The following is a 57,671-nucleotide window of genomic DNA, read 5'->3' as shown; positions in this document are numbered from 1 at the left end:
ATCGTCTGAAATTTTTATGCGTCCTGCTCCGCGACAGTAAATACATCGGCAGATTCGTTTTGCAGAATGGAATTGAGCCGCATGATTTGCTCGTATGTGCCGCGTCCATCGTGAAAGGCGTTGGCGGATGCCGCTGCCAGCGATAAATGAAAGGCCTCAATCATGTCGTGATTTTTATGGAAGCCGGACAGGAAGCCTGCGAGCATGGAATCGCCGCAGCCGACCGTGTTGCAAACCTTGCCCTTCATCGCGCTGTGGTGATAAATTTTGCCGTCCTCGGTCAAAAGCAGCGCGCCGGCAGAGCCCATGGACACCAAAATATTGCGTGCACCCATGCTCTGCAGGGTTTTCATGTAGCGAACAATGTCGTCTGTAGATACAGAGGACATGTCCTGAAAGAAAATATCTGTCATTTCCTGCATGTTTGGTTTGATGAGGAACGGACGATATTTGAGCGTGTGCAGCAGCAGCGGGCGCTTGGCATCCACAACGACATACAAATCCTTGTGGGATACGGAACGGAGAATTTCGCCGTATACATTGTCCTTGGCGCCGCGCGGGACGGAACCGGACAGAACAATGGTGTCTCCGTCCTGCAAATTCTGTAGCTTTTCGCACAGTGCATCAATGTCCTCCTGTGTCGCGAGCGGACCGATGCCGTTGATAGAGCTTTCGATGGCATCTACCATCTGGACGTCAATGCGGCTGAATCCGGTCTTGAGCGGAAGGAAATCGTGTGGGATTCCATCTTTGCTCATAATTCGCTCGATCTCTGAGCCGGTAAATCCGGCGACAAATCCGAGAGCCAAGCTTGGTTCCTTCAAAATATGAAGAGCATATGCAACATTGATGCCTTTGCCGCCGGGCATGAGCCTTTCATAACCGGCGCGGTTGACGCGGCCTGATTTGAAATCAGGAACTGCGACGAGATAATCCAGGCAAGGATTTAATGTAACAGTGTAAATCATGTAAAATGACCCTCCTGATAGAGCTTAAGTACGGAGTAAAGACAATGACACCACAAGATGCACAAAAAATGTCTTTTTTCTCTAACATAGTATAACATATTGAATAATAGAATGCATCGTCTTTTCGCGAAAGTTAACGATTTATTTGCAATTTTTTTTGTGACAAACAAAGAAAAAGTACCGAAAAACAATTGACAGAAATGCAAAGCTGTGCTATAATACTTCTTGCTTGACAAGAGAGTTTTCGATCCGGAGAGGTATCGAAGTGGTCATAACGAGGCGGTCTTGAAAACCGTTTGTCCGAAAGGGCGCGTGGGTTCGAATCCCACCCTCTCCGCCACATTTTCTTGTAGAGACAACAGCCTTTGGAGAAGTACCCAAGTGGTGAAGGGGCTCCCCTGCTAAGGGAGTAGGGCGCGAAAGTGTCGCGAGGGTTCAAATCCCTCCTTCTCCGCCAAAGAAAAACCATCAGACCTCACGGTTTGGTGGTTTTCTTTTTTTATCCGGATACGAATTTGTAAAAGTTTTGCCCTCTCAGTCATTTGCTATGCAAATGACAGCTCTCCCAGAGGGAGAGCCGAGAAGCTGGTACGAACTGCACTCCTGATGAATCAGGGGGAGTTTGATACAGGCTTGCGCCGTGCCACCTTCCTCAGAGAGGAAGGCTTTTGTCTCGCACAATCTAACTTGTCTCTCCCTTTGGGAGAGATGTCGCGCAGCGACAGAGAGGGCTGATGCCAGCTGACATGGCTTTTCAAATTTGCCCTAATTCGAATTTGTCAGCGTGTTGCCCTCTCAGTCATTTGCCGTGCAAATGCCAGCTCTCCCAGAGGGAGAGCCGAGAAGCTGGTGCGGACTGCATATCTGATACGAATACCGAGGGAGTTTTTACAAATTTACAGAATACGCATGAGATGAACTCTCAAATGCTCATAATTTAATAAACCCGAATCACCGAGGCGATTTTATGCACCATGCTCATGTTGCTGAGGATGGTCAGGGCGTCGCGTATGTGGCGCTCTCTCACGGTATCCGTGATGACAACCAGCTCGGCGGAATCGGTGTCGGATGCCTTCTGCAATACCTGCGAGATGCTCACGCCGTTGTTGCCGAGTACGCCGGTGACACCTGCGAGCACACCCATGCGGTTTTCCACTTCAAGACGCAGGTAATATTTGCTCTTGATGTCCTCCATCTTTTTAATCGGCAGCTTTTTGTAGCACGTGCAGCCAATGCGGCCGGTGCAGTGCATGAGGATGTTGCGGGCGGTGTCGATAATGTCACCGGTGACCGCGGAAGCAGTCGGCAACTCACCGGCGCCGCGGCCCATAAACATGGCGTCATCCAGCGCATCGCCGTGCACAAACACCGCGTTAAACGCATTGTTGACGGTAGCCAGCGGGTGAGATGACGGAATCAGCATCGGATGCACGCGGACTTCAATGCCCTCATCGGTGTTGCAGGCAACGCCGAGCAGCTTGACGGCTTTGCCCATTTCCTTTGCGTAGCGGATGTCGCGCGCCTGAATATTCGTGATGCCCTCGGTAAACACATCGTCAAAAGTCACGCGGGAATGAAAGGCGATAGAAGCCATAATCGCAACCTTGCGTCCTGCGTCATAGCCTTCGATGTCAGCGGTCGGGTCAGCCTCCGCGTAGCCGAGTTCGGTAGCCTTTGCCAGCGCCTCGGAAAACTCCATGCCGTCCTCTGTCATGCGCGTGAGGATATAATTGGTTGTGCCGTTGACAATGCCCATGATTTCTGTGATGCGGTTGCCAGCCAAGCTCTGCTTGAGCGGATGGATAATGGGAATCGCACCGGCAACAGATGCCTCAAACTGCAAATCGCAGTGGTGTTCCTCGGCAAGGTCGAGCAGCTCGCCGCCGTGTACCGCAATCAGATCTTTGTTTGCCGTCACGACATTTTTGTTTGCCTGTAATGCTTCTTTGATATAGGTGTGGGCAGGTTCGATGCCGCCCATCAGCTCGACGACAATCGAAACCTCCGGATCGGAGATAATATCATTCCAGTTATCGGTCAGCAGCGCGGTCTCCACACCGGAACGCGGTTTGGATGCATTGCGGACGAGAATGTGAGAGATTTCAATCGGTGCGCCTGCAATCTGCGGCATGTCGTCTGCACGCATAGACAGCAGCTTGTAAACGCCGGTGCCGACGGTTCCGAGACCGAGCAGCGCAATTTTAATCGGTTTGTTTGCCATAATATCTATCACCTTACTTTTAGTCGGAAAAATTACGTGTTCTTATTTATCATAGCGTATTTTTGGACGATTTGCAATTGATTTGAATGGGAAAAACAAAAGCAGATGCTCGCGCATCTGCCTCTGTTTTATGAGAATGGGGCTTACTTGCACTTTGCGAGCAGCTTCTCCCATTTTTCGTCTACATACTTCTGTGCTTCTTCGATCATCCACTCGTTGCCCGGCTTGAAGCAGTGCTTGAAGCGGCCCTGCTTGGACATGTATTCCTCGATCGGGAGCTTCTTCTTCGGCATGTATGTCAGATGCCACTCGCCCTCGACAACTTCGTACAGCGGCCATGCACAGGTCTCAACAGCAAGCTTGCAGATTTCTGCCATGTCCTGCGCCTGGAAACGCCAGCCGCGCGGACACGGGCTCATGACGTTGAGGAAGCAGGCACCCTCGGTGTAAATGGCCTTGTGTGCCTTCTCGTGCAGATCGCGGAAGTTGCCCAGAAACGTGGTCTGTGCAGCATACGGAACGTTGTGTGCTGCGATGATCTCGGTCAGATCCTTCTTGTTCTGCTTCTTGCCGTAGGATACCTTGCCGACCGGCGTGGTAGTCGCATCGGTAAAACGCGGAGTAGAAGAAGAACGCTGGATACCCGTGTTCATGTATGCTTCGTTGTCGTAGCAGACATAAACCATGTCATGACCGCGCTCCATCGCGCCGGACAGGGACTGGAAGCCGATGTCATAGGTGCCGCCGTCGCCGCCGAAGGTGATGAACTTGAAGTTGTCCTGAATCTTGCCCTTGCGCTTGAGGACGTTGTATGCTGCTTCTACGCCGCCGCAGGTAGCAGCTGCGTTTTCAAATGCGCAGTGAATGTAGCTGTCCGTGTATGCGGTGTACGGATACAGGAAGGAGGAAACCTCCAGACAGCCGGTTGCATTGGTGATGACTGCCTTGTCCTCCGGCTCCAGTGCACGCAGGACAGCGCGGACGGTGATGCCTGCGCCGCAGCCGGCACACAGACGATGACCGCCGACAAAGCGCTCTTCTTTCGATAACTGTTCTTTCAAACTATATGCCATGGTCTATTACTCCCTCTGTCCGATGTGGCGGTAAACCTCGCCGGTCTTGCCGGTCTCTACGATCTTGTCCAGCTCATCAAAAATGTATGTGCAGTCTTCTACGCGGAAGTCTCTGCCGCCCAGACCGTATACATAGTTGATTGCCTTCGGACGGTTGTCCAGATCATACATCGCGCTGCGGGTCTCTGCAAACAGCGGACCGCCTGCAGTGGAGAAGCTCTCATCCTTGTCCAGAACAGCAACAGCCTTGCAGCCGGACAGTGCCTGCGCGATTTCTTCAAACGGGAACGGACGGAATACACGAACCTTAATCATACCGACCTTGCGGCCCTGTGCGCGCAGCTCGTCTACGGTCTCGCGGGCAGTGCCTGCGGAAGAACCGATCAGAACAACAGCGGTCTCTGCGTCTTCCATCTTGTATGCTTCAAAGAAGCCGTAGTAACGGCCGGTGATGTCGCCGAACTTCTTGCCGACTTCCAGAATGACCTTCTTGGCGTTTTTCATGGCGTTTGCCTGTGCGACCTTTGCTTCCATGTAGTACGGAGAAATGCCATACGGGCCGACAGCCAGCGGATTCTCATGCTTGAGCAGGTAGTTTTCCGGATTGTACGTGCCGACAAAGTTCTGAACCATCTCGTCGGTTTCCAGTTCAATGTTTTCTACTGCGTGAGAGGTGATAAAGCCGTCCTGACATGCCATAATCGGCAGGCGGACATCCGGATTCTCACTGATCGGCATACACTGAATATAGTTGTCGTATGCTTCCTGGTTGTTTTCTGCAAACAGCTGAATCCAACCGGCATCGCGTGCGCCCATGGCATCGGAATGGTCATTGTTGATGTTGATCGGGCCGGTCAGTGCACGAGTTACCAGAGCCAGCGTAATCGGCAGACGAGAGGAGGAAGCGACGTACAGCAGCTCCCACATCAGAGCCAGACCGCAGGAAGATGTTGCAGTAATCGCACGTGCGCCGGCAGCAGCGGCACCGATACAGGTGGACATGGAGGAGTGCTCCGACTCAACCGTTACATACTCGGTGTCAACTTCGCCGTTTGCAACGTACTGTGCAAAATACTGCGGAATTTCGGTGGACGGGGTGATTGGGAAAGCACCCATAACATCCGGATTGATCTGCTTCATTGCGTAGGCAACGGCTTCGTTGCCGGACAGTCTTTCACGAATCGACATGGATTACTTCTCCTCCTTTCCAAAAGAAATCGCCTGGAACGGACATACTTTATAGCAGATGCCGCATCCCTTACAGTGGTCAAAATCAAAGTCCTGACGCTTGCCGCCGACAACCGGAATCGAGGAATCCGGACAGTACGGTGCGCACAGCAGACACTGCTTGCACTTGGTGGCATCCCACTTCGGCACCATCGTGCGCCATTCGCCGGTGATGGTCATAGACGCCGTTGCCGGCTCGTAAATTTCACAGCCAGGGGTCAGCTCCTGCCACTTGGACTGTTCGTTAATATCTTTCGCGTGAATCATCCTTCTTGCACCTCTTCCATAGACTGGGTAAGCACGGTCATGTTGCCTGCGATGACCTGCGGCTTGGTCGCAAACTTGTGTTTAAACGATGCTTCCATGTTGGTAACAAACTGTTCCGGATCGACAACGCCGGAAACCTTGACGGTGGCAGCCAGCATCGGGGTGTTCGGGAAGTTTTTGCCCAAAACTTCTTCCGAGATGCGGCGTGCATCGATGGTGCAGACGCGGCCCTCGTAGTGACCCAGCTCCTTGCGGATTTCAGCCGGTGTCTTGGGGGTGTTGACGATAATTGCACCCTTCGGGTTGAGACCCTTGAGCACGTCAACGGTTTCAATCAGGCTCTCGTCTACGACAACGACATAGTCCGGATCATAAATGTTGGAATGTACGGTGCAGCGGGTGTCGCTGATGCGGTTGTACGCAGTGATCGGTGCGCCCATGCGCTCCGGACCATACTCCGGAAAACCCTGTACATATTTGCCAGAGCTGAATGCGGCATCTGCGAGCAGGAGACAGGCGGTTTTTGCGCCCTGTCCGCCGCGGCCGTGCCAGCGGATCTCGACAATATCTTTCATGTGTAACTCCTCCATCCATCGTGTTCAGCGAAAGAATTTCGTAAATTGATTTCCAATAAGAAATAAAAAAAGCTCTCATCCGTAAAAGGACGAGAGCATATTTGCTTCGTTATACCACCTGTTACTGCATACTGACATATGCGCTTCCGATAACGGGGAAAACCGGCATAAACCTACTAGAACTGTATCATTGGTTCGGTCTGCGACTCCGGAGTGATATTCGGACTGCATGTACTGGTGTCGGGCTTGCACTGTCCCCGATTCGCTGTGAAGTTCCATACAGACGTACTGTCTCCATCGCTGTCTTTCGATCAGGATATTTCATTGACTCTTTTAGTATAGGCGGACGTCAGTCCAAAAGCAATGGAAATTGTGCACAAAATCACAAAAAATTTATTTTGCGGATTATACGAAAGCACGCAGTGCCCGCGCACGTGGAAATTTTTTGTTAAAATATCTTCATTGTCCGTTGACTTCATGAAAAATTTGCTACAATATAAGAATGGTTGAAAAACCGGAACCGAAAGGAGTTTTCCCGTGAAAAAGGCAATGCAAAAATACATCGGCTGGGGCGCGACGATTATTATAACCGGCGCCGTGACGATTGCTATTTTCTTCTGTATTTTTAAGTTCAACGGACTGGCGGCCGGCATCGGCAAGCTGGTTAATATTCTGATGCCTGTTATTATCGGTATCGGCATCGCCTACGTGCTGTCCGCGCCGTATGACTGGCTGCGGCACAAATATATGCGCCTGCTCGCACACACGTTTCATTGGCGCAGCCGAAAGGCGGTGCGCTGCGCGGGCATCTTTGCGATGCTCACGACATTTCTCGGCGCGGCGGCGATTATCGGCGGTCTGCTGGCGCTGATTGTTCCGCAGCTGATTTCCAGCGTGGCGGGTCTGGCGGCAACGCTGCCGAGCAATATGATGCACCTGTCGCGCACGGTGCAGGATCTCGTCGTACAGTATTATCCGAGCGGCGAGGAAACCGTCATGAACGCCTATGCGCAGGCGGTCAGCTACATCGAAGAATTCGTTCAGAATTCGTTCACACCGTCCGTAGACACGCTGGGCTATGTTTCCGCCGGCGTCATGAATACGGTAACTGTGTTCAAGAATATTTTTATCGGCATCATCGTTGCGATTTATCTGCTGGCGGGCAAAGAGAATTTTATCCGACAGATTATTCGCTGCATTTATGCGGTGTTGGGCAAGAAATGGGGCAATGTCATTGTGGAGTACGGCAGATTTGCCAATCAGGCATTTACCGGATTTATCACAGGCAAGCTGCTCGACTCGTTTATTATCTTTCTGATTTCCGTAGTTATTCTCAACGTGATGGATATGCCGTTTGCGATGCTGGTCAGCGTCATTATCGGTGTAACCAATGTCATCCCGTTCTTTGGTCCGTTTATTGGTGCGATTCCGTCGTTTATCATCATCTTTATCGTGTCTCCGCTGCAGTCGCTGTACTTTTTGGTCTTTGTCCTGCTGCTGCAGCAGTTTGACGGCAATATTCTTGGTCCGAAGATTTTAGGCAACTCCACCGGTCTGTCCAGCTTCTGGGTGCTGTTTTCCATCCTGCTGTTCGGCGGCCTGTTCGGCTTTGTCGGCATGCTGCTCGGCGTGCCGCTGTTTGCCGTCATCAAGCACATTTTGAGCGATATCATCACGCGCAGCCTGCGGCAGAAAAATCTGCCGGTACAGGCAACCGATTATGCATGGCTGGCGTCCATTGATGAACAGGGCAATCCGGTTCGTTTACCTGTGCGCACGGAGAAAAACAAACAGAAATCCTCTGAGAAATCCGAGAAATCAGACGAATCTGCGTCCGATGACACAGGAGACGAGACACAGGACGAGTAGGAGGAATCGGTTTGACAAGGGGAAGAGATGCCGCACTGGACAATTTAAAGGGATTGCTCATCATCAGTGTGGTATATGTACATCTATATGATATGCTGGGACAGAAAACGCCGCTGCTGTTCACGATCCGGACAATCGTGCTCGCCGTGCAGATGCCGCTGTTTTTGTTCCTGTGCGGATATTTTGGCAAACATGCGGAAAAGCGGCGGGATGCCGCGTGGGCAGAATATCTCCTTCCGTTTTTGCTGTTTAATACGCTGTATTATCTCGTGCGCGCGGAACAGGAGCCGGGGATGCAGTATGTGCTGCTTCGGCCGCTCAATATGTATTGGTTTTTGCTGACGCTGCTCATCATCCGCGTGCTCATGCCGGAACTGCTGCGTATTCGCTGGCTGCTGCCCATCTCGCTGGCTGTCGCTTTGCTGGCGGGCGGAGATCCGTTCATCGGGCGCGATTTGTCGCTGTCGCGAACGATTTGTTTTTTGCCGTTTTATCTGCTCGGCTATTTTTGCACGCCCGCGCACATGCGGCGCATACGAAAGCTTCCGCTGCCGGTTGCGTGGATCGGTGCGGCTGCCGGTGCGTTTCTGGCGCTGTGGATGACGGATGTGCTGCCGGTTCGAAAAGGCTCCAGCCATCCCTTCCAGCTCGTCAATTCGTATGCCAGACAGGGGCTTACGCCGTGGGCGGGCATGGAATTTCGGCTTGCGATGTATATCGCGGCGCCGCTGCTCGGCATTTTTCTGCTGCGCATCGTGCATGCGCGGCGCGGCTTGCTCACGAGTATCGGAAAGGGCAGCATGACCGTGTATATGCTGCACGCGTTTCCGATGCTGTGGATGGTCGGTCATTGGGGCTTTGTCTGTAAGATTATCAACTGGTTTGTTCCGGCATTCGCGCACATCAAATATCCCGGAAAGCTTGTGGGCGGCGTGCTGCAGCTGATAGTGCTCGTGTTGTATTCGTTTGTCATTTCGTGGCTGCTCAGTGCGCCGCCGGTTGTGCGCACGTATGATGCGTTTATCGAACAGATGAAGCTGTGGCTGTTTCACGCGGCAAAAAAACAGGAAAAAACCGAAGAAACCAAGACGGTGCAGGGAAACTGATGGCTTTCCTGCACTTTTCTTATCGTTAAATTTACACAGGATGATTGCAATATGGGGCGCGTTTTGCTATAATGCAGTATGTATTGGTGGCAGTGTGTCATCATGGTTTTTCGATTGACGAGAAACCGGAAAGGAGGCTGTACGTTTTGGATAAGCGATTGGCCAGAATTCTGGAGCCGGGATTCGGTATGTATTTTATCGTGTTCTTGGTGTTCGCCTGTGTGAGCGCTTTTTTTTCTCTGTTTCTGGCCTTGTTTGAGATGGCAGTCTGTGCCGCTTTGTATATCTATTATGTTGTAACCATGCGGCGCCGCAATCAGGAGGTGCTGCAGTATTTGGAGGCTCTGTCCGGCGGAACCGACAATGAGACGAGACAGAACTTTATTGACATCCCGCTGCCGATTACGGTTTGTATGATCGGAAACGGACAAATTATCTGGTGTAATGAGCAATTTCATTCGGTGTATGACATGCACGACAGCATGTTTGAACAGACGCTGGAGGATATTATTCCGGGATTTGATACGTCGTGGCTGGTAGATGATAAATCCGTGTATCCGTCCGAGGTCAAAATCGGCGATAAGTATTACATGGTGATTGGCTCGCGCGTGCGTCCGATGGACGGCAGCACCAGCGTGCTGATGACGCTGTACTGGCTGGACTGCACCGAGTTGGTTTCGCTGCGGCAGGAGTATGACGAATCCCGTCCGGTCGTCGCCATTGTGTCCATTGACAATTACGAGGAACTGGTCAAAAACGCAAACGACTCGGAAAAGGCAACCATGCTCGCCTCTGTGGATAACCGCATCGGCGAGTGGGCAAAGGACATTCAGGGTGTTTTGCGAAAATATGACCGCGATAAATATATTTTCGTGATGGAAGAACGAAATTTGGCGCAAATCACGCAGGATAAGTTTTCTGTTTTGGATACCGTGCGCTCGATTGTGTCGCGCGAAGGCATCAATGCAACGCTGTCGATTGGCATCGGGCGGGACGGCAAGACGCTGCAGGAAAAGTACGAGTTTGCACAGCTCGCACTGGATATGGCGCTGAGCCGCGGCGGTGACCAGACGGTCATCAAAAACCGCTATGCCTTTGAGTTCTTTGGCGGCTGCGCCAAGGAGGTCGAAAAGCGCACGAAGGTGAAATCCCGTGTCATGGCAAATGCGCTGGGTCAGCTCATGCGCGATTCCTCGCAGGTGTTCGTCATGGGACATCATCACACGGATATTGACGCGCTGGGCGCCGCTGTCGGTGTCGTTTGCGCGGCGCGCAGCAGAGGAAAACAGGTGCACGTGGTTCTGCACCGCGCGCAGACGCTTGCCCAGCCGCTGCTGGAGCGCGTAGAGGCGAGCGGCGACTATGACGACGTGTTTATCGAGCCGGAACAGGCTGCGGAGCTGATTGACGGCAACAGCCTGATGGTTGTCGTAGACACCAACCGGCCGGACTTTGTCGATGCGCCGGAGCTGCTGTCCCGATTCCGTAAGGTCGCTGTCATCGACCACCACAGACGTGCCGCAGATTATATTGAAAACTGCGCCGTCAATATGCATGAACCGTCGGCGTCCTCTGCCAGTGAGCTGGTCAGTGAGCTGCTGCAATATATGGTACCCAATCAGACAATCAGCCGCGTAGAGGCGGAAAGCTTGCTGGCGGGTATTTATCTGGACACCAAGGGCTTTTCCATCAAGGCGGGCGTGCGCACCTTTGAGGCGGCGGCATATCTGCGCCGCGCCGGTGCGGATATGATCGCGGTGAAGCGCCTGTTCCAAAATTCGTTTCAGGATTATATGCAGCGCGAGCGCGTGATTTCCTGTGCGGAAAATGCGCCGGGCGGCATTGTCGTTGCTGTGGCAGACTTTCCGGTCACCCGACCGACGGCGGCACAGGCGGCGGATGAGCTGCTCAACATCATTGGCGTGCGCGCCAGCATTGTGGCATTTCCTATTGGAGAGGACATTGTCGTGTCTGCGCGCTCGATGGGCGCGGTCAATGTTCAGGTGCTCACAGAGATGCTTGGCGGCGGCGGCAGCCTGACGGCAGCCGGTGCACAGCTGCAGAATACCGACTGGCTCAAGGCAAAAGAACAGATCATGAAGGCGATTGAAGCGTACTTGGATCAAAACGCACAGGAAGACGAATAACAATACCAACAATTGGAGGTTTTTGATATGAAAGTTATTTTACAGCAGGACGTAAAGGGTCAGGGTAAAAAGGGACAGCTCGTAGAGGTCTCTGAGGGATATGGCAGAAACTTCCTTCTGCCGCGCAAGCTGGCTGTTCCGGCTACCGCAGACAACGTAAACCAGATGAAGCAGGCGGAGGAATCCAAAAAGCATCGTCAGGCCGTTGAGCGCGCAGAGGCAGAGGAGAACGCAAAGAAGTTCGAGTCTATCATGGTGCATCTGACTGCAAAGGGCGGCACCAGCGGCCGTATCTTTGGCTCCGTCACCAGCAAGGAAATTGCAAGCCAGCTCAAGAAGGAGCATGGCATTGAAATCAGCAAGAACAAGATTGTCATGGACGAGGCGATTAAGAGCTTTGGCACATATGAGCTGAAGGTCAAGCTGTATCCGGAAGTTGTCGGCAAGCTGAAGGTTCAGGTAACCGAAGTAGAGTAACGCATCCAACCTCCCCGATTGGGGAGGTGGATTTTTCATCTTTCACAAAAGGAGCGAAGAAGCATGGCGATGGATGAACTGCTGTCGCGGCAGCTGCCGCAGGCGGTAGAAGCGGAACAAGCGGTCATTGGATCTATGCTGATCGACCCATCGTGTATTCCAGAGGTTATTGAGTTGCTGCGGCCGGAGGACTTTTATGCGGAGGAAAACCGCCGCATTTTTGAGACGATTTTCTCCATGTTCACGGACTCCGTCCGCATTGATGCGGTGACTGTGCTCAATGAGCTCAAGATGAACGGTCTGTATGATGATGCGGGCGGCAGAGCGTATCTGGCACAGCTGATGGATGTCACGCCGACAGCTGCCGGTGTGCGCGAATACGCGCACATCATTCGAGACAAGAGCATGCTGCGTGAAATTGCAGCGGCAGGCGCAGATATTCAGGCTATCGCCTATGAGGGCGCCGGAGAAGCGAGTGACATCGCGGAAGTTGCCGAGCAAAAAATCTATGCCGTGCGGCATGGCCGAGAGGTACAGGGCTTGTCTCCGATTAAAAGCATCATCATGGATGTGTATAATCGGCTGGATGAGCTGTCGCAGAGCGAGAGCGGTCTGCCCGGTCTGCCGACCGGCTTCCATGATCTGGACAGACGGCTGACGGGTTTGAACAAATCCGATCTGATTTTGATTGCGGCTCGTCCGGGTATGGGCAAGACGGCGTTCGCCCTCAATGTCGCGCTGTATGCGGCAAAGCATACGAATAAAGACGTCGTGCTGTTCCAGCTCGAAATGAGCAAAGATCAGCTGGCGTCCCGCCTGCTGTCGCAGGAAGCCGTTATCGACTCGCAAAAGCTCAAAACCGGTGATTTGGAGCCGGAGGATTGGACAAAAATGGCGCGTGCGGCCAATGTGCTGGCAAAGACGCACATTTATGTCGATGACAATCCGGCAATTACCGTCGCGGAAATCAAGGCAAAGTGCCGCCGTCTGGGTGACAATTTGGGTCTGATCTGTATTGACTATTTGCAGCTGATGCAGTCGGGCAAACGCAATGAGAGCCGCGTCAATGAGATTGGCGAAATCTCGCGTGCGATGAAGATTATGGCAAAGGAGCTCAATGTTCCGGTCATCTGTCTGTCGCAGCTGTCGCGTGCGGTGGAAAAGCGTGAGGACAAGCGGCCGATGCTGTCCGACCTGCGAGAATCCGGCGCGATTGAGCAGGATGCAGACATTGTTCTGTTTATCTACCGCGATGATTACTATGATGACGAGAGCGAGGAAAAAAACAACGCCGAAGTCATCATTGCCAAAAACCGACACGGCGCGACCGGCTCTGTATTTTTGCAGTGGATCGGTCAGTACACCACATTCTATAATCAGGATCGAAGGCACGAATGAAACAACTGGTACGTCATACGATCAGACAATATCATATGCTGCCGGACGGCGCGCGCGTGCTGTGCGGACTTTCCGGCGGTGCGGATTCTGTCAGTCTGGTGCTGTGCCTGCAGGAATTGGGGTATCAGGTTTGTGCCTGTCATCTCAACCACGGCATGCGCGGAACGCAGGCAGATGCAGATGAGGCGTTTTGTCGCGATTTTTGCGAAAAACACAACATTCCGTTTGTGTCCGAACGGTGCGATGTGTTCGCAGAAGCGGAAAAACGCAAGCTGTCCGCAGAGACCGCGGCGCGGGAAATGCGGTATGATTTTTTTGCTCGGTGCGCCGAACGGATGCAGATGCCGTATCTTGCAACCGCACACACGGCGGATGATAATTTGGAAACCATGCTGTTTCATTTGATCCGCGGCACGGGAAGCGCCGGTCTGGCGGGCATCCCGCCTGTGCGCGGCAGCATCGTCCGCCCGTTGATTGCCGTGGAACGGCGGCAAATTGAACGGTTTTTAATCGAACGCGGGCAGAACTGGTGCACGGATGCCACCAATTTGGATGACAGCTGCACGCGAAACAAAATCCGGCATCATGTCATTCCGGCGCTGCGCGACATTGAGCCGTGTGCGGCGCGACACGCATTGGAGGCGGCACAGCTTGTGCGGCAGGACAATGCTTATCTGGACGCGCAGGCGCGGGAAGAAACGCTGCCGCTCGCACGAATGCCGGAGGCACTCAAGGCGCGGCGCGTGCGCAGCATGCTGGAACAGGCAGGCGTTCCCATGGGGGAAATTACGCGCAGGCATATTCGGGCGGTGTGCACGCTGGCGGATAAGCAGAGCGGCACGGTCAGCCTGCCGGGGCAATTTCGGGCGGTAAACAGACAGGGCACACTGTCTGTGGTGCCGGAGACACCCAAAACAGCGCCGGTACACATAAAACCAAATCAAGCGATGGCATTTGGCGCATATACCGTGTCCATCGTGAGAAAAATATCGGATATTCACAGTTCGTTCAAGTATTATCCGATTGCATATGATACAATCAATATGTCCAACCTGACGGTACGAACATGGCGGTCATCTGACCGGATGCAGCTGCCGGGGACGCGCGGGGCGCGCTCCCTCAAGCGCCTGTATGCGGAACGCGGCATTGCGCCGGATGAACGAGACAGTCTGCCGGTTTTGTGCAGCGGCGACAGCATTGTCGCGGCGGCGGGAATCGGAACAGATGTCCGGTTCTGCGGTCAGAGCGGATTTTTTGCCGTTTGTAAAAGATAAAAAGCAGCAAAACAAAAAGGAGATAACGAGTATGAAGCAGGACATCGAAAAGGTTCTTCTTTCGGAGGAAACGATTGCAGCGAAGGTAAAAGAGCTGGGCGCACAGATTGCGAAGGATTACGCGGACAAGAATCCGCTGATCGTCAGCGTGCTGCGCGGTTCGTTTGTATTTATGGCAGATCTGGTTCGCGCCATTGATGTGCCGTGCACCGTCGATTTTATGTCGGTTTCCAGCTATGGCGGCGGCACGACATCTTCCGGTGAAGTAAAGATTACCAAGGACTTTGACGTCAGCATCGAGGGCCGTCATCTGATTATTGTCGAGGACATTCTCGACAGCGGACGCACCCTGAGCTATTTGATGAAGACACTAAAGGCGCGCGGCGCGGCTTCTATCGCACTGTGCACGTTTTTAGATAAACCGGAACGCCGCGTGGTGCCGGTTGAAGTTGCCTACAAGGGCTTCACGGTTCCGGATGCATTTATTGTGGGTTATGGTCTGGATTACGACCAGAAATACCGCAACCTGCCGTATGTCGGCGTTCTCAAGTCGTCGGTATATGAAGGCAAATAACATTTCCGTTTTACGGAAAGGAGTGACATATACGCTTGGATAACAAAAGCAATAACAACAAGATGAGAGGGTACGGATTTTATGCCATTATCGTCGTCCTTCTCGTGATTACGGTTTCGGTCCTGCTTCAGCAGAACGACACCACGACGGTGACATATGCACAGGTTGTGGACGCGTTTGAAAACAAACAGGTCACGGAATTTGTCATCAAAGACAGCTCTCTGGAAGCAACCCTGAAAGACGGAAAGAAAATGTCCTATGAGCTGCCGAGCGTGGAACTGTTCTTCAATGATCTGGGAGACACCATTCGTCAGGAAAAGAAGGATGGCGTCATCAAGGACTACAACTGGACCAAGACCGAGGTGCCTTGGTGGGCAAGTGCAATTCCGTATGTAATCATGCTCGTGATTTTCGGTCTGTTCTGGTATATGATGTTCAGTCGCGGAGATGGCGGCGGACGCGGTGCCATGCAGTTTGGCAAGGCGCGCATCAAGAACGCGGAGGACGATAAACGCCATGTGACATTCCAGGATGTCGCAGGTGCGGATGAGGAAAAGGCGGAGCTGGAAGAAATCGTAGAATTTTTGAAAAATCCGCAGAAATTTACGCAGATCGGCGCGCGCATTCCAAAGGGCGTTTTGCTGGTGGGCCCTCCGGGAACCGGTAAAACCTTGCTGGCGCGTGCGGTTGCCGGTGAAGCAGGCGTTCCGTTCCTGTCCATCTCCGGTTCCGACTTCGTAGAGCTGTACGTCGGTGTCGGCGCATCGCGTGTGCGCGACCTGTTTGGCGAGGCGAAGAAAAAGTCTCCGGCAATTGTCTTTATTGATGAGATTGATGCGGTTGGCCGTCACAGAGGCGCAGGCCTTGGCGGCGGACACGACGAGCGTGAGCAGACGCTGAACCAGCTGCTGGTTGAGATGGACGGTTTCGGTGCAAACGAGGGCGTCATCGTCATCGCAGCGACCAACCGTCAGGATATTCTGGATCCGGCGCTGCTGCGTCCGGGACGTTTTGACCGTCAGGTTTATGTCGGCGCACCGGATATGAAGGGCCGCGAGGACATTTTGAAGGTACATGCGCGCGGCAAGCAGTTTGATCCGGATGTTCGCTTTGACTCGATTGCAAAGTCTACCGCTGGTTTCACCGGCGCGGATTTGGAAAATCTGCTCAATGAGGCAGCTCTGCTGGCGGCACGTCGCAACAAGCGCCTGATTAGCATGGAGGATATTGAGGATTCCTTCCTGAAGGTTATCATGGGCACGGAAAAGAAGTCCCGCGTCATGACAGACCGCGAGAAGCGCCTGACCGCTTATCACGAAGCAGGTCATGCGATTGCAACGCGCTGCCTGCCGACACAGGATCCGGTGCATACCATTTCGATTATCCCGCGCGGCCGTGCGGGCGGCTTTACGATGAGTCTGCCGCAGGAAGAAAAGTTCTATGCATCCAAGAATGAAATGCTGGACGATTTGATTGTTCTGCTCGGCGGCCGTGTCGCAGAGAAGCTGACGATGGATGATATTTCCACCGGCGCTTCCAATGATATCGAACGCGCAACATCTGTGGCAAAGAGCATGGTCACCAAGTACGGCATGAGCGATCTGATCGGACCGATTAACTACAGCAGCGGTCAGCAGGAAATTTTCCTCGGCCGTGATATGGTAGAGACCGATGCAATTTCGGAAGATGTTGCAGCGAAGATTGACGAAGAAATTCGCCGTATTATTCTGGAGGCATACGCCAAGTGTGAGGATATCCTCAAGGAACATATGGATCAGTTGTCCGCTGTGGGAGAGTACCTGATTCGCAATGAGACGATGGACGGCGATGCCTTTGAAAAGATGTTCAATGGCGAGACCGTGCCGGATCATGAGACCGGTGCACAGGTGTTCCACATTGAGTCGGGCATGGCAAAGACTGCAAAGCAGGACGAAGAAAACGGCACAGATGCTCCGCAGGCTGCGGATGCAACGGTTTCTTTGGAAGAAGCTGCAAAAAAGCTGTTTGTAGACGATAAGAAGGACGAAGAGCAATCTTCTGAGCCGGAGGACGAAGGCGAATAACTCGCAGATAAACAGAGAAAAAGCACTAGAACCGGAAATTTTCCGGAACTAGTGCTTTTGTTTTGCTCTTACGCACAGACCAAACTTGTCTCTCCCTCTGGGAGAGATGTCGCGCAGCGACAGAGAGGGCTTTTGGCTCGTTTAGAAAACTCGCACGGCATCTCACTTTGTGGGCAAAGTAGATACCAATTTATTCAATATGTTTTGTTCATCTTTGTCTAGAGAAAAGATTCTTGTATCTCGCTCAGATCATCCCAATAAAAAATCGGCCGAAACATGAAAAATACGAATAAAACGAATCAATACCGCGCAGGATGGATTGCATCTTCCTGTTTCATATGCTGAGATAGTACTAACGGAAACATTCATTTGTTTGGCAAGTTGTTTCTGGCTCAGATGATGCTCTAGACGTAAATTTCTGAGCCTATGACTCAAGTTTATCATTTTTATCACCCGCTTTCACAAACAGTGTATCAAAAGTTTGTTCTGCGTTGGTGTAATTGATTTTACTCATAGAGAAATTTTATCGAGCGACAGAGAGGGCTACATATTCTCTCAGATTTACTCGATGCGAAATGGGTAAATTTCTCAGCCCTCTCAGTCATTTGCTCCGCAAATGCCAGCTCTCCCGGAGGGAGAGCCAAGAAGGCTCCCTCGTGAGGGAGCTGGATTTGCCGCAGGCAAAGACTGAGGGAGTTTTACAAATTGACAAAATACGCATGAGATTTACCCTGACACGAACCTGCTCGCATGTTTGCCCTCTCAGTCATTTGCTTTGCAAATGCCAGCTCTCCCAAAGGGAGAGACGAGAAGCCGGAGCGAACCGCACGCCTGACGAACCAAGTGGACGCTTATACAGACTTGCCCGCATGCTGCTCCTTTCGTCACGGCTTGCGTCGTGCAGCCTTCCTCAGAGAGGAAGGCTTTATTCTCCCTATACTTCTGCGGAGGCGAACAGGGTGAATTGATTGCGGTGGAAGGTCAGCAGCCCCTGCGATTGCAGGTGGCTGAGTTCGGCGGATAGAGCGCTGCGGTCTACCGAGAGATAGTCTGCGAGCTGCTGCCGATTAAACGGGATACGAAATGTCGTAGAGCCGGTCAAAACCGCCTGTTCGGACAGATAAGACAATACTTTGCCGCGAATGGTGCGCTGGGTGCAGTGCCGAATTTTTTGATTGAGCATTCGGTTTTTCTGTGCCAGCACGGTGACATAGTTATGAATGAGCCGATTGTGAAAGGCACAGCTGTTGGAACAGGAGGTCAGCAGATGCTGCATGTCCAGATATAAGACCTCTGTGTCCTGCTTGGCGAGAACCGAGACATCCGCAGTGTGGTCAGGCAGACAGGCAAAGACTTCACCGAACAAATCTGCCGGACGACAGATCGCATGGATCGTCTGATTGCCCCAAAAATCCTCACGGACGATATGCAGCTCGCCGCGCAAAACAATACCGGCGTGTGTGACCGGTTTGCCCGCGCGAAAGACAAAACTGTGCTTGGGATAGCTTTGCTGTTTGGCAGAGATACAGCCGAGCACGGCAGAGATCTCTTGCGGAGCAAGACCGCGAAACAGCCAGCAGTCGGCTAAAATGGAAGAAGATGGATACATAAAATCGCCTTTCTTCGTTGGAAATCCAACAGAAATTTTCTTGTGTTTGCAGTATAATACGTTTCAATAAGAAATGCAACAAACCATGCAGGATAATCATAAAAGGAGAAGCATATGAAACGGAGAATTATCGAGATCAACAGAGAAAAATGCAACGGCTGCGGTCTGTGTGTCGAGGCGTGCCATGAGGGCGCGATTGCATTGGTGGACGGCGTGGCGAAGCTGATGCGTGATGACTACTGCGATGGTCTGGGAGATTGTCTGCCAAACTGCCCGACCGGTGCCATTTCGTTTGTTGAGAAGGAAACTGTGCCGTATGATGCAGAAGCGGTCAAACGGCACATGGAAAAACGGCACAACAACGGCGGCTGTCCGGGCGCTCGCGCGCGAAGCGTGCAGCCGGAGCAGACGGATGCACCGGCTGCATCGGTGCGCAGCCGGCTGCAAAACTGGCCGGTGCAAATCAAGCTCGCCGCACCCAACGCGCCGTATTTTCAGGGCTGTGACTTGCTCATTGCCGCAGACTGCACAGCGTATGCCTGCGCCGGATTTCATGAGCGGTTTATTCAAAATCGTGTGACGGTAATAGGCTGCCCGAAGCTGGACAATATAGACTACAGCGTCAAGCTCGCGGCGATTTTGCAGCACAACGACATTCGCTCGATAACGGTTGTGCGCATGGAGGTGCCGTGCTGCGGCGGTCTGACTGCCATGGTCGAAAAAGCAGTCGCCGCCAGCGGAAAAAATATTCCGCTCCGCATACAGGTCCTTTCTATTGACGGCGAATTGCTGAAATGATAAGATAGTTCATAGAAAGAACATGCAAGGGAGAGAACCAAAATGAAAATTGACGGAAATGAACTGGCAATCAAGCAGAACGAGCTGGATCAGCAGGGACATAAAAAAGAAGCGTATGAGATGAAGATGGAGTTTCTTCGTCAGGTGCGTGAGAGCGGGGATCACTGCCCGTGTCAGGAGGCCTGTCCGCATCACGGAAACTGCTTTGAATGTGTGACGATTCACCGCGGACATCGCGACCATCTGCCGATGTGTATGTGGGATATGGTCAACGAACGCGTTGCTGCGCTGTCGCATATGACAGAAGGCTCTTTGTATTCTTATGAGAAAAATCATGAGAAAAATGACAAGAAATAAAAAAACCGAGGAAAAAGTTCGGGAAAATTGACGATTTTGCTTATTTTGTGTTAAGTAATAGAGAAATGTCCGTGTTTCATTGAAAAATGCCGCGTTTTGTAGTATAATAAAATATATACAAAAAGTGACAGGAGGTAATGAAACGTATGACATGGACAAAACGATTGACAAGTGCGGTGCTGGCGTGTGTGCTGTGCACAGCAGCCCTCACCACCGGTGCGCTGGCAGAGGATGCCGGTGTAGGCGGGTATGACGCGACGCACAGACCAAGCCATAGCGCAGATTATGTGTTGACCGAATCGGCAACCTATGATATGAAACAAGGTACCAAGGAGGAATACACAAAGTATTGGAACGATGCAAAGGGCAATATCGTCAAGGCGGTTGATTATGACGGCAACGGCGAGCAGACCGGATGGGAAGCCTATGCCTACAACAACAGCAATCAGCTGGCACAGATCAGCGGATACGACGGCAGCAGCCTGAAGCAGACCAATGTGTATCAGTATGATCAGGGCGGCAATCTTACCCGAGAGGTCGCAACGGTAAACGAGTCCGGCGGCAATGCCGTGTATGAGTTTATTTATGCGTATGATTCACACAATAACATGACGACAAAGAAACTGAACTTCACCGAGCATGGACAGAAGGCAACGTATGTGGAGAAGTTCAGCTACGAGTACAACAACGCCGGACAGGTGACCAAAAAGAATGCATACGCCGTAATAGACGGCAAGGATCACCTGATGTTCTGGCAGACCTATTCCTATGACGAACAGGGTCGTGTGACCGAGGCACGGTATCAGGATAACGGCGATGCAGAAGGTGCTGCACTGAATTTTGTGGAGTATCGCTTCAGCTATAGCAACGAAGGCAACGAGGATTGCTATGACCATCTGCAGAATGCACAGGGCGACGGTACATATACGCTGTATCAGTACAAGAAGCTGAGCGAAAACACACCGTATACACTGACCTATGACGAGATGTTCTGTGATGTCAGCGCAAGCGACTGGTTCGCACCGTCCGTTCAGTATGTATATGACAATGGTTTGATGAAGGGTACGGCTCCGGCACGTTTTGAGCCGAATGGCACGCTGACCCGCGCACAGATCGCGCAGATTTTGTATGCGAAGAACGGTCAGCCGACTGTTACAGCTACCACACCATTTACCGATGTAGCACAGGGCGATTGGTTCTATAACGCCGTTTGCTGGGCATATGAAAACAAGATTGTTTCGGGTACTTCTCCTACGACCTATGCGCCGAACGAGCTGGTAACCCGTGAGCAGATGGCAAAGATGCTGTATGCTGCAGCCGGTGCGCCGGAAGTGACAGAAGGCTCTCTGGACAGCTTTGCTGATGCATCGTCTGTTTCTGATTGGGCACAGACCGCTATGCTGTGGGCAACACAAAACAAGATTATCAACGGCTCCAAGGACAACGGTACGTTGAGATTGAATCCGCAGAAGGGCGCAACGCGCGCTGAAGCTGCAACGATGATGAAATCTTACGCCGCTTACGAGGCAAACAAGTAAAAAATGATGCTCCTCCCATGGTAAACCATGGAGAGGAGCATTTTTTGTGCTATTTTCCAAATAAAAAGGCTTTGAGCGGCTGCGTCATGCGTTTTTCCCAGAATCGAATGCACATGCCGACGCCAAAGGCGGCGATGAGTGTGCCTTCCCGCACGCCGCTGATGTTGTGAAGCTGGGTGACAGATAGAATCACGGTCAGCACAACGACTGTGCAGTCAAAGATGATTTTACAGCTGGACATGGGCTTTCCGCTGACTTCTGCCAGCGCAAGCGCAACACCGTCCGCAGGCATTGACATGATATCCGCAGTGACGTACAGAAAAATACCGGAGCCGAGAAATACAATGCTGCACAGCATATAAATAAACTGAATGGGATACGATGGATGCTGCGGCAGCAGCGCCGTCAGTGCGCCGGACAGGCTGACAAACCAGCCGAAAATGATAGACAACACAATTTGCAGGAGATTTTTCCACTGAAATCGTCGGCGCAAAATCACAATCTGAAGCAGAATGTATACCGAAAAGACCAGCGTGGTACATAGGCCGAGGCTTTTCTGTGAAATCAGACTGGCAATATACGGCAGCGTATCAATGGGAGACACGCCGATACCGGATAAAACAGACAGATTGACGCCGATGGTCATGAGAAACATGCCGATGAGATAAATTGGGATGCGGCGTTCCCAGTGCTTAGATGCTGACACAGCATCACCTCCCTTGTGTGATGGTATCAGTATACCAGAAAATTGCGTGTGTTTATAGAACATTCTTGCGAAAGAGAAACAACGGTGCTATGATGAACAAAGAGAATTTTGAGTTGAAAGGATGGAGAAAATCATGATATTAAGTGAAATTCAGGAAGTCGTCCGCGAATGCGGACAACTCATGCTGCGCGCAGACCACGCACATGCCGGCGTAGAGAATAAGGGAAAATATAATGATCTTGTCACGCGGTATGACAAAGCGATTCAGGATATTTTGCAAAAGCGGCTGCTGGACATCGCGCCGGATGCACACTTTCTCGGTGAAGAAGAGAATGTGCACGAATCCATTGCAAAAGGACGCGCATTTGTCGTAGATCCGATTGACGGAACAACAAATTTTGTCAAGGATTATAAGTGCAGTGTCATTTCCGTTGCGATGACAATGGACGGGGAAGTCACGCTGGGCGTGATATACAATCCCTATCTCGATGAGATGTATACGGCGCAAAAGGGCAAGGGCGCATCGTGCAACGGCATTCCCATTCATGTTTCGGATCACGTGCTGCATGAGGGCATCGTGCTGTATGGCTCGGCGTCGTATTATCGGGAGCTGATTGACGAATCGTTCCGCCTGCTGCGTCTGTGCGCCGATGAGGCGATGGATATTCGCCGCAGCGGTTCCGCCGCATGGGATTTGTGTACGATTGCCGCAGGCCGTGCCGAAATGTTCTTTGAGCTGCGTTTGCAGCCGTGGGATTTCGCTGCAGGCAGCCTGCTTGTCACAGAGGCGGGCGGCACAGTCACCTGTGTGGACGGCAGCCCGATTGCCATCGGCAAGCCGTGCTCGATTCTTGCCAAGGGAACGCAGGTGGATGACGCATTTATGCGGAAGTAAATAGATGCCCTGTATGTTTCGCACCGACTTCTCGGCTCTCCCTTTGGGAGAGCTGGCATTTGCAAAGCAAATGACTGAGAGGGTAACGCGCCGACAAATTCGTATCAGGGTAAACTTTCAAGAACGTGCTGGCTGGCAGCAGCTCTCTCTGTCGCTGCGCGACATCTCTCCCGAAGGGAGAGACAGGTTTGGCCTGTGCGTAAGAGCAAGAAGTTCGCACCGGCTTCTCGGCTCTCCCTTTGAGAGAGCTGGTATTTGCAAAGCAAATGACTGAGAGAGTAACGCGCCGACAAATTCGTATCAGGGTAAACTTTCAAGAACGTGCTGGCTGGCAGCAGCCCTCTCTGTCGCTGCGCGACATCTCTCCCGAAGGGAGAGACAGGTTTGGTTTATACGCAAAGCACCAGTTCCGAAATTTCCGGAACTGGTGCTTTTGTCGTGTGTATCAGGTTGTTTGATTTGTTTCATGCGTTTCCGGCTGCGTCCAGCGCGGGATCTCTACGATTGCCTTGAACAAGTCACCGTCAATCTCCACACGGCAGGTGCCGTGCATGAGCTCCGCGAGGCTTTGCGCGATGGATAAGCCCAAGCCGCTGCCCTCCGTGTGGCGGGAGCGGTCGCCGCGCGTGAAGCGCTGCATCAGCTCGTCTGCGGAGATGTTCAGCTCGGTTGCAGAAATGTTTTTTATCGTCAGCGTACACAGAGATGCGCCCTGTGCGATGTCTGCATAAACACGGCTGTGCGGGACGGCATAGCGCACGCAGTTGGAAATCAGATTGTCCAGCACACGCCACAGCAATCTGCCGTCTGCGTTGACGTAAACCGGCGGGTGCGAGGTGATGCGAACATCTAAGCCCGCGCGCTGGATGTGCTCAGAGCGCTCACCGAGCGCTTGGCGGAGCAGAGCGTCCAAATCGGTCTTGGCAAGCTCTACCGTCATCGCGCCGCTGGTCGCTTTGGATGCGTCGAACAAATCCAAGGTCAGCGTGCGCAGGCGCTGTGCCTTCTGTTCAAGAATGCGAATATATTCCTGCGCGGTTTCGTCCGCAATGTCGCATTTTTTGAGCAAATCGACATAGGTGACGATGCTGGTCAGCGGTGTTTTGATGTCGTGAGACACATTGGAAATCAATTCGGATTTTAACCGTTCGGATTTTACCGCGGTATCTACCGCTTCCTGCAAGCCCTCAGAGATGCCGTTCAAATCTGCTGCCAGTGCGGCAAGCTCTTTGGGGGCGTGCTCTCTGACCGTGATTTGCGTATCCGTCTTGCCGGCGCGAATGTCGTGCGCACCGCGGTTGACAGCCTCTATGCTGTCTGCCAGACGCATAGAGACGATGAGCAGCACGATAATCACAACAGGAATGGGAATCCATGCGGCGCACAGCAGCGGGAGCAAGATGCTCAGGATGATAAAGCGGCGGCGCAGCGGACTTTTGCGGAACTGCTTGTTCAGCCAGCACAGCGATGCGATGCCGAATTTGCGGAACAGCCGCCAGATAATCCAGCCGTTGAGCCATTGCCGCGCTTTCAGACGGCGCACCTGCGACAGAAAGATCACAAGGCAGACGGCGGCAAATGCAACAGATGCCGCGCACACACCGGTGCAGATGGCGGTGAAAGAGAGCGAAACGGTTATATTATCGCCAAAGAAATTTAAGAACAAGGAGATGACGCCGGCAAAGGCGATGCAGGCACACATGCCGAAAAATATCTGCGCTTCTGTCCAAATGCGGTCGAAGCCGAGCAAATAACAGGTATCATCATCCGGTCTGCGGCCTGCGCCAAAGCACAGCACAAGCAGGCACAGCGCGATGACCACGGCAGAAATGGCATAGATTGTGATGAGATTGGCAAACAGACGATGAATCTCAGACCAAGAGAGACAGAGATTGTCGTATGCATCGGTTGTCATGGCGCAGATTGCCGTGCCGTTTCGGCTGCTGTCCAGCATGTAATCGGACGCATTCAGTGACTCCAATTCCTGCGCGAGATCCGTGTGCTTGGAATAGAACGCTGCACCGGTCGTCGTGGACTTCAGCGCCATGGCGTATTGGGTCGTGTGCAGTAGCTGTGATTCTGCGTTTTTTTGTGCGGTTCCATCCGGCAGGGAAGTGAAACAATCTCCCGTGACAGTATTGGTCAAATAATAATCAAAAGAATTTTTCAAACCTTCCAGCCACCTTTGGGTGTCAGTGAGAGACTGAAGCTGCGCGCTGATGTAGCGTGCACGGCAGGATGCATACACCTCGGGATGATGTGTCAGCCACGCTTGAAATGCGCTCTCCGAGATGTCGGAATACTCGCCGCTGGTGTCCGATGCGAGTGCCGCCATGACGGCGCTGACGGTTTTGGCGTCCAGCGTTGGGGCGGAAGCATCATAGGATTGCTCCGGTTCGCCGGACTCCCACGTATCGCTCTGGTAATATTCGGTCGTGAGCTCACCGAGAAGATCGGCGGGTGTTACATTCCTTTCGATGCTCTCCTCTGTCGTGCCGTTTTCACCCACGGTATACAGATTTGAAATCGGAAAGTACAGCTGCTGTGCAAGATATTCTGCGGTCGGTTGTTCATGTATGAGTATGTCCGATAAAGAGTACGTGCTGTACGATGAGAGTTCATTCAGATTGTTTTTCTGCGCGTTTTCTGCGGCGTAGACCGTCATACCGGCAGAGACTGCCGTCATCACGAGGATGAGCAGCCAGCATACAGCCTTAACCCAGCTGTTTCGGGTGAAGTTTTTCCATTTTGTAGCCAATTCCCCATACCACCTTTAAATATTTCGGTTCTTTTGGATTGATTTCGATTTTTTCTCGAATGCGGCGAATGTGGACAGCAACGGTGTTTTCCGAATTATAAGCCGGTTCCTGCCAAACCGCCTCATAAATCTGTGAAATAGAGAACACTTGACCTGCGTGTTGGGTTAGAAAGCACAGAATGCCGTACTCGCGCGGCGTGAGGCTGACCGGCTCGCCGTCGACTGTGACCGTCTTGGAGGCGTCATCCACAATCAGTTCACCGGTTTGATAGACAGTTGCAGCCGGTGTTTGATTTTGATACATGCCGCCGAGAGACGTGTATCGGCGCAGCTGTGATTTCACGCGAGCGATCAGCTCTGCGGGCTGAAACGGCTTGGTCATGTAATCATCCGCGCCGGCGGTCAGACCGTCGATTTTGTCGATGTCCTCGCTCTTTGCCGACAGCATGATGACCGGAATGTTGTGCGTGCGGCGCAGAATTTCCGTCGTCTGGATGCCGTCCAAACCCGGCATCATGATGTCCAGAATGAGCAGATGAAATGTCTGCGTGCGGCACAGCTCCAGCACTTCCGTGCCATCGTGCGCTTCTACCGCCTCGTAGCCGGTGGAGCGAAGATAAATACAGATGGCGCGGGCAATCTCGCGGTCATCATCGCATACCAAGATGCGGTAGGTCATAATGTGTGTCCTCCTTGCTGTCTATGGGTATAGGATACAATGAAATCCTTTCGAAGTAGTCTATAAAAATCTTAACATTTTATGAAGAAAGATACAAATAAAAAAGCAAAACCCCACGGGGAAACCGTAGGGTTTTACTTTACAAAGAAAAGAGATAGGAAAAATAGGTATGAAAAAAATAGGTAAAAGCTGATTAACGGTAAGAAGCGATCGAGATTTCCATGTTATGACGGAACTTGCGGCGTTCTTTTCCGGATGTCTGTGCAGATGTATTTGCAGAGGCACGCTCCTGATTGATAACCGAGTGAATCTCATTGACCTGACCGGATTTTGCCATGTTGTGCAGGGTTCCAAGAATACCCATTGTATTCGCTTCCTTTCTGAAAGCCTGTCGGCTTTTCTGATAATGGAAAGCGGTCCGCGCACTCTTGCGCTTTCGTTTTCCTCGTTAAGTATAATAGACTTTTTTCGCGCAAATGTCACGTGGCATTTTCACCGAAATATTAGAAAAATTGAAGGGATTTGTTTTACAGATTTTACAGAAATTTAGAATAGCATACTTGAACAGCTAATTGAGGGCGGAAATAACAAATTATGCAGAAACAAATGTGAAAAACTGTGTTAAAAAAATAAAGAAAAATTCAGTGAAAAAATAAAATTGTTTAGTAAAAATCAAAAAAACAAGGAAAATGGTTGATTTAACCATATAAAGAACGAAAAAGAAAACGCTTGCAGAAATTTATACAAGATTGAAATTGACGGCACAAAAACGAACACTTTCATTTGAGGGCCAGAAAGGTCTATACAACGGAGAGCAAAAATGATAAATAAATTGTTTTTTCACAGCAAAATTGTGCAATTATAGGATAAGAATTTGTAATTTTTATTTCGACAAAAAAGCCTGCCCTATCGGGGCAGGCTGTGCGTTGATTGTCGTTTCAAAAATTCGTGGAACGCCGTCAGATTCGGAAAGATGTGTGCGGCAAGCGTGTACATTTCTTGGGTCGGCGGCAGGAGATCCGGCACCATAATGGGACGCATGCCCGCTGCATGCGCCGCGCGAATGCCGTTGTACGAATCTTCAATGGCATAGGTGTCGGCAGGAACGGCGTGCAGCGCGCGGCAGGCGGTTTCGTAGATATCCGGTGCTGGCTTGCTGCGGGCAATCCGATCGCCGCCGAGGACGTAATCGAAGTAGGGCAGCAGCCCTCTCTCGGACAGTTCTTTTTCCACGACGGCTTGTCGGGTGGAGGAGGCGAGACCAATCGTATACGCGTTGTCCCGCGCCCATTGCAGCAGCTCGCGTGCGCCGGTCTTGACCGGTACGCCTTCGGCGTCATCAATCACATGGTAACGGCGGCTGACGGCGTTGTTAAATTCTTCCGCCGGAAAATCGGCACCGTAGCGCTCGCGCAAGATGCTGCAGGTGTGCACGCGTGTGGTGCCGACGGTGGTGAGAAAGACGGCATCAATAGCATCCGCGTGAAATTCCGGTGCAATTTCGTTCCAGCATCGGCGCACGAGCTGTTCCGTGTCCAGAATGACGCCGTCCATATCAAAAATCAGGGTTGGTTTGGTCTGGTTCATGGTTTAAAATCCTCCGAATCATGGTGTACAGCAGCGGTTTTATGTGGTCAATGGTGTCCGGCACCTGTTCGATGATGCTGGTATAACAGACCGAACCGCACAGCTCCACAATCATATATACAATGTTGAACAGTTCCCGCTGCGAGTAGTTGTGCGATGTGGGCGAAGCCTGCAGCCGTTCGAGCAGCTGATGCCGCAGCGCGTTGTTTTCCTCCTGCTCCAGACTGTGCTGCACCATAGACCAAGTAAAGTTGCGTTTGATGAGGCTCAGGCTGTCCTGATGAGAAGAAAAATAGGTGATGATATAATCGACAAAAGTGATAACATTCTCGGTAAAATTTTCTGCTTTGTGCTGTTCCGTGTATGTGTAAGCGAGTGTCAAAATATTCCGGCTAATTTGCAGAACCAATTGTTCCATCAGCTCATCCTTATCTTTGAAGTAAAGATAAAACGTACCCTTTGCCACTTTCGCCTGATTGGCAATCTCGCTGATGCTGGTCTTTGAAATGCCCTTCTGAGAAAAGAGGATGCGGGCAGCCTCCAATAGATTTCTTTTCTTTTCTTCTTTTTTCTGCTCCAACGCCTGACCCATAGCAATCTCCTTTCATATGACAGCGTGTTTTAGAACAGTATAGCCCGAAGTGCCGGCTTTGGCAAGAATCGACACGGGGAAAAATAAATTTTGGGAAAATGACCAAACGTCAGTTTTGAAATAAGAGAAATTGTTTGTAAGATGAACATTGACCAATGGTCATTTCTGGATTATACTAAAACTGCGATAAATAATGATCGGTCAAATTTTGATTTCGGCGCACAGCCGGACGGCAAGGAAAGGAGTAAAGCATCAATTATGGAGCGTGTAGCCCGTTTTGTGGTCAAGCGGCGCGGCTTTGTGCTGGCAGTGGCGTGTATGCTGCTGGTGCTGTCGGCGTTTGGCTACATCAATACAAGAGTAAATTACGATATTCTGAGCTACCTGCCGTCAGAATTGGAATCTATGGAGGGTGAGAGGTATCTTGACAAGGATTTCGGTCTGGCATCTACGGCGATGGTCACCGTGGAGGGGGATATGCCCACGGCGGAGCTGCTCAAAATGAAGCAGGACATTGAGGCTGTGGACGGCGTGACCAGTTGCTTCTGGCTCAGTGATGTGGTCGATGTCACGGTGCCGAAAGAGATTTTGCCGGACGATGTGACGAACATGATGTACGGCAAAAACGACTCGACCATGATGATGGTGCGGTTCGAGGAGTCCAGCGCATCGGACAAAACCATCCGTGCCATTGTGCAAATCAAAGGCATCATGAAAAAAGACTGTTTCCTCGGCGGCATGTCCACGATTTTGGAGGACACCAAGGAGCTGGTCAATCAGGAACTGCCGAAATACGTGTTGTGTGCCGTTGTATTCAGCTTGATTGTGCTGTTCCTGTTTTTGGAAAACACAGCCGTGCCGTTCATCTTTATGCTGGGCATTATCTTTCCGGTTGTATATAACTTTGGCAGCAATGTGTTTATGGGAGAAATTTCCTATATTACACAGGCGCTCGCGGCGGTTTTGCAGCTGGGTGTAACCATGGACTTCAGCATTTTCCTGCTGCACCGCTATCAGGAGGAAAAAGTAAATAAATCCAATGAGGATGCGATGGTGTCCGCCATTTGTCTGACGAGTACGTCCATTCTGTCCTCGTCTCTGACAACAATCGCCGGCTTCTTGGCAATGTGCACGATGTCGTTGACGTTGGGCGCAGATATTGGTATCGTGATGGCGAAGGGCGTTGCGCTCGGCGTAATCAGTACCCTGACCATTCTGCCGGCGCTCATTATGTACTTTGACAAAATCATTGAAAAACGGCGGCATCCGGTTATTACACCGCATATGCATAAGGTGGCGGCGGTCGTCACCAAGCATCCCAAGCGCATTATTATGATTTTTGTCGTCATCGCATTGGTGTTCTTCCGCGCACAGAGCCTGACCAGCGTATACTATACGCTGACGGATTCGCTGCCGCAGGATTTGACCGGCATTGCCGGCACCAATAAATTGGATGAAGATTTCGGCATGCCAAGCTTTCACTTTGTCATTATCAATGACAATATGAGCTCGGCACAGAAAAAATCGCTTGCCGATGAACTGGATAACGTAGAAGGCATCAAATCGACACTGTGTTATGAAAAATTTGTGGGCGGCGGCATTCCGGAGAGCGCAGTTCCGGACAGTGCGGCGGAGCTGTTCCGCTCCAATGGTCATGAATTGATGATGATTACCACGGAGTATAAGCCAGGCACAGACGAGATGAACACACAGGTACAGCGCATGAATAAAATCATCAAGCGATATGATGCGGATGGTATTTTGACCGGCGAGGGCGCGATGACCAAGGATTTGATTACGACCTCGGCGCACGATTTCAATTCGACGTCGGTGTTCTCCATTTTGGCGGTATTTTTGATTATTGTCATTACCTTCAAATCTATTTCCATTCCGTTCCTGCTTGTCCTGTCCATTGAGGGCGCCATTATGGTAAATCTCGGCATTCCGTATTTTACCGGTTCCGTCATTCCGTTTATTGCAAGCATTGTGCTCGGAACCATTCAGCTCGGCGCGACCGTCGATTATGCGATTCTCATGACGACACGCTTCCACGAGGAACGGCTCAACGGTCTCAGTCCGCACGATGCGGCGGCAACCGCCATTGAAACCTGCGCGCCGAGTATCATCACAAGCGGCCTCAGCTTCTTTGCGGCGACGATTGGTTTGTATTTTGTATCGCGGATTGATCTGATTCGCGGTCTGTGTCTGCTCATCAGCCGCGGCGCCATTATCTCCATGCTGGTTATCCTGTTTGTGCTGCCGGCTATGCTGATTTTGTTCGCACCGATTATTCGTAAGACAACGTATCACTGGTTAGACGATTCCAAGGAGAGTGTTGACATTGAAGTTCAAGAAAAATCATAAAATTACAGCTTGCGTGCTCAGTGCCGTTTTGGCGTGCAGCGCACTGACACCGGCGTTTGCGGCATCCGTGCGCAAGGATGAAACGGTGTACGCAACCTTAAACGGCGACGGCACCGTGGCACACCAGACCGTCAGCGATTGGCTGCATTCGGATAAGGGTCTGACGAACTTTGCGGATGTCAGCTCACTCCAAGACATCAAGAACTTGAAGGGCGATGAGACACCGACCCAGAACGGAGATGCGCTGACGTGGAACGTCAAGGGCAATGACGTATATTATCAGGGTACCACAGATCAGGAAATGCCGGTGCAGGCAAAGATTACCTATGAGCTGGACGGCAAGCAGGTAGAAGCGAAGGATCTGGACGGCGCAAGCGGTCATCTCGTGATGCATGTCAAGCTGACCAATAAAGAAACCAAGGAAGTCACCGTAGACGGCAAAAGCTATACGATCTGCCGCCCGTATTTCACGGTGGTTGGAACCAACCTGTCCACGGATGCCTTTTCCAATATCAAGGCGGAAAACGGCAAGGTGGAATCTGACAGCACCAATCAGATTGTCGGATTCCTCGCGATGCCGGGCATGAAGAGCACATATGCGGACTTGTTGGGCGATAAGTTTTCGGATTTGACGGATATGATGCTGGATGACGTGACCATCGAGTGCGATATGAATAACGGCTCTGTGCCGACACTGTATTTTGCCTGCGCAAGCAACTTGGGCGATCTCAAAGAATCCGACTTGGATCTTGACGAAGAATTTGACCAGCTGGACGAGCTGAAGGACGCGACTCAGCAGCTGATTGACGGTGCCAATGACTTGGCAGACGGCTGTGAGACGCTCAACGATAAGCTCGGCGAGCTGACCTCAAATTATATTGTGTTTAACGATGGCATCATTGACGCGACATCCGGCGCGGGTATGCTGGACAATGGCGCGGCACAGCTGGCATCCGGTATGCGCACGCTGACACTCGGCGCACAAAAGCTGGCAAACGGTGTGGGACAGCTGGATGACGGCGCGAAGTCGCTGGCAAACGGCGCCAATTCTGCCAATGCAGGTGCGAAAAAGCTGTCCGGCGGTCTGAGTACGTTGGATGACAATTCCTCGAATTTGTCCGCAGGCTCCAAAAAGCTGGCAAAGGGTTTGAATTCGATGGCAGAAGCGCTGGAGTCGGATGATGTACAGGCGTTGTTTTCCGGTTCCAATAAAATGGACAGTAGCTTAAAGACGCTGTCCTCCAGCATGGATCAGGTTGTAGACTCGCTGAGCACAGGAGACATTTCCAGCGCAAAGAGCGCGCTGGCACAGATTCAGAGCGGCGCGAAGCAGGTCGGCAGCGGTCTGCATTCCATTGCCTCCAACAAGCAGTCGCTGTCGGAATCCGAGATGGCAGAGCTACAGACGCTGGAGAGCGGCGCATCTATCATTCAGAAGTTCCAGACCAATGCGGCACTTATCGACAAGATGGAAGGACTGGCAGACAATCTGGACAGCATTGCAAGTGCGGCAGGACAGGTCAGCGATGGACTGGATGAGACCGCTGCACAGATGAGCAAGCTCAGCACGGCGCTGAATCAAATTGATGCAGGTCTCAATGAGGCGTCCAGCAAGTATTCCACGATGAACGCGGGTCTGCAAAATCTGGCAGGCACGCTTGGTTCCTCGGTTTCGCAGCTGCAGGAGGGCGCAACGGCACTGGACAGCGGTTTGGCAAAATACACCGCCGGTGTCAGCTCCGCAGCTTCCGGCGCAGCAGAGCTGGCAAAGGGCACAGGCACCTTGGCGGACGGCGCAGCAACGCTGTCCGGCGGCATCTCTGAACTGAACGGACAGGTGCCGACGCTGACCAACGGTGTCAGCCAGCTCAACGATGGCGCATCCAGCCTCAAGGACGGCACAGGCGATTTGTCTGCCGGTATGAAGTCTTTGCATGCGGCGAGCGGACAGGTACTCGATGCCATTCAGCAGTTCGATGATGCAGGTACCCAGCTCAAGGACGGTTCCGGTGAGCTGCGCGACGGCATTGTCAAGTACAATGAGGAAGGCATCAGCAAAATCACAGACAATGAGGATTTGACGAATATCCGCACAGCGGCAAAGCTGTATGAGAAGCAGAAGGACTATGCGCAGAACAGCGAGTGCTATACCGGCACACCGAAGTCTGCGACAGAGACCTCAACCAAGTTTATCATGCGCACATCCGTAGAGGAGAAGCAGGAGAAACAAGAGGTCAAGCAGGAAGAACAGCCGAAGGAGACCCTGTGGGATAGAATCAAGGGCTTGTTTGGAAAATAATACGTATAGATGCAAATACAACAAAAGCCTCCCGAAAGGGAGGCTTTTGTGCGTTATCTCCACATAATACGAAATTGCAGCGGTGTGATGCCTGTGTTTCTGCGAAAGACCATAATAAAGTGAGAGGTGTTGCAGAATCCGCACTGTTCGGCAATTTCTTCGATGCTCAAAGAGGTGGTAGACAGCTTCTGCTTCGCACTGCGGATACGTACAGCTTGAATAAATTGGTGCGGTGTAGCACTGCGAAATTCTTTGAATTTGCGCACATAATAACAGGTGCTCAGCATTGCCATGCGGGCGAGATTTTCATTAGAGAGATCGGGGTCAGAGTAGTGGGATTCGATGTAAGAAACAGAGGAGTTGATAACAAGCTCCAGATCACTCTTAGAAGCGGTATCGGTTGAAGTAATCAGCAGCGCGAGCAGACGATGAATGCTGACAGAGATCAGATGCGGGTTTGGCTCTGCTTGTGCGACTGCCTTCATGATCTGCGCAATGCATGGCTCGATCTCCGCGTTTTGTGTGACCTGCATGACAATATCATGAACACTGGTGATTTGATGGACGTATGCTTCACTGCTGCTGCCGAGAAAATGAAACCAACGCATTTTCAAGTCCGAAGAGCGGGTGTAATAACAATGCGGTTCACGGCAGTCCAGTAAGATGACTGCGCCGGAGGGCGCGGTATACGTCTTGTCGTGATATTCAACAGTCAGCTCGCCGGAATCAACCACAATTGCCTGACAGACATCTAGGTGCGTGCGGCGCACCTCGTACTCGCTGTTGCAGTGATATTGCCCCGCGTGTGGAATGTAATATAAATTCTTCTCTGTAAATGGATCTGCCTCATGATAATAGCGGACAGAATCGCTCAATACGCCGGTATCAAGCATAGGTATCCCTTCTCTCTGAAAAGTATCTTTTTTTATTATTTCTTGTCAAGAATGTATCGTGACATCATGTGGAAAATAGTATATCATAAGGGTGCAAAAAAGGAAAGCAGAAAAAGGTACCGAAATGCAGAGAATTTTAGAAAATAATCCTAAAGTTTTATCCAATTTTGTGTGTGAGAAAAAAGAGGCACGATCGCTTTGGCGGTTATAGGCAGAAAAAACCGAAGATATATATGGTATGGACAAATCTGGTTTTTTACTGTTTTAGGAAAGAGAGGAGAGATCCATTGATTATTGTATTGAGCTTTATTGCTTTTACAGGATTGGTCGCGTTATTGTCTTGGTACAAAACGCGGGAAGACAATTTATCCACGAAAGAGGGATATTTTTTAGCTGGACGCGGTTTAAGCGGTTTAGTCATTGCCGGCTCGCTGGAAATGACTAATTTGTCTACCGAACAGCTGGTTGGTCAGGCGGGACAGAGTTACAGCACCAATATGGGTGCGATGAGCTGGTCTGTCGGTGCAAGTATGGCTCTGTTGGCGTTGGCGCTGATTTTTTTGCCAAAGTATCTGAAAGCAGGTATCACAACAATTCCGGAGTTCTTGGAGATGCGATTTGATCGCACGACCAAGCAGATTATTTCGTTTTTGTTTCTGCTCGGTTATATGTTGACGTATCTGCCGACAGTTTTGTATTCCGGTGCGCTGGCATTTAATCAGATCTTTCATCTGGATCAAGTGCTCGGGATCACGACATTTCAGGCGATTGCACTGTTGTGCGCAGGCATTGGTATTGTTGGTTCGATCTATGCTGTATTTGGCGGACTTAAAGCGGTGGCTGTATCCGATACAATCAACGGTGTAGGCTTGCTGATTGGTGGCTTGTTGGTACCAATTCTTGCTATCTGTATTTTGGGAAATGGCAACTTTATTGCCGGTATCCGTGATTTTATCACCAATGTGCCGTCTGATAAGTTCAACTCTATCAACCCGGCAAATTCTTTGCCGCCAATGATTCCGTGGCCGGTTTTATTCTTGGGTATGTTGTTTAATAACTTATTCTATTGGTGCACAAATCAGTCTATTATTCAGCGTACATTGGCGGCTAAAAATTTGGGACAAGCACAGCGCGGCGCAGTATTTACTGCATTTTTAAAGCTGCTGGATCCGTTCTTCATCACAATTTGTGGTTTGTTGGCATTCCGCTTCTTTGGAGACAAATTACCGCAAAGCGACCTTGCCTATCCGACCCTGATTACAACAGTTATCCCGACATGGCTGCTTGGATTGATGGCAGCAGTTCTGTTTGGCGCGATTCTTTCCTCGTTTAATTCGGCATTGAACAGCTGTGTTACTCTGTATACGCTGGATTTCCATCGAGCAATTATCAACAAGACAGCAAGTGATGAATATCTGGTTAAAATTGGTAAGCGCGTAGGCACTGGCTTGGCAATTGTATCGATTTGTGTCGCTCCGTTTGTCATCAATGCACCGTCTGGTCTGTATGATTTCTTGCAAGAATGCTTCGGATTCTATTCGATGCCGATTTTGGCAACTGTTCTTGTTGGATTCTACACCAAGCGTGTACCGGCAATCGCACCGAAAGTTACCTTGGTCACGCATGTTGTTTTGTATTCGATCTCTAAGTTCCTGCCGCTGCATGTACATTATTTATATGTGCTGTCCGTGCTGTTCCCGATTGACTTGCTGTTAATGCTGGTTATCGGAAAGCTGAAACCGCGCGAAACGGATTTTGAATTGGAAGATTCTAAGGCTGTTGACCTGACACCGTGGAAACATGTAAAGCCTGCTGCGGCTCTGTGTTTTGTTCTTATGCTTTGCATTTATGCATTGTTCTCTCCACTGGGATTGGCACGATAAATAAGAATGTGCGAGTATCGTTTTTTGATACTTTACGACAGAAATATATCATGACATGGTGCGTCAAATTTGATAGGATAAAAATATAAGAATTTCATCTGTACGAGAAAAGGAGATTACATATTATGCTTAAGATGGGTTTTAACGAGGGTTGCACTTGGGATGGCAACCGCGGTTGTGCAGATCAGTCCTTGATGGCTGACCTGAAGGCTTGTGCAAAGTATGGCTTCAAGGGCATTGACATTCGTTTCGACTGCCTGGACAAGTATCTGGCAGAAGGCGGCACGCTGGAAGAGCTGAACGCTTTCATGAAGGCAAACGACATCGTTCCGCTGTCTTACAACGCTCTGTGCTTCTTCAACATGAAGCAGACTGCTGAGGAGAAGCAGGCAGTTATGGACGAGCTGGACGACATCATCAAGAAGTGCGCTGCACTGGACTGCCACATGGTAGTTGTTGTTCCGTCCTGCGACCTGAACGAGAAGGGCATTGAGGCTACTCGTCAGGAGATCCGCGACGACGCTGTTGCTGTTCTGAAGGAAATGGTTAAGAAGTGCGAGCCGACCGGCCTGAAGCTGTCCCTCGAGTTCTGCGGCGCTCCGTCCATGTCCATCAACACCTTTGATGACGCTTACGAGATTGTTAAGCTGGTTGACTCCCCGCTGATGGGCGTTACCCTCGACCAGTATCACTTCAATGGCATGCGTTCTGACTGGTCCAAGCTGGAAAAGGCTGACGGCGACAAGATCTTCGTATGGCATCTGAACGACACCGAGGATGTACCGGCTGGCGCTGGCTACAACACCGATGCAAAGCGTCTGTGGCCGTCTGACCCGCGTGGCTGCCTGGATCACAAGCGTTTCGCTGACACGTTGAAGGAAATCGGTTACGACTTCGAGAACGGCTTCATCACCATGGAAGTATTCCGTCCGGATTACTACGAGATGACCACCGACGAGAACATCAAGACCGCTGCTGCAGAGACTGCAAAGCATATCCAGAGATACTGCAAATAAGATTTTCTCATTGCTACCGAACTCTCTCCATAAAGAAAGCACCGTGCAAACAACTTTGCACGGTGCTTTCGCATATCTGTATTTTTTACTTTGTCTTTTCCAAAATCCACTTCACGCAGCGTTCGGATGCGTTTCCGTCCTCACAGAAGCCCATCTTCTGGTAGAACGCATCCCAATCCGCCTGATAGGCAGCTGCATCAAACTGCAAGATGTTCTGTACCATTTCCTCGTTGCTGACGGCGAGCGGGAACGGCGTTTCATCAATCGGGAAATAGAAGTTTCTGTCGCCCTTGTACGCGTCGATATCCATGGCGAACTGGAAGCAGGGGCGGCGCGTCAGCGCAAAATCAAACATCAAAGACGAATAGTCGGTGATAACGGCGTCGCAGCCGGCGAGCAGCAGCTGCATGTCATCCACCGCTGTGGCGTCAAAGGTCGTCTGGTTGTCAAATTTCAAATCCTTGGCGAGCTTCATGACGTTTGGATGCAGGCGAACCAGCATCACCCAATTGCCGCCGAAGCGCTGCGCGCAGGCGCGGCACACAGCCTGATAATCCAGCTGATAGGCATCCAAAGAGTGGTCAGCGCGGAAGGTCGGCGCATACATGATAATCTGACAGTCATTCGGCAGATGCAGCGCCTGCTGTACCTGCTGCTTTGCGTCAGCCGGCGGATTTACAAGAATGTCGTTGCGGGCAGAGCCGTATTCCAGCACGGCACCGTGATACCAGAAGGATTTTTGATAAATCTCTGTCATAAAGGTGCTGTTCGAGATAATTGCATCGATTTGCGCGGAATCGCGCTTCGCATACTCGGCATATGCGGCGTTTTCCGGCGTGTTGAGTTTGTCTGCAACGTCGCGCTCAATGCGCTTGAGTGCAAAGCCGTGCCATGTCTGCATGTAATACTGCCCGTCTTTTTTGACATGGGCGCCTTTGCGGCAGTTGTCTACCCAGACCCGTGCGGTGGACAGCTCGCGAATGGCAGCAGGTGTGTCATACGGCACAACACGGACATTGTCCGGCACGCCGGCATGCGCGGGGTCTTTTGCCAGCCAAACAATATCGAGCTTTTCCGGTCGCTGTGCCAGCGCATCGACAATCGCTTTGGGATTGTCGGACGCGCCGCGGCCATAAAAGCTGGAAAATACGACTTTATTTTTTTGAATGGGCAGCGCACGGCCCAGCGTCCATGCAGCGCCCTTTTTGAGCTTCTGTGTGATTGACATGTTTATGCTCCCTTCGATGGGTTGAGGCGGTCTCTGTGCCGCCAAATCACGACAATGCGGAACGCCAGAATCGCACACTCTGCGATGGATACCAGCGCGCCCAGCGTGACCATGTTCATGTGGCCGGTAAAGTACAGGACGAGAAGATTAAACACGTGCAGGGCAGAGCCGAAAACGACGGAATAATTTGCGTATTTGGACAGTCCCATGGCACTGAGCGTGGGGAAACCCAAAATATAGCTCGGCAGAATCACGATGACAACCGGCAGCATGGCGCGCAGAACCGGTGCGGCATCGCCATAGCCGGCGCCGAATACAATGGTCAGCAGCGGGCGGGCGAAAACAGCGACGACCGCACAGCCAATGACAATGATTGGCATGAAAATTTTGAGAATTTTCCAAACCAGCTTGAAATCCTTGTTTTTGGTCATGTACGGATACATGCTGTCGGAAATCGGGGACAAACCGCTCTTGGCAGTTGTCACGAGCTTGTCGGACAGCGAATAATAACCGACCGTAGAGGTTCCCGCCGCAATGATGCTGAGGATGACCGTGTTGCTGGCGGTGTAAATAGACGTTGCGATGCGGGAATAGAAAAATGTGCTGGAACGGCGGAAGTTGTTCCAGACGTCCTTGGCGTGTACTCGTGTGAAATGAATGTCCAGCTTGCGCGACAGATGCGCATAGACAAACAGCAGCGTAGCTGCGTAGCCGATGATATTCAGAATCGGAATCAGGCAATACTGCTCCGGCTTTTTGAGCAGCAGAACAATCATAACCGTGAAAAACGCCTTGATGACAACGGCGCGAACGGTGATGGTCTCCATCTGTTCCAAACCGCGGTACAAATAGTCCGGCATCATCGAGTTGACAGCGGTTGCCACGAGAAACAGCATATAGAATGTGCGATCCTCGCGCCAGCTCGGCATTGCCTGACACAGAACGGCGAGCACGACAATCGAACCGATGGTCAATAAAATTTTATTGATGGTCACGGATGTGAAAATACGCGAAACGCGCTGTTTGTCATCGCGGTGCAGAGAAACTTCCTCCGTCGCGCTGAGAATAAAGCCAAAATCAATGACGAGCTGAAAATACACCATGATGGCAGTTGCCACGCCGACCTTGCCGTATACCGTGGCGCCGAGCACACGGGTCTCATACGGAACGACGATAAAGCTGAGAAAGTACGTGGAGAACTGCATGATGTACAGCATAATGGTATTTTTCAGCAGGACGCCCTTTTTGGAATGGAGAGCATGTTTGTTGAGTTTCAAATTGATGTCCTTTCTGTCTGCTTACAGACGGTTTTTCACGAGAAATAGCGCGCGCACGATGCGATAGCGCTTTTTGCACAGCAAATCAAATGCGAGCTTTTTGGCGCGCGGCAGCTGAGACACATACCGATTGCTCTGGAACTGCGGGAAATGCTGCTGCATGTACTGATAAAATTCCCGCAACAGCGGATGCTTGGGATCTGCCATCAGCACGCGCACGGAAGCCGCGAGAAACAGATGGTCAATGGCGAGGCGGCACAGCTCGTCCCGATAGGTTTCGTACAAGCCGTTTTCCCGATACCAACCGAGCAGATCGTCAAATGCATCAACGATTTCATGATTGCGGTCAACATTGCTGTTGCGTGTGATGGAATTTTCACGCACGACATAGTAATAATACGGTTTCTGAATGCAGACAACGCTTTGCGCCTTGGCGAACAGTTTGGTTGTCGTGCGAATGTCTTCATACCAGACGCGGCCGGGATAGCGGATGCCGGTTTCCAAGAACAGTTTGCGGGTGTAGATGCGATTCCATGCGTTTGGAAGCGCGAGCAAAAGCGTCGGCGTATCTGCCAGCGTAAAGATGCGGTTTTCCGGCAGCGGATCAATAAAAACAGCCGAGGTATTACCGTTGTTGTCGGTTTGAAAACCGAACGTGATGATGTCGGCGTGCGTTTCGTCAATTTTTGCCGCAAGATCCGGCAGCATCGACGCGTCAATGTAGTCATCACTGTCGATAAATACGAGATAATCGCCGAGGGCGTGTTCGATGCCGGTGTTTCGTGCGGCGCCCAGACCGCCGTTCTTCTGATGAATGACACGGATTTTGGGGCTGCGCAGAGCAAGACGGTCACAGAATGCGCCGCTGCCGTCGGTTGAGCCGTCATCGACGAGAATCATCTCGTAGTCCTCGCACGGCTGGTTCAGCACTGAGGTGACGCACCGCTCTAAATATTCTTTCACATTATATACAGGGATCACTACACTGAATTTCATTTCGCTGCTCCTCATTTTAGATATGGAAATATTATAATCTCTTTACTTGGTGATTTCAATGTTCTTTTGGTGAAGGCGGCGTAAGGAGCATAGAAAAGCCGCTGAAAGGGGAGAAAATATTTTTGGGCAAAAAAAATAACCGCCCCAGCTTCCAATTGTGGCGGTTATAATCTTGTAATCACATAAGAGGGCGCACCGTCTATCCGTAGTGCTCTTTCTATATGCTTATTATAACATGAAAGAGAAAAAATGCAATTGCTATTTGCTCTTACGCACAGACCAAACTCGTCTCTCCCTCTGGGAGAGCCAAGTAGGCTCCTTGAGGGAGCTGGATTCGCCGCAGGCGAAGACTGAGGGAGCAAGCAGCTATATGTATCGCATCAGGCTGCCCCCTGATACAGACTTGCTCGCGAGCTGCTCCTTCCGTCACGGCTTGCGCCGCGCCACCTTCCTCAAGGAGGAAGGCTATTTGCTATTAGCCAAAATCATGGCGGCTTCCTGTAGATATATTCCTTTCTTCTAGCGTGCAAATGATTTTTTCGATGCGATGAAAGCATTCTGGATCATCCAACGTATCGTCTTCAACGATAGTTTTTATGTGCTGCAACGTCTGATAACACGATTCTTTTACTAATTGATTTGCATCTATATTGATTGATATGTGTTCCAGTATAATATCTGAGATTTTTTCGGATAATACTTGTGTGAGAATTTCATTATATAAATCCAAGACCATCACCTCATAAGATATTTTAACCTGTTTCAGGTTAAAAAGCAATGTCTAGAATAAAATCCATGTAGGTTCTATATGGGTGATTCTATGTACAAACGCATTCGAGATTTGAGAGAAGATCATGATTTGACGCAGACGCAAATTGCTCAAATCCTTGGCATGTCGCAGACCGGTTATTCTAAATATGAGACTGGTGAAAATGATATTCCGACTGCGATTTTAATACAATTGGCAGAGTATTATCAGACTTCTGTTGATTATTTGCTCGGGAGAACGAACAACAAAAAGCCATACACAGAGTAAACACCAAAAGCCGCCTGAAAAGGCGGCTTTTGCAGTGTTTTCGCGAATAGTTAAATCGAAATGATTCCCAGTGCACTCATAACCGAGCTAACGAGAATTGCAACAAGGAAAATCGGAGCAATCCAGCGAATCATAACGCGGAACATCGGCTCGCGGCGGAAAGAAGAATTTTTCTTGACTTCCTTGGCGATATAATCGATGCCGACAACCCAGCCAAGGAACAGGCAGGACAGCAGAGCAACGATTGGCATCAGAACGCTGTTCGAGATGAAATCGAAGAAGTCCAAGAATGCCATGCCGAGCGGCTGGATGCCGGACAGCGTACCATAACCCATTGCGCTGAGCAGACCCAGAACAATGCAGATGATATAGGTGACGATGCAGGCATTGCGGCGATTCATATGGAAACGGTCACCCAGAATCGAAACAACCGTCTCATACAGCGAGATGCACGAGGTCAGCGCTGCAAAGAATACCAGCACAAAGAACGTGATGCCGATCAGCGTGCCGAGCTGCATGCTTGCAAATACCTTCGGCATGGTGACGAACATCAGACCAGGGCCTGCGTTCAGCGCTTCGCTGTCACCGCCGGAGAATGCAAAGACTGCCGGAATAATCATCAGACCAGCCAGCAGAGCAACACCCGTGTCGAACAGCTCAATCTGTCCGACAGACTTCTCAATGTCCTCACCATCCGGCATATAGGAGCCGTAGGTGACCATGATGCCCATGGCCAGAGACATGGAGTAGAACATCTGACCCATAGCACCGAGCAAGGTATTCGGGGACACGTCGGACAGGTGCGGCGTGAAATAGTACTTGACGCCTTCCCATGCACCCGGACGAGTGATGGAATACAGAGCAATGATGATGGACAGCACAATGAGCAGCGGCATCATCAAGGTGCTTGCTTTTTCTATGCCGCCCTTGACGCCCATGGAGACAATCACAGCGGTGATTGTAATAAAGACAACAAGGAAGAAGAACGGCTGCCACGGATTGGTGATAAAGTTTGTAAAGTAGTTATCCGTTGCAGCAGCAGCCGCGCCGTCTTTGATAAAGACAGCCATATACTTGACAATCCATCCGCCGATAACACCGTAATACGGAACGATGATAATGGGGACGAGACAGGTCAGCAGACCGATAAAGTGGAACTTCTTGTTGAGCTTATCATACGCACCGACAGCACTTAGGCGGGTGGAACGACCCAATGTAATCTCTGCTGTCATCAGAGAATAACCAAAGGTCACAGCCAAAATGATGTAGATGAGCAGGAACGTACCGCCGCCATACTTTGCTGCGAGGTACGGGAATCTCCAAAGATTGCCGAGGCCAACGGCGGAACCCGCAGCTGCCAGGACAAAACCGATGCGGCTGGAGAAACTACCGCGTTTTTTGTTCATGAAAAAAATACTCCCTTCTTAAAACTCCGTGTGCCCGCAGAGGGGCACCAGTGGTTCCTATTAGTTATACTATATTTAAACGAAAAAAGAAAGAGAGAAGTCATAAATTGGGCAAAAAATTTCGATATTCACAGAATTTTAATCTAACAAATGCGGTATCTGTGCATAATGCGGCAAAAAATAGGGAAACCTTTGTGCATCTGTAAAAAAGGAGGCCGTTTCATGCGTGTGAGAGTTGTTCGAGAAGGGTGCATTGGCTGCGGGCAGTGCGCGGAGATTTGTCCGCAGGTGTTTTGTTTGGCGTCGGATGGATTGGCGCGTGTCGAGCAGCAGCCGGAAGCCGGTTTGGATGCTGTGGTACAGATGGCGGCGGAAAGCTGTCCGGTCAGTGTCATTGAACTGGACGAGATATGAGAAACAGCCCTCGAAGCTGCGGCTTTGAGGGCTGTTTTTTATCTATGAAAGAAAAACAAGAAAAGATATTGCGTTTTACCTGTTGTCTGTATTACAATAAGAATATCAAGCATGAGAAATTTAGGTTTGAAAATTGACAACTGAGGTGAATGAATCATGAATGAGAAACAGATGGCAGGATATGAAGCAGCGAAGTATGTCAAGGACGGTATGCTGGTAGGCATTGGTACCGGTTCCACGGCATATTACCTGATTGAAAAGCTGGGTCAGCGCGTTAAGGAAGAAGGACTGAACATCAAGTGTGTGTCCACGTCTGACGCTTCCACCGAGCAGGCAAAGAGCTTGGGCATTCCGCTGCTCGATACCAACGACGCACCGGAGCTGGATATCTGCATTGACGGCGTAGACGAAGTAGATCCGCAGTTCAACGGCATCAAGGGCGGCGGCGGTGCGCTGTTCCGCGAGAAGATCGTTGCACGCAGCGCAAAGTACAACATCTGGGTTTGCCACAGCGCAAAGCTGGTAGAAGAAATCGGCGATTTCGGTCTGCCGGTAGAGGTTCTGCCGTTTGGCTACAAGCATGTTGTCAAGAAGATGGAAGATGCAGGCTTTGAGCCGGTACTCCGCATGAACAAGGACGGTTCCATCTACGAGACCAACAACCATAACTATATTCTGGATACCAAGTACACCAACTCGAAGTTTGGTAAGGACTATGCAGCCATGGAAGCATTCCTCAAGGGCACCCTCGGTGTTCTGGAGACCGGCTTCTTCCTCAACTGCACCGACCTCATCATCTCCGCAGGCGCAGACGGCATCACCACCATCGAGAACCCGAACAAGTAATTTTGGGAAAATACAGAAAACGTCAGAATCGGAAAAGCTCCGGTTCTGGCGTTTTTTTCGCCCTTGCGCGCAATCCAACTTGTCTCTCCCTTTGGGAGAGATGTCGCGCAGCGACAGAGAGGGCTAATACCAGCTGGCATGGTTTTTGAAGATTTGCTCTGATACGAATTTGTCAGTGTGTTTGCCCTTTCGGTCGTTTGCTCTGGTGCAGACTTGTTTGCGTGCTGCCCTCTCAGTCATTTGCTTCGCAAATGCCAGCTCTCCCGAAGGGAGAGCCAAGAAGCTGGTGCGAGCGGCATATTACGCGGATTTACGTTTGCTTGACCACTTGTCCAATCTACGACTTTCTGTTATACTGAACGTAACCTAAAACAAGGAAGGAAGATTTCTGATGCTGACTCCTGCAAAGAAGGAATTTATTGAGTTTATGATGAGCGCAGATGTGCTGCGTTTCGGTGATTTTGTTACCAAGTCCGGCAGAAACACGCCGTACTTTGTCAACACGGGCAACTACAAGACCGGTCTCCAGTCCTCCAAGCTGGGCGAGTTCTATGCCGCTATGGTCAAGGAAACCATCGGTGAGGACTTTGACGCCATGTTCGGTCCGGCGTACAAGGGCATTCCGCTGGCTACCTCCGTTGCCGGCGCACTGGCTAGAAACTACGGCATTGACAAGCCGTTCTTCTTCAACCGCAAGGAAGCGAAGGATCACGGCGAGGGCGGCAATCTGGTCGGCTACAAGCCGCAGGACGGCGACCGCGTGATTATCATTGAGGACGTTATCACCGCCGGTACCGCTATCCGCGAGACTCTGCCGGTTCTGTTCAACGCCGCTGACGTCAAGGTGACCGATATGTTCATTTCCGTCAACCGCTGCGAGGTTGGTCAGAACCCGGGCAAGACCGCAGTTATGGAAGTCGGCGAAGAATTTGGCATCCATGTACACTCTCTGATTGATGTACGCGACGTTCACGAGTACCTTCAGAGTCAGGAACAGTACAAGGACATTCTGCCGTTGATGGAATCCTATATGGATAAGTACTGCGTATTCTAAAAAACTGCACAGCGCGCGCCCTTTCCGCCAAATTTTGGCGGGAAGGGCTTTTTTTGTACAAATCTGGTTTTTTGCAGGATTTTGCCGTATCTCGCATAAAATAACCATGCGATGTGCAATATTTTTGTAAAGAAGATAAGAAATATAGGAAACAATAGACATTGCAGAGATAAAATGGAAAAGTTTTGATAAACTTAACGTAATTTTTCGGCACAAAATAACCACGTTTTGGTGTTCGTTATATTTTAAACAGGGTAAACTGTACAAATGATGGTTGTATTCCGGAGAACAAATTGTTATAATGAAAATGCCTGAGATGGTGTGAATTTTCTGTGCGCTGCTGGAAAGGATGAAGGACAGGATGGACAAGCATCAAATCCTAAAGGAATGCATGGAGAATTTGGCACTGCTGACACAGCTGGGAGTCTCGATTGCTGTGCCGCCGATTTTGTGCCTGCTGGCTGCGAATTGGCTGCGCGGAAAATGGGGGCTTGGCTTATGGATCATGATAGTCGCGCTCGTGCTGGGACTCGGAGGTTCAGCCTCTAACGTATGGAAGTTTTGGAAGCAGCTCAAAAAGCGTGAAGAGAGAGATGAGAACAAGTGAGCGTGTCACAGGTGGAATTTATGAGACAGGTGGTGAGACATATCAAGATTGAACCGGCAGTCAAAACAGAGACCAAGCGGATCGCACTCAGCGTTGTGGCGATGAGTGTCGTGATGGAGATTGTGTTTCTGGCTCTTGGACGATTTGACAGCACCGTTTTGTTCGGCAATCTGCTCGGCGGCGGCTGGGCGATTTTAAATTTCTTTATCATGGGACTGGCTGTACAGAAATCCGTGAAAAAGGAATTGCCGGAGGAAGCAAAGTTGGTTTTGCAGAACTCTTATACCAAGCGCCTTTTGGCAATGGTGGCGATTCTGCTCATCGGCTTTAAGGTGGAGTATTTCAATTGGGTTGCCGTCGTTATTCCGATGTTCTTCCCGAGAATCACCATTGGACTCATGAAATTGCCTATCTTTCATCGAAAGGAGGAAGAATGATTCATGGAAGTATCCATCACCGGCGCCAAGATATACTACGTCATTCCCGGCATTAACTACCCGATCACACAGACCGTTGTCAATGCCTGGATCGCAATGGTTGTCATTGTGGGACTGTGTATCTGGCTGACACGAGGGATGCAGGTGCATGCGCGCACCAAACGGCAGGTCGTGGCGGAAATGATCGTGCAGATGGCACAGAAGCTGGTCCGCGGCAATATGGGAGCGAAATGGGATAGTTTTGTTCCGTTTATCGCAGCGATTCTGTCCATGTCCGTTGTCAGCTCTTTGATGGGCCTGACCGGCGCGTATTCCCCGACAAATGATCTCAACACATTCCTTGCATGGGGTATTTTGGTGTTTGTCCTCATCACGTACCACAAGATCAAGGCAAACGGTTTCGGAGGGTATCTCAAGGGCTTTACGGAACCAATTTTTGTCATGACGCCGATGAACATCATCAGCGAGATCGCAACGCCGGTCTCGATGTCTCTGCGTCACTTTGCAAACATCTGCTCCGGCTACGTCATCGGTCTTTTGTTGTATGCCGCATTGGGAGCAGTCAGCCAGATGATCTTTTTCTGGCTGCCCGGCTCATTGGGCACCATTCCGTTTTTACAGGTCGGTATTCCGGCTGTGCTCAATGTGTATTTTTCTGTTTTCTCCGGCTGCGTTCAGCCGTACATTTTCTGTATGCTGACGATGCAGTTCGTCGCACAGGCTGCGGGAACAGAGGAATAAGACCAAACAAAAACTCTATGTTTTCAGCGGCAGGCTCACCATAAGAGAGGATGAGACGCCGCGACTGACACAAACATGTATTAGGAAAATTCAGGAGGAAATAATTATGGAAAAGGCAATTGTACTCGCAGGATCTGCAATCGGCGCTGGCCTGGCAATGATCGCCGGCATCGGCCCTGGTATTGGTGAAGGCTACGCTGCCGGTAAGGCGTGTGAAGCAATCGGCCGTCAGCCGGAGTCGCAGGGCAAGGTAACCTCTACCCTGATTCTTGGCTGTGCACTGGCAGAGACCACCGGTCTGTACGGCTTCGTAGTAGCCCTGATCCTGATGTTCGTAAATCCTTTCCTCGGCAAGCTCTAAGAGACAGCCGAGCTTCCTGTTTTGCGTAAAACAGGGAATACTTTCAGGAAAGGAGAATGAATTTGGGTACTTTAGATCTGGTTTCCATCGTACCATGGGAAATTATTACACAGCTGATCAACCTGCTGTTGTTGTTCCTGCTGCTCAAACACTTTCTTTTCAAACCCGTACAGAATATTCTGAACGCACGTCAGGCAGAGATTGACAAGTCTTATGCCGATGCTGAGACCGCACAGACCCGTGCGGAAGAGCTGCGCGATGAATATGAAAAGCGCATCAGCGATGCCAAGGCAGAGGCTGCGGACATCGCTAAGGCTGCCAGCCGCAAGGCACAGGCGCATTATGACGAAGTCGTGGGAACGGCGAAGGCTGATGCTGCCCGCCTGCGCGAGAAGGCAGAGGCGCAGATCGAGCAGGAAAAGAAGAAGGCCATGAACGAACTCAAGGACGAGATTTCCGGTATCGCCGTGGATATTGCATCCAAGGTTGTAGAGCGCGAAATCGACGAAAAGGATCACGAAGAGCTGATCTCGGAGTTCATTAAGGGTGTAGGTGAGGCTTCATGACGGATATTGCAGAAGCATACGGCAAGACGCTGTACAGTTTGGCAAATGAGTGTGAAGCGACCGAGGAAATCCTCGGTCAGATCGCCGTCCTTCGACAGGCTTTTGCGGAGAATCCCAAGTATCTCACGCTGATGGGAGCACCGACGCTCAAGAAAGAAGAGCGCGTTGCCCTCGTCGATGAGGCATTTGACGGGAAGCTCCACATCTATCTGCTCAATTTTCTCAAGGTGCTCATCGAGAACAATTCCGTGCATGAATTTATGGATGCCGCGAAGCAGTTCCGCAAAGAGTACAATTGGGAACATGGGATTGAAACCGTGACGGTGGTATCTGCCGTTGCGCTCGATGCCGCACAGGAGGCCGAGCTGACCGCGAAACTGCGCAGTCTGACCGGCAAGGAAATTCATCTGGAAAAGCGCGTCGATCCGTCCGTATTGGGCGGTCTGCGTCTGCAAATGGAAGGACTCCAGATGGACGGCACCGTGAAGAATAAACTGGATGCGATCCGCAGCAAACTGCTGCATTCCATCGCATAAGTTGGGAGAGTTGGTGAGACTATGCAGTTACGTCCAGAAGAAATCAGCAGTGTTATCAAAGCACAGATAAAAAATTATGATACAAAGATCGAGCAGAGCGAGACCGGCACGATTATCCTGATCGGTGACGGCATCGCGCGTGCAGACGGTCTGGAAAATGTTATGGCAAACGAGCTGGTATCGTTTGCAAACGGCGAATACGGCATGGCAATGAACCTCGAGGAGAACTCAGTCTCTATCGTTATGCTGGGTTCCGACAAGGGTGTTCGTGAGGGAGATACCGTCAAGCGCACCGGCAAGGTTGTATCTGTGCCGGTTGGCGAGGCGCTTCTCGGCCGCGTCGTAAACGCACTGGGTCAGCCGATAGACGGCAAGGGCCCGATTGAAGCGACAGAAACCCGTCCGATTGAGTCTCCGGCACCGGGCATTATCGAGCGTCAGCCGGTAAATGTGCCGCTGCAGACCGGTATCAAGGCGATTGACTCCATGATTCCGATTGGCAGAGGTCAGCGAGAGCTGATTATCGGTGACCGCCAGACCGGTAAGACGACATTGGCAGTGGATACCATCATCAACCAGCGCGGCAAGGATGTCATTTGCATCTATGTCGCCATCGGTCAGAAAAACTCGACCGTAGCGACGCTGGTAGAGGATTTGACCAAGGCGGGCGCCATGGATTACACGATTGTCGTAGCATCGACCGCGTCCGAGCTGGCACCGCTTCAGTATATTGCACCGTATTCCGGCTGCGCCATGGGTGAGTACTTTATGAACAAGGGCAAGGATGTCCTTGTGGTATATGATGACCTGTCCAAGCACGCCGTGGCTTACCGTGCACTTTCTCTTTTGATTCGCAGACCGCCAGGACGTGAAGCATATCCGGGCGATGTCTTCTATCTGCACTCCAGACTGCTGGAGCGCGCAGCGCGTCTGAATGATGACAACGGCGGCGGTTCGCTGACTGCTCTGCCGATCATCGAAACGCAGGCGGGCGACGTCTCCGCGTATATTCCGACCAATGTTATCTCGATTACAGACGGTCAGATTTTCTTGGAGACAGAGCTGTTCCACTCCGGTATCATGCCGGCAGTAAACCCGGGTATTTCCGTCAGCCGAGTCGGCGGCAACGCGCAGATTAAGGCGATGAAGAAGGTATCCGGTACGCTCAAGCTGGCGTATTCCCAGTATCGAGAGCTGCAGTCATTCGCACAGTTCGGTTCCGACCTCGATGAGGACACCAAGCGCCGTCTGGCGCAGGGCGAACGCATCGTGGAGGTGCTCAAGCAGAACCGCACCGCGCCGATCGCAGTAGAAAATCAGGTTGCAATCATTTATGCCGTTACCAATAATATGCTCGATGATGTCAAGGTTGAGGATATTATGGACTTCGAGAGCGAGCTGTACGCACATCTGGATGCCAATCCGGATGTTCTGGCAGAGATTCGCGAAAAGGGCACAATGGGCGATGAGACCGCAGAAAAGCTGAAAGATGCAATCGTAACGGTCAAGACTGCTTTTCTCAAGACAAGATAAGGAGGCTGAAACATGGGAGCCTCTATGAAGGAGATCAAAAACCGCATCAAGAGCGTGCAGAGCACGCGGCAGATTACCAAGGCGATGGAGCTTGTTGCTTCGTCTAAGGTGCGCCGCGCGCGGGAGCGCATCGAGCGGACGGAGCCGTTTTTCAATATCCTGTATGAAACCATGACGGGTATTGCCTACGGAAAGCGGGATTTCAAGTCTCCGTTCGTGGAACCGCGGGAGGAGATCAAAAAAGTCTGCTATGTCATCATTGCCGGTGACAGAGGTCTTGCGGGCGGCTACAACAGCAATGTGATGAAGCTGGTGGAGCGCCATATTGCACAGCAGAATGGCGCGGAAATCTGCACCGTTCCGGTCGGCAAAAAGGCAATGGAATACTGCAAGCGACGGAATATGGAAGTCCTGACCGAGGCGTATGCCATTGCGGAGGATACGAGCATCGGCAACTGCCATACAGCCGCGCATTTTCTCGCACACGAGTTCGTAAAGGGTTCGTTTGACAAGCTGTATATCGTGTATACAAACTTTGCTTCGATGCTGACGCAGCATGCAACGGTCATGCAGGTGCTTCCGGTGCCGTATGAAAAGAGTGAGGCGAAAAACGAGAGCGGCGCGATGACGCTGTATGAGCCGGGACCGGAGAGCGTGTTTGACGCGATTGTACCGGAGTATATCGCCGGTATCTTTTACGGCGCACTGTGCCAGTCCTATGCTTCGGAGCAGGCAGCACGCCGCACGGCAATGGACTCTGCAAGCAAGAACGCAGACGATATGATAGAAGATTTGAGCCTGAAGTACAACCGTGCTCGTCAGGGCGCGATTACGCAGGAAATTACAGAGATTGTAGCGGGCGCGGAGGGCGAATAACGTCGCTCCGCGGCGCGCGCAAAGAAACTAAGAAGGAGAAATGTGCATGAACGAGCAAAACGTGGGTACCGTGTCGCAGGTTATCGGACCGGTACTTGATGTAAAATTTGCAGACGGACAGCTTCCCAACCTTCTCAATGCACTGGAAGTAGATAACCACGGCGAGACCATCATCGCTGAGGTGGCACAGCACATCGGCGACAACACCGCCCGCTGCATCGCGATGAGCTCGACGGACGGTCTGGTTCGAGGCGCAAAGGCGGTCAATACCGGTGGATCGATTCGCGTACCGGTCGGCGAGGAGACGCTGGGACGAATGTTCAACCTGCTCGGTCAGCCGATTGACAACGGCGAACCGGTAAAGACCGAAGAAAAATGGGAAATCCATCGTCCAGCTCCGTCCTTTGAGGAGCAGGAGGGTGCAGTAAATATTCTGGAAACCGGCATCAAGGTCGTTGACCTCATCTGCCCGTATGCAAAGGGCGGTAAAATCGGTCTGTTCGGCGGCGCCGGTGTAGGCAAAACCGTCCTGATTCAGGAGCTGATTAACAACGTCGCAAAGGAGCACGGCGGCATCTCGGTATTCTCCGGTGTCGGCGAGCGTACCCGTGAGGGCAATGACCTGTACGGTGAAATGGCAGAGTCCGGCGTTCTGAATAAGACCGCGCTGGTGTACGGTCAGATGAACGAGCCGCCAGGAGCACGTATGCGTGTTGCGCTGTCGGGTCTGACGATGGCGGAGTATTTCCGTGACCGCGAGAATCAGGATGTGCTGCTGTTTATCGACAACATCTTCCGTTTCACGCAGGCAGGCTCGGAGGTATCCGCACTGCTCGGCCGTATGCCGTCCGCAGTAGGCTACCAGCCGACACTGGCAACCGAAATGGGTGCTTTGCAGGAGCGTATTACATCGACCAAGCGCGGTTCCATCACCTCCGTACAGGCAGTTTATGTGCCGGCGGATGACTTGACGGACCCGGCTCCGGCGACGACATTTACGCATCTGGACGCAACGACGGTACTCGACCGCGGCATCGCATCACAGGGCATTTATCCGGCAGTAGACCCGCTGGAGTCTACCAGCCGTATTCTGACGCCGGAAATTCTGGGTCAGGAGCACTACGATGTAGCGCGTCAGGTACAGCGCGTGCTGCAGCGCTATAAGGAGCTGCAGGACATCATTGCAATCATGGGTATGGACGAGCTGTCCGAGGACGATAAGCTCACCGTAGCCCGTGCGCGTAAGATTCAGCGCTTCCTGTCGCAGCCGTTTACTGTCGGCGAGCAGTTTACCGGCATCAAGGGCAAGTATGTTCCGCTCAAGGAGACCATCCGCGGCTTCCGTGAAATTCTGGAAGGCAAGCACGATGATCTGCCGGAGTCTGCATTCCTGTTTGTCGGAACCATCGAGGAGGCCGTAGAAAAAGCCAAGAAGGGGGAATAACGCATGAGTGTATTCCATCTTCGCATTGTGACGGCGGACGGTGAGTTCTTCAATGGCGAGGCGCAGCGCGTGCTTGTCCGGACGATTGACGGTGACGTCAGCATTCTGGCGAATCACATTCCGTATCTGACGGCGTTGGGTATGGGCGAATGCCGCGTGACGGGCGCAGACGGTGAGACGCGCCGTGCGGCGTGTATCGGCGGCATGCTGTCCGTGCGGGACAACCAAGTGAATCTGGCTGCTACGACGTTCGAATGGGCGGAAGACATTGATGTCGACCGCGCCGAGCGCGCACGGCAGCGCGCAGAGCAGCTGCTGCAGCAGCGCGCAGATGCCCGCGATCAGGAATTGGCGCAGGCAAGACTCAAACGTGCGCTGACACGTATCAGTGTAGGAAAATAATTGTAGGGAAAAACCGGCTGATACCGTTTTTGGTGCGGAATCAGCCGGTTTTTTGCGCTGGAATAGGAAATACGTGACAGGACAGGTGTGACATGATATAATGAATGTAATTATCGAATGAAATAATAGGAGGAAGCAGATATGTATTGCAACCGGTGCGGTGCACATATCCCTGAAGATGCGGATTTCTGTCCACAGTGCGGATGCCGCGTTTCCGGAAAGGCAGCACAGGCGCAGATGCAGGAAGGCATTCCGATTCGTCGGGCACACCGCAGCAACTCCGTCATCATTGGCGCGATTCTTGCGGTGGCGATCGTCTTGATTGTCTGCATCATCTGTTTGACCGTTGTGACCAGAGGCAATCAACAGGCGCAGATGGAGGCGTCCAAGCAGAGCCAGTCCGAGCAGGTACAGCAGCCGACACAAAGAACAGCTTCGGCGGACAGCGGGGAAGCAAAGAAAAGCGAACAAACAGAAAAGGCGAAAGCATCGTCTGATTCTCAAGTGACAAACAATTACTATTATTATGGTGCCGATGCGGCGCATGCCAATGATTATTACGATGAGGTAGGAAACAACGGCTATCTCTGGCCGTCAGATACGGAATATATTGTCACCAGTGATTTGAGCGGTTTGAATCAGGACACCGTGGCGGCCATTCGCAATGAAATTTATGCGCGGCATGGCTATGCCTTCAACAGTACGCGCTGGCAGAATTATTTTTCCGGCAAGACATGGTATCACAGAGACAGCTCCTGTACATCGAGCAATATTGATTCTCGGCTCTCGGATGTGGAACGCACGAACATTGCCACATTGGTTTCGTATGAGGAGAGCAAGGGATGGCGATAAGACATCTGATAACAGGCAGCTTCATCACGCTGCTGCTGCTCGGCGGGTGCGGCAGTGTGCCGGATACAGACGCCGGTTCGGCGGATGCGGGCAGCGCACCGCAGCAAGCGGTGATTGTTGACCCGCCGCTGGACGATGCGGCAGTCCAAGACGAGCAGGCGCAGCCGCTCGCCGGTGTCGTTCTGTGCTTAGACCCCGGTCACGGCGTGACGGATGCCAGCGCATCCGAGCGCGTGTCACCGCTGTCGCAGGAGACCAAGCCTGCCTATGTCAGCGGTGCGGAAGGCGATGGCCAGACGGAGGAAGAACTCAATCTTGCGGTGGCGGAGCTGGCTCGCGCAGAGCTGGAGGCGCGCGGCGCGCAGGTTGTGATGACGCGTCAAGACCATGCGGCAACCGTGAGCAATCAGCAGCGCGCCAGCATGGCGAATGAAGCGCATGTAGATTTGTGTATTCGCATTCATGCGGACGGTTCGGAAAGCAGTCAGCCGTCCGGCATGTCTATGCAGGTGCCGGCGGGAGATTTGCTGGGCACACCCTCGATTGAACAGCCGAGTGCACAGGCTGCGCAGATTATTTTGCAGGCTGTGACGCAGCAGACCGGTGCGGATAGCCGCGGATTGACACCGCGCAGCGATTTGACCGGATTTAACTGGTCTGAAGTACCGTGTATTTTGCTGGAGATGGGCTTTTTGAGCAATGCACAAGAAAATGAGCAGCTCAAACAGCAGGAATATCGACAGAATATTGCGGTTGGCATTGCAAATGGTGTGTGCCAGTGGAAACAGAGCATGGAATCAGAATAAAAATAAAGAGGTTTGATGAACTATGAATGTTAGCATAAACAGTGCATTTGAAATCGCACTGCAAACAGCTGCCTCGCTGTACGAAGGCACGCTGGCAAAGCTGCTGTTGCTGCTTGTGCTGGGAGTCTTGTGCTTCACGGGGTGCTGGATTGTGCGCTGGGTCAGTGCACTGTATGGCGCGGTAACCGGCGTGTGTCTGGGCATTTGCCTGACCGGCGTGCTCGGTTCGCTGGGCGTTGCCAATGGCGGATTGGCGTGGTCCTCTGCGGCGATGCTGGTGCTGGGCATTGTGCTCGGCATAATCGCGTACCGTGTGACACACCTTGGCGTATTCTTGGCGTGCGGCATGCTCGGCGCGCTGATTGGATATGTGCCGGGCGCGTTTGTGGAACAGGTCGTTGACGGCGGACTGATGCTCGTTTTGCTGGCATGCTTTGTGCTGTTCGGTGTGACCGGTGTGCTGTTCCGCGTGCCGGCGTATCTGATTGCAACCAGCTTGCTGGGCATTCCGGCGGGCATTGTACTGGCGCAGCTGCTGTCGATTGCTTCTGTGCCGGTGCAGATTGGTTTGGGCGTTGTGCTGACCATTGCAGGTTTCGCGGCACAGACGTTGATACCGCACTGCATGCAGGAGCGATTGAGACGGGCGGAAGAAGCGATGCAGGACACCGACCCGCATATGCAGATTGCAGAGGAACCGGAACAGCCGGATACCATTGATACTATTTCAGATACGGTTGCACAGCACATCGGATTTTCCGATTCGATTCGTCCGCCGTTTCTTTTTGCGGAGAAACAGGAGCAAGAGGTGCAGGAACCGGAACAGGCCGAGGACTGCACCATGGCAATTCCGAAGCCGGAGCTGTCGGAGAAACCGGACGAGCCGGAAGAGGTGGATACGTCCACGATGTTTCTGCCGAAAGCTGACATCATACAACAGGAACAACCGGAACAGATGCAACAGCCAGACGAACAACCGGAACCGGACGAACAGCCGGACCAAAAGAAGTCGCTGTTTGCCGATATGTTTGATATGTTTCAGGAAGAAGCGGACGAGCCGGAGGAGTACGAACCGGAACCGGTTTTGGCAGAACAACGGCCGGCGCAGCCTGCGGAAAAATTTTCGCTGGAGCAGCTGCTGATGGACGATGAGGGCGCGGTTAATCCTGTCAAGCGGGCAGAGCCGCAGGAACGGCCAGACGAACAACCGGAGCCGCCGGAACAAAAACCGGAGCTGACGCCGGAACAGGCGGAACAACGCAAACAGCGTGTGCTGACCGCGGTTTTTGCGGTTGTTATCGTGGCGGCGTCCCTCGTGTTCGCTGCGTTTGGCGTGCAGCATGTAGAGGTACTGCTGGCGCTGTGCTTCTGTATGTATCTGGGTATGCGGTATCGCTTGGCGGCGTTTGGATTTGCTGTGCTCGCTGTGCGTCGGCTGTATGATGCAATTGTTTTGCTGATGCAGGGCGGACATCTGCTGGAAGCACTGACGGATGGCTGTATCTGCGTCATCTTTATCACGTTGACGCTGCATATGCTGCGAACCTATGCGAACAGCAAGAATCAAGCGGATGCAGACGAGACAGAATAAGCATGAGAAAAGAAGTTCCGTCAATTGACGGAACTTCTTTTGATATGCCGGATAAAAACGAAACGAGACGGTTCACCCAACCGTCTCGTTTCTCTCTCTTCTCTGTATGGCATTTCACTCCCGCCTTCTGTATAAGGCGGGTCATGCAGTACTCCTGCTAAAAAGTACAATTGTAAATATATCACAACTGCCTTGTAATTTATAGTGGTAAAACCGCCAAAATAACGAGGACTTTTTTGTGCAAATAGCTTGGTACGGGCTTTTTTGGTCAAATTTTTGTGCAATTCGCAGATTTTTGGGCTAAAAATGGTGTGTTTGTGATAAAAAGCTGTGTGGCTTGAAAAAATATGCTATACTGAACAAGAAAAAATATCGTTTTCAGAGGTGGACATGGATAGTTTTATTTTTAGCTTGAACGCCACGATGCCGGTGTTTCTGGTCATCGTGCTCGGTTATATACTCAAGCAAATCGGATTGTTTACAGATGAATTTTGCCGTGTCGGCAACAAGTATGTGTTTTTGGTTGCCCTGCCGGTGTTGCTGTTCCGCGATATCGCACAAACCAATTTATATGAAGATTTCAAGCTGTCGTTTGTGCTGTACTGTGCGGGCGTCACGACGCTGGTGTTTTTGGGCGTCTGGTTTTTGGCGGCGCATATTCTCAAGGACAAAAGCTTGGTCGGTGCGTTTGCACAGGCGTCTGTGCGAAGCAGTGCGGCGATTTTGGGCATTGCATTTGTGGAGAATATGTACGGCAATGCCGGCTTGGCGCCCCTGATGATTGTGTCTGCCGTGCCGCTGTTTAATATTTACTCGGTCATTATTTTGACATTTTCCGCCAACGGCGGACAGCATGGCACAGGGGCGATTCGCAAAGCATGCATCAATGTGCTCAAAAATCCGATTATTATCGGCATTGTGCTCGGACTGCCGTTTTCCCTGCTGCGCATAGAGATTCCAACCATTCCGCTCAAGATGATTGAAAGCGTCGGCGCAACGGCGACGCCGCTCGCGCTGCTCGTTGTCGGCGCCGGATTTGAGGGAACCAAGGCGTTGGCGAAAATCAAACCGACGCTTTGGGCAACCGCAATCAAATTGGTCTTTTTGCCGGCAGTATTTCTGCCGCTTGCCATTGCGCTCGGATTGCAGGATGCGGAGCTGGTTGCTGCCTTGATTATGCTGGGCTCTCCGACGACGGTTTCCTGCTATGTCATGGCGACCAATATGGGAAATGACGGAGAACTTTCCACAAGTATCATTGTGCTGACAACGCTGCTTTCCTCCGTCACACTGACGGGCTGGATTTTCCTGCTGCGCAGTATGGGATTGATGTAATATATATTGCGCAAAAAGCGCTGTGTTTCCTTGACAAGTGGTAAGACGAGTGCCATAATAAAAATGGAACTGTTTGCGCATATACATAGAAAAATGCGCATCATAGGAAAGTAG

General features: G+C 51.4%; 54 protein-coding genes and 2 tRNA genes. 36 read left to right on the top strand and 20 right to left on the bottom strand.

Annotated features, from left to right (window positions below; genetic code table 11):
- Positions 1–14 precede the first annotated feature (14 nt).
- Positions 15–968, bottom strand: a complete 954-nt coding sequence (locus KQI75_RS06185; RefSeq protein WP_216469849.1) for a 1-phosphofructokinase family hexose kinase — start codon at positions 966–968, stop codon at positions 15–17.
- Between the two features lie 251 nt (positions 969–1,219).
- Here KQI75_RS06185 and KQI75_RS06180 point away from each other — a divergent pair.
- Positions 1,220–1,308 (top strand) — tRNA-Ser (locus KQI75_RS06180).
- A 27-nt stretch (positions 1,309–1,335) separates the two neighbouring features.
- A tRNA-Ser gene (locus KQI75_RS06175) sits at positions 1,336–1,425 on the top strand.
- A gap of 480 nt (positions 1,426–1,905) precedes the next feature.
- Here KQI75_RS06175 and KQI75_RS06170 read toward each other — a convergent pair.
- From KQI75_RS06170 to KQI75_RS06150, 5 genes are all read right to left on the bottom strand, one after another.
- On the bottom strand, positions 1,906–3,189 hold the full coding sequence (locus KQI75_RS06170; RefSeq protein ID WP_216469848.1) for a homoserine dehydrogenase: 1,284 nt from the start codon (positions 3,187–3,189) through the stop codon (positions 1,906–1,908).
- Between the two features lie 143 nt (positions 3,190–3,332).
- On the bottom strand, positions 3,333–4,262 hold the full coding sequence (locus tag KQI75_RS06165) for a thiamine pyrophosphate-dependent enzyme (protein WP_216469847.1): 930 nt from the start codon (positions 4,260–4,262) through the stop codon (positions 3,333–3,335).
- A gap of 6 nt (positions 4,263–4,268) precedes the next feature.
- Positions 4,269–5,450 (bottom strand): pyruvate ferredoxin oxidoreductase, encoded by a 1,182-nt coding sequence (gene porA / locus KQI75_RS06160; protein ID WP_216469846.1) that lies wholly within the window; start codon positions 5,448–5,450, stop codon positions 4,269–4,271.
- 3 nt (positions 5,451–5,453) lie between these two features.
- The gene (locus KQI75_RS06155; RefSeq protein WP_216469845.1) at positions 5,454–5,756 is read right to left on the bottom strand and encodes a 4Fe-4S binding protein; all 303 of its coding nucleotides are present in this window, start codon (positions 5,754–5,756) and stop codon (positions 5,454–5,456) included.
- Positions 5,753–6,331, bottom strand: a complete 579-nt coding sequence (locus KQI75_RS06150; protein ID WP_216469844.1) for a 2-oxoacid:acceptor oxidoreductase family protein — start codon at positions 6,329–6,331, stop codon at positions 5,753–5,755. Before KQI75_RS06150 ends, KQI75_RS06155 begins: the two co-directional genes overlap by 4 nt.
- Positions 6,332–6,868: 537 nt before the next feature.
- Here KQI75_RS06150 and KQI75_RS06145 point away from each other — a divergent pair.
- The 8 genes from KQI75_RS06145 to ftsH all read left to right on the top strand — a co-directional run bounded on the left by KQI75_RS06145 (position 6,869) and on the right by ftsH (position 17,239).
- A complete protein-coding gene (locus KQI75_RS06145; protein WP_216469843.1) occupies positions 6,869–8,200 on the top strand; it encodes an AI-2E family transporter in 1,332 nt (443 codons plus the stop codon).
- Positions 8,201–8,211: 11 nt separating this feature from the next.
- Positions 8,212–9,306 (top strand): acyltransferase family protein, encoded by a 1,095-nt coding sequence (locus tag KQI75_RS06140; protein WP_216469842.1) that lies wholly within the window; start codon positions 8,212–8,214, stop codon positions 9,304–9,306.
- A gap of 146 nt (positions 9,307–9,452) precedes the next feature.
- Positions 9,453–11,453, top strand: coding sequence for a DHH family phosphoesterase (locus tag KQI75_RS06135; RefSeq protein WP_216469841.1), 2,001 nt, complete (start codon positions 9,453–9,455; stop codon positions 11,451–11,453).
- A 27-nt stretch (positions 11,454–11,480) separates the two neighbouring features.
- Positions 11,481–11,930 carry a 50S ribosomal protein L9 gene (rplI, locus tag KQI75_RS06130; RefSeq protein WP_216469840.1) on the top strand — a complete coding sequence of 150 codons (450 nt, stop codon included), beginning with the start codon at positions 11,481–11,483 and terminating at the stop codon, positions 11,928–11,930.
- Between the two features lie 63 nt (positions 11,931–11,993).
- Positions 11,994–13,328 (top strand): replicative DNA helicase, encoded by a 1,335-nt coding sequence (dnaB, locus tag KQI75_RS06125; RefSeq protein WP_407927185.1) that lies wholly within the window; start codon positions 11,994–11,996, stop codon positions 13,326–13,328.
- Positions 13,325–14,602 (top strand): tRNA lysidine(34) synthetase TilS, encoded by a 1,278-nt coding sequence (gene tilS, locus KQI75_RS06120; RefSeq protein WP_216469839.1) that lies wholly within the window; start codon positions 13,325–13,327, stop codon positions 14,600–14,602. The genes dnaB and tilS overlap by 4 nt, the downstream gene beginning before the upstream one ends.
- A gap of 31 nt (positions 14,603–14,633) precedes the next feature.
- A complete protein-coding gene (gene hpt, locus KQI75_RS06115) occupies positions 14,634–15,176 on the top strand; it encodes a hypoxanthine phosphoribosyltransferase (RefSeq protein ID WP_216469838.1) in 543 nt (180 codons plus the stop codon).
- Between the two features lie 62 nt (positions 15,177–15,238).
- On the top strand, positions 15,239–17,239 hold the full coding sequence (gene ftsH, locus KQI75_RS06110; RefSeq protein WP_216469930.1) for an ATP-dependent zinc metalloprotease FtsH: 2,001 nt from the start codon (positions 15,239–15,241) through the stop codon (positions 17,237–17,239).
- Positions 17,240–17,488: 249 nt separating this feature from the next.
- On the opposite strand, the gene KQI75_RS13825 is transcribed toward ftsH, so the two are convergent.
- Together KQI75_RS13825 and KQI75_RS06100 are read right to left on the bottom strand one after the other, a co-directional pair.
- Positions 17,489–17,683, bottom strand: a complete 195-nt coding sequence (locus KQI75_RS13825) for a helix-turn-helix domain-containing protein (RefSeq protein ID WP_216469837.1) — start codon at positions 17,681–17,683, stop codon at positions 17,489–17,491.
- 490 nt (positions 17,684–18,173) lie between these two features.
- Entirely contained in the window at positions 18,174–18,848 is a 675-nt protein-coding gene (locus KQI75_RS06100) for a Crp/Fnr family transcriptional regulator (RefSeq protein ID WP_216469836.1), read from the bottom strand.
- Between the two features lie 114 nt (positions 18,849–18,962).
- Here KQI75_RS06100 and KQI75_RS06095 point away from each other — a divergent pair, with 114 nt between their 5' ends.
- From KQI75_RS06095 to KQI75_RS06085, 3 genes are all read left to right on the top strand, one after another.
- Complete coding sequence (locus tag KQI75_RS06095; RefSeq protein WP_216469835.1) at positions 18,963–19,646, top strand: ATP-binding protein; 684 nt, start codon at positions 18,963–18,965, stop codon at positions 19,644–19,646.
- Positions 19,647–19,688: 42 nt separating this feature from the next.
- Complete coding sequence (locus KQI75_RS06090) at positions 19,689–20,003, top strand: LPS biosynthesis protein (RefSeq protein WP_216469834.1); 315 nt, start codon at positions 19,689–19,691, stop codon at positions 20,001–20,003.
- 137 nt (positions 20,004–20,140) lie between these two features.
- Positions 20,141–21,541, top strand: coding sequence for an S-layer homology domain-containing protein (locus KQI75_RS06085; RefSeq protein WP_216469833.1), 1,401 nt, complete (start codon positions 20,141–20,143; stop codon positions 21,539–21,541).
- Positions 21,542–21,590: 49 nt separating this feature from the next.
- Here KQI75_RS06085 and KQI75_RS06080 read toward each other — a convergent pair whose 3' ends face one another.
- Positions 21,591–22,247: a YczE/YyaS/YitT family protein gene (locus KQI75_RS06080; protein WP_216469832.1), complete on the bottom strand. Its 657-nt coding sequence runs from the start codon at positions 22,245–22,247 to the stop codon at positions 21,591–21,593.
- A 133-nt stretch (positions 22,248–22,380) separates the two neighbouring features.
- Here KQI75_RS06080 and KQI75_RS06075 point away from each other — a divergent pair, with 133 nt between their 5' ends.
- Positions 22,381–23,142: an inositol monophosphatase family protein gene (locus tag KQI75_RS06075; RefSeq protein ID WP_246566417.1), complete on the top strand. Its 762-nt coding sequence runs from the start codon at positions 22,381–22,383 to the stop codon at positions 23,140–23,142.
- Between the two features lie 445 nt (positions 23,143–23,587).
- On the opposite strand, the gene KQI75_RS06070 is transcribed toward KQI75_RS06075, so the two are convergent.
- From KQI75_RS06070 to KQI75_RS06050, 5 genes are all read right to left on the bottom strand, one after another.
- Positions 23,588–25,900 carry a sensor histidine kinase gene (locus tag KQI75_RS06070; protein WP_216469830.1) on the bottom strand — a complete coding sequence of 771 codons (2,313 nt, stop codon included), beginning with the start codon at positions 25,898–25,900 and terminating at the stop codon, positions 23,588–23,590.
- A complete protein-coding gene (locus tag KQI75_RS06065; protein WP_216469829.1) occupies positions 25,857–26,579 on the bottom strand; it encodes a response regulator transcription factor in 723 nt (240 codons plus the stop codon). Before KQI75_RS06065 ends, KQI75_RS06070 begins: the two co-directional genes overlap by 44 nt.
- A 193-nt stretch (positions 26,580–26,772) precedes the next feature.
- Positions 26,773–26,943 carry a hypothetical protein gene (locus KQI75_RS06060; protein ID WP_216469828.1) on the bottom strand — a complete coding sequence of 57 codons (171 nt, stop codon included), beginning with the start codon at positions 26,941–26,943 and terminating at the stop codon, positions 26,773–26,775.
- Positions 26,944–27,485: 542 nt separating this feature from the next.
- A complete protein-coding gene (locus tag KQI75_RS06055) occupies positions 27,486–28,166 on the bottom strand; it encodes an HAD family hydrolase (RefSeq protein ID WP_216469827.1) in 681 nt (226 codons plus the stop codon).
- Positions 28,135–28,758, bottom strand: a complete 624-nt coding sequence (locus KQI75_RS06050; protein ID WP_216469826.1) for a TetR/AcrR family transcriptional regulator — start codon at positions 28,756–28,758, stop codon at positions 28,135–28,137. Before KQI75_RS06050 ends, KQI75_RS06055 begins: the two co-directional genes overlap by 32 nt.
- A 258-nt stretch (positions 28,759–29,016) precedes the next feature.
- Here KQI75_RS06050 and KQI75_RS06045 point away from each other — a divergent pair, with 258 nt between their 5' ends.
- Together KQI75_RS06045 and KQI75_RS06040 are read left to right on the top strand one after the other, a co-directional pair.
- Positions 29,017–31,122 (top strand): efflux RND transporter permease subunit, encoded by a 2,106-nt coding sequence (locus KQI75_RS06045; RefSeq protein WP_216469825.1) that lies wholly within the window; start codon positions 29,017–29,019, stop codon positions 31,120–31,122.
- Positions 31,100–33,421: a methyl-accepting chemotaxis protein gene (locus KQI75_RS06040; RefSeq protein ID WP_216469824.1), complete on the top strand. Its 2,322-nt coding sequence runs from the start codon at positions 31,100–31,102 to the stop codon at positions 33,419–33,421. The genes KQI75_RS06045 and KQI75_RS06040 overlap by 23 nt, the downstream gene beginning before the upstream one ends.
- A gap of 53 nt (positions 33,422–33,474) precedes the next feature.
- On the opposite strand, the gene KQI75_RS06035 is transcribed toward KQI75_RS06040, so the two are convergent.
- Positions 33,475–34,314 carry an AraC family transcriptional regulator gene (locus tag KQI75_RS06035; protein ID WP_216469823.1) on the bottom strand — a complete coding sequence of 280 codons (840 nt, stop codon included), beginning with the start codon at positions 34,312–34,314 and terminating at the stop codon, positions 33,475–33,477.
- 287 nt (positions 34,315–34,601) lie between these two features.
- Here KQI75_RS06035 and KQI75_RS06030 point away from each other — a divergent pair, with 287 nt between their 5' ends.
- A complete protein-coding gene (locus KQI75_RS06030) occupies positions 34,602–36,197 on the top strand; it encodes a solute:sodium symporter family transporter (RefSeq protein WP_246566415.1) in 1,596 nt (531 codons plus the stop codon).
- Positions 36,198–36,322: 125 nt separating this feature from the next.
- Positions 36,323–37,213: a sugar phosphate isomerase/epimerase family protein gene (locus KQI75_RS06025; protein WP_246566413.1), complete on the top strand. Its 891-nt coding sequence runs from the start codon at positions 36,323–36,325 to the stop codon at positions 37,211–37,213.
- Positions 37,214–37,298: 85 nt separating this feature from the next.
- On the opposite strand, the gene KQI75_RS06020 is transcribed toward KQI75_RS06025, so the two are convergent.
- The 4 genes from KQI75_RS06020 to KQI75_RS06005 form a co-directional block, all read right to left on the bottom strand.
- Positions 37,299–38,441, bottom strand: coding sequence for a CDP-glycerol glycerophosphotransferase family protein (locus KQI75_RS06020; protein WP_216469821.1), 1,143 nt, complete (start codon positions 38,439–38,441; stop codon positions 37,299–37,301).
- Between the two features lie 2 nt (positions 38,442–38,443).
- Positions 38,444–39,718, bottom strand: coding sequence for an oligosaccharide flippase family protein (locus KQI75_RS06015; RefSeq protein WP_216469820.1), 1,275 nt, complete (start codon positions 39,716–39,718; stop codon positions 38,444–38,446).
- Positions 39,719–39,739: 21 nt separating this feature from the next.
- On the bottom strand, positions 39,740–40,714 hold the full coding sequence (locus KQI75_RS06010; protein WP_216469819.1) for a glycosyltransferase family 2 protein: 975 nt from the start codon (positions 40,712–40,714) through the stop codon (positions 39,740–39,742).
- Between the two features lie 475 nt (positions 40,715–41,189).
- On the bottom strand, positions 41,190–41,444 hold the full coding sequence (locus KQI75_RS06005) for a hypothetical protein (protein ID WP_216469818.1): 255 nt from the start codon (positions 41,442–41,444) through the stop codon (positions 41,190–41,192).
- Between the two features lie 90 nt (positions 41,445–41,534).
- Here KQI75_RS06005 and KQI75_RS06000 point away from each other — a divergent pair, with 90 nt between their 5' ends.
- A complete protein-coding gene (locus KQI75_RS06000) occupies positions 41,535–41,750 on the top strand; it encodes a helix-turn-helix domain-containing protein (protein WP_216469928.1) in 216 nt (71 codons plus the stop codon).
- 50 nt (positions 41,751–41,800) lie between these two features.
- Here KQI75_RS06000 and KQI75_RS05995 read toward each other — a convergent pair whose 3' ends face one another.
- Entirely contained in the window at positions 41,801–43,156 is a 1,356-nt protein-coding gene (locus tag KQI75_RS05995) for a sodium-dependent transporter (RefSeq protein ID WP_216469817.1), read from the bottom strand.
- A gap of 222 nt (positions 43,157–43,378) precedes the next feature.
- On the opposite strand from KQI75_RS05995, the gene KQI75_RS05990 reads away from it, so the two are divergent.
- The 17 genes from KQI75_RS05990 (at position 43,379) to KQI75_RS05910 (ending at position 57,557) form a co-directional block, all read left to right on the top strand.
- On the top strand, positions 43,379–43,570 hold the full coding sequence (locus KQI75_RS05990) for a ferredoxin (RefSeq protein ID WP_216469816.1): 192 nt from the start codon (positions 43,379–43,381) through the stop codon (positions 43,568–43,570).
- 156 nt (positions 43,571–43,726) lie between these two features.
- Entirely contained in the window at positions 43,727–44,416 is a 690-nt protein-coding gene (gene rpiA, locus KQI75_RS05985) for a ribose 5-phosphate isomerase A (RefSeq protein ID WP_216469815.1), read from the top strand.
- Positions 44,417–44,807: 391 nt separating this feature from the next.
- A complete protein-coding gene (gene pyrE, locus KQI75_RS05980; RefSeq protein ID WP_216469814.1) occupies positions 44,808–45,470 on the top strand; it encodes an orotate phosphoribosyltransferase in 663 nt (220 codons plus the stop codon).
- 361 nt (positions 45,471–45,831) lie between these two features.
- Positions 45,832–46,077, top strand: coding sequence for an AtpZ/AtpI family protein (locus tag KQI75_RS05975; protein ID WP_216469813.1), 246 nt, complete (start codon positions 45,832–45,834; stop codon positions 46,075–46,077).
- 20 nt (positions 46,078–46,097) lie between these two features.
- The gene (locus tag KQI75_RS05970) at positions 46,098–46,514 is read left to right on the top strand and encodes an ATP synthase subunit I (RefSeq protein ID WP_216469812.1); all 417 of its coding nucleotides are present in this window, start codon (positions 46,098–46,100) and stop codon (positions 46,512–46,514) included.
- Between the two features lie 3 nt (positions 46,515–46,517).
- Entirely contained in the window at positions 46,518–47,255 is a 738-nt protein-coding gene (locus KQI75_RS05965; RefSeq protein ID WP_216469811.1) for a F0F1 ATP synthase subunit A, read from the top strand.
- A gap of 106 nt (positions 47,256–47,361) precedes the next feature.
- Positions 47,362–47,616 carry an ATP synthase F0 subunit C gene (atpE, locus tag KQI75_RS05960; protein ID WP_216469810.1) on the top strand — a complete coding sequence of 85 codons (255 nt, stop codon included), beginning with the start codon at positions 47,362–47,364 and terminating at the stop codon, positions 47,614–47,616.
- Between the two features lie 62 nt (positions 47,617–47,678).
- Positions 47,679–48,182 carry a F0F1 ATP synthase subunit B gene (atpF, locus tag KQI75_RS05955; RefSeq protein ID WP_246566411.1) on the top strand — a complete coding sequence of 168 codons (504 nt, stop codon included), beginning with the start codon at positions 47,679–47,681 and terminating at the stop codon, positions 48,180–48,182.
- Entirely contained in the window at positions 48,179–48,718 is a 540-nt protein-coding gene (atpH, locus tag KQI75_RS05950) for an ATP synthase F1 subunit delta (protein WP_216469808.1), read from the top strand. Before atpF ends, atpH begins: the two co-directional genes overlap by 4 nt.
- 21 nt (positions 48,719–48,739) lie before the next feature.
- A complete protein-coding gene (gene atpA, locus KQI75_RS05945) occupies positions 48,740–50,251 on the top strand; it encodes a F0F1 ATP synthase subunit alpha (RefSeq protein WP_216469807.1) in 1,512 nt (503 codons plus the stop codon).
- A gap of 12 nt (positions 50,252–50,263) precedes the next feature.
- Positions 50,264–51,127: an ATP synthase F1 subunit gamma gene (atpG, locus tag KQI75_RS05940; RefSeq protein WP_216469806.1), complete on the top strand. Its 864-nt coding sequence runs from the start codon at positions 50,264–50,266 to the stop codon at positions 51,125–51,127.
- A 46-nt stretch (positions 51,128–51,173) separates the two neighbouring features.
- Positions 51,174–52,571, top strand: coding sequence for a F0F1 ATP synthase subunit beta (gene atpD / locus KQI75_RS05935; protein WP_216469805.1), 1,398 nt, complete (start codon positions 51,174–51,176; stop codon positions 52,569–52,571).
- A gap of 3 nt (positions 52,572–52,574) precedes the next feature.
- Complete coding sequence (atpC, locus tag KQI75_RS05930; protein ID WP_216469804.1) at positions 52,575–52,973, top strand: ATP synthase F1 subunit epsilon; 399 nt, start codon at positions 52,575–52,577, stop codon at positions 52,971–52,973.
- 141 nt (positions 52,974–53,114) lie between these two features.
- Positions 53,115–53,825 (top strand): YARHG domain-containing protein, encoded by a 711-nt coding sequence (locus tag KQI75_RS05925; RefSeq protein ID WP_216469803.1) that lies wholly within the window; start codon positions 53,115–53,117, stop codon positions 53,823–53,825.
- Complete coding sequence (locus tag KQI75_RS05920; RefSeq protein ID WP_216469802.1) at positions 53,816–54,631, top strand: N-acetylmuramoyl-L-alanine amidase family protein; 816 nt, start codon at positions 53,816–53,818, stop codon at positions 54,629–54,631. The genes KQI75_RS05925 and KQI75_RS05920 overlap by 10 nt, the downstream gene beginning before the upstream one ends.
- Before the next feature lie 22 nt (positions 54,632–54,653).
- Complete coding sequence (locus KQI75_RS05915) at positions 54,654–56,222, top strand: TMEM198/TM7SF3 family protein (RefSeq protein WP_216469801.1); 1,569 nt, start codon at positions 54,654–54,656, stop codon at positions 56,220–56,222.
- A 390-nt stretch (positions 56,223–56,612) separates the two neighbouring features.
- Positions 56,613–57,557: an AEC family transporter gene (locus tag KQI75_RS05910; protein ID WP_216469800.1), complete on the top strand. Its 945-nt coding sequence runs from the start codon at positions 56,613–56,615 to the stop codon at positions 57,555–57,557.
- The last annotated feature ends 114 nt before the right edge of the window (positions 57,558–57,671 follow it).

This window comes from Butyricicoccus intestinisimiae (genome assembly GCF_018918345.1).
GTDB lineage: Bacteria > Bacillota > Clostridia > Oscillospirales > Butyricicoccaceae > Butyricicoccus_A > Butyricicoccus_A intestinisimiae.
Note: the sequence above shows the minus strand (reverse complement) of the source record. Positions and strands in the feature narration are given on the sequence as shown.

Bases quoted from the DNA above. Each gene is read 5' to 3' on its own strand.
- KQI75_RS06010 (WP_216469819.1), bottom strand. From the start codon at position 40,714: ATGAAATTCAGTGTAGTGATCCCTGTATATAATGTGAAAGAATATTTA.
- KQI75_RS05915 (WP_216469801.1), top strand. From the start codon at position 54,654: ATGAATGTTAGCATAAACAGTGCATTTGAAATCGCACTGCAAACAGCT.
- hpt (WP_216469838.1), top strand. From the start codon at position 14,634: ATGAAGCAGGACATCGAAAAGGTTCTTCTTTCGGAGGAAACGATTGCA.
- KQI75_RS13825 (WP_216469837.1), bottom strand. From the start codon at position 17,683: ATGATAAACTTGAGTCATAGGCTCAGAAATTTACGTCTAGAGCATCAT.
- KQI75_RS06035 (WP_216469823.1), bottom strand. From the start codon at position 34,314: ATGCTTGATACCGGCGTATTGAGCGATTCTGTCCGCTATTATCATGAG.
- KQI75_RS05920 (WP_216469802.1), top strand. From the start codon at position 53,816: ATGGCGATAAGACATCTGATAACAGGCAGCTTCATCACGCTGCTGCTG.
- atpH (WP_216469808.1), top strand. From the start codon at position 48,179: ATGACGGATATTGCAGAAGCATACGGCAAGACGCTGTACAGTTTGGCA.
- atpG (WP_216469806.1), top strand. From the start codon at position 50,264: ATGGGAGCCTCTATGAAGGAGATCAAAAACCGCATCAAGAGCGTGCAG.
- dnaB (WP_407927185.1), top strand. From the start codon at position 11,994: ATGGCGATGGATGAACTGCTGTCGCGGCAGCTGCCGCAGGCGGTAGAA.
- tilS (WP_216469839.1), top strand. From the start codon at position 13,325: ATGAAACAACTGGTACGTCATACGATCAGACAATATCATATGCTGCCG.
- pyrE (WP_216469814.1), top strand. From the start codon at position 44,808: ATGCTGACTCCTGCAAAGAAGGAATTTATTGAGTTTATGATGAGCGCA.
- KQI75_RS05995 (WP_216469817.1), bottom strand. From the start codon at position 43,156: ATGAACAAAAAACGCGGTAGTTTCTCCAGCCGCATCGGTTTTGTCCTG.
- KQI75_RS05970 (WP_216469812.1), top strand. From the start codon at position 46,098: ATGAGACAGGTGGTGAGACATATCAAGATTGAACCGGCAGTCAAAACA.
- KQI75_RS06060 (WP_216469828.1), bottom strand. From the start codon at position 26,943: ATGGGTATTCTTGGAACCCTGCACAACATGGCAAAATCCGGTCAGGTC.
- atpE (WP_216469810.1), top strand. From the start codon at position 47,362: ATGGAAAAGGCAATTGTACTCGCAGGATCTGCAATCGGCGCTGGCCTG.
- KQI75_RS06065 (WP_216469829.1), bottom strand. From the start codon at position 26,579: ATGACCTACCGCATCTTGGTATGCGATGATGACCGCGAGATTGCCCGC.
- KQI75_RS05910 (WP_216469800.1), top strand. From the start codon at position 56,613: ATGGATAGTTTTATTTTTAGCTTGAACGCCACGATGCCGGTGTTTCTG.
- KQI75_RS06170 (WP_216469848.1), bottom strand. From the start codon at position 3,189: ATGGCAAACAAACCGATTAAAATTGCGCTGCTCGGTCTCGGAACCGTC.
- KQI75_RS06090 (WP_216469834.1), top strand. From the start codon at position 19,689: ATGAAAATTGACGGAAATGAACTGGCAATCAAGCAGAACGAGCTGGAT.
- atpC (WP_216469804.1), top strand. From the start codon at position 52,575: ATGAGTGTATTCCATCTTCGCATTGTGACGGCGGACGGTGAGTTCTTC.
- KQI75_RS05975 (WP_216469813.1), top strand. From the start codon at position 45,832: ATGGACAAGCATCAAATCCTAAAGGAATGCATGGAGAATTTGGCACTG.
- KQI75_RS05925 (WP_216469803.1), top strand. From the start codon at position 53,115: ATGTATTGCAACCGGTGCGGTGCACATATCCCTGAAGATGCGGATTTC.
- KQI75_RS06000 (WP_216469928.1), top strand. From the start codon at position 41,535: ATGTACAAACGCATTCGAGATTTGAGAGAAGATCATGATTTGACGCAG.
- KQI75_RS06150 (WP_216469844.1), bottom strand. From the start codon at position 6,331: ATGAAAGATATTGTCGAGATCCGCTGGCACGGCCGCGGCGGACAGGGC.
- KQI75_RS06095 (WP_216469835.1), top strand. From the start codon at position 18,963: ATGAAACGGAGAATTATCGAGATCAACAGAGAAAAATGCAACGGCTGC.
- KQI75_RS06045 (WP_216469825.1), top strand. From the start codon at position 29,017: ATGGAGCGTGTAGCCCGTTTTGTGGTCAAGCGGCGCGGCTTTGTGCTG.
- atpD (WP_216469805.1), top strand. From the start codon at position 51,174: ATGAACGAGCAAAACGTGGGTACCGTGTCGCAGGTTATCGGACCGGTA.
- rplI (WP_216469840.1), top strand. From the start codon at position 11,481: ATGAAAGTTATTTTACAGCAGGACGTAAAGGGTCAGGGTAAAAAGGGA.
- rpiA (WP_216469815.1), top strand. From the start codon at position 43,727: ATGAATGAGAAACAGATGGCAGGATATGAAGCAGCGAAGTATGTCAAG.
- KQI75_RS06050 (WP_216469826.1), bottom strand. From the start codon at position 28,758: ATGGGTCAGGCGTTGGAGCAGAAAAAAGAAGAAAAGAAAAGAAATCTA.
- KQI75_RS06085 (WP_216469833.1), top strand. From the start codon at position 20,141: ATGAAACGTATGACATGGACAAAACGATTGACAAGTGCGGTGCTGGCG.
- KQI75_RS06185 (WP_216469849.1), bottom strand. From the start codon at position 968: ATGATTTACACTGTTACATTAAATCCTTGCCTGGATTATCTCGTCGCA.
- KQI75_RS06025 (WP_246566413.1), top strand. From the start codon at position 36,323: ATGCTTAAGATGGGTTTTAACGAGGGTTGCACTTGGGATGGCAACCGC.
- KQI75_RS06020 (WP_216469821.1), bottom strand. From the start codon at position 38,441: ATGTCAATCACACAGAAGCTCAAAAAGGGCGCTGCATGGACGCTGGGC.
- KQI75_RS05990 (WP_216469816.1), top strand. From the start codon at position 43,379: ATGCGTGTGAGAGTTGTTCGAGAAGGGTGCATTGGCTGCGGGCAGTGC.
- KQI75_RS06155 (WP_216469845.1), bottom strand. From the start codon at position 5,756: ATGATTCACGCGAAAGATATTAACGAACAGTCCAAGTGGCAGGAGCTG.
- ftsH (WP_216469930.1), top strand. From the start codon at position 15,239: ATGAGAGGGTACGGATTTTATGCCATTATCGTCGTCCTTCTCGTGATT.
- KQI75_RS05965 (WP_216469811.1), top strand. From the start codon at position 46,518: ATGGAAGTATCCATCACCGGCGCCAAGATATACTACGTCATTCCCGGC.
- KQI75_RS06100 (WP_216469836.1), bottom strand. From the start codon at position 18,848: ATGTATCCATCTTCTTCCATTTTAGCCGACTGCTGGCTGTTTCGCGGT.
- atpA (WP_216469807.1), top strand. From the start codon at position 48,740: ATGCAGTTACGTCCAGAAGAAATCAGCAGTGTTATCAAAGCACAGATA.
- KQI75_RS06055 (WP_216469827.1), bottom strand. From the start codon at position 28,166: ATGAACCAGACCAAACCAACCCTGATTTTTGATATGGACGGCGTCATT.
- KQI75_RS06165 (WP_216469847.1), bottom strand. From the start codon at position 4,262: ATGGCATATAGTTTGAAAGAACAGTTATCGAAAGAAGAGCGCTTTGTC.
- porA (WP_216469846.1), bottom strand. From the start codon at position 5,450: ATGTCGATTCGTGAAAGACTGTCCGGCAACGAAGCCGTTGCCTACGCA.
- KQI75_RS06075 (WP_246566417.1), top strand. From the start codon at position 22,381: ATGATATTAAGTGAAATTCAGGAAGTCGTCCGCGAATGCGGACAACTC.